Origin of the sequence: Pontibacter diazotrophicus, assembly GCF_003367245.1 — a bacterium.
GTDB lineage: Bacteria > Bacteroidota > Bacteroidia > Cytophagales > Hymenobacteraceae > Pontibacter > Pontibacter diazotrophicus.
Window position 1 is genome coordinate 57,672 of record NZ_QRGR01000010.1, and the last position, 57,671, is coordinate 115,342.

The window sequence follows — 57,671 nt, forward strand, 5'->3', positions numbered from 1 at the left end:
TGATACTTATGCCGGCACATTTCACGGAGTGCAGTCCCTGATTCAATTGCTGCCTGTAGAAAAAAGCACTTCTTTGGAAATACCCGCGGTGGCGATACAGGATGCCCCCCGCTTCTCATACCGCGGCATGCACCTGGATGTAGCCCGCCATATGTTCCCGGTGTCTTTCATAAAGAAGTACATCGATTACCTGGCCCTGCACAAAATGAACTACTTCCACTGGCACTTAACAGAAGACCAGGGCTGGAGAATCGAAATCAAGAAGTATCCACAACTGACAGAGGTAGGCGGCTACCGCGACGGCACCATCATTGGCCGCTACCCCGGCACCGGCAACACCAACAAGCGCTACGGCGGCTACTATACCCAGGAAGAAGCCAAAGAAATAGTAAAGTATGCTGCAGACAGGCATATTACCGTAATTCCTGAAATAGAGATGCCTGGCCATTCCAGCGCCGCGCTCACCGCCTATCCTTGGTTGGGTTGCCCTAACACCGGCCCTTATAAGGTAGAGCAAACATGGGGTATTTTTGATGATGTGTACTGCGCGGGTAAAGACTCTACCTTCACGTTCCTGCAGGATGTGATGGACGAAGTGATGGCCATTTTCCCGTCTAAGTACATGCACATTGGCGGTGACGAGAGCCCGAAGACAAACTGGAAAACCTGCCCTCTGTGTCAGAAAAGGATACAGGAGGAAGGCCTGGAGGATGAGCATGAGTTGCAGAGCTATTTCATTCAGCGCATGGAGAAGTACATCAACAGCAAAGGCAGAACCATTATTGGCTGGGATGAGATTCTGGAAGGCGGTTTGGCACCCAATGCCATTGTCATGAGCTGGCGTGGCGAAGATGGAGGCATTGCCGCAGCCAAGCAAAACCATTACGTTATCATGACGCCGGGTTCCCATGTATACCTCGACCACTCCCAAAGCCAGCGCGAAGACTCTGTTACCATCGGCGGCTTCACTACTGTTCAGAAGACATACAGCTATGAGCCTATCCCGAAAGAACTGACGGCAGAGCAGGCAAAGTATGTGTTAGGCGCACAGGCCAACGTGTGGACGGAATACATGAGCAACCCGGCCAAAGTAGAATACCAAATTTTCCCGAGGATGACCGCTCTCAGCGAAGTGTTATGGACGGCACCGGAGAAAAAGGACTGGAATGACTTTGAGAAGCGGCTGCTCACGCAGTTTAAGCGCTATGATATGTGGGGGGCAAATTACAGCAAAGCCTATTATGACATTGATGCAGAGGTTCTACCCTCGCCAGATAAGCAGGGCGTTACTGTAAAGCTGGATGCAAAAAAGGACTTGGGCAAGCTGGTTTATGCTGTAAATGGCATGCAAACTGAAAGAGAATATACTTCTCCCCTGGTTATAAAAGAACCCACACAGGTAACAGGACTTTTTTACAAGGACGATCAACTAGTCGACTCCCTGACCCTGAAACTAAATATCAACAAGGCCACCGGAAAAGAAATCACCCTGAATGAACAGCCTTCAGAATATTTCCCTGGGATGGGTGCTTTTACTTTAGTGAACGGCATCATCAACAGGAAAGGCGGCCGGGACCAGCAATCTGTCGGCTACTCCGGAAGCGACCTGGAGGCTACGATAGACTTGGGAACAGCGCAGCAGGTAAACAACGTAGTGGTGCACGCGCTGAACTCAGGAGGCACTTATGTATATCCTCCTAAAGCAGTAGAAGTATATGGCTCCACCGATGGTAAAAACTTCCAGCCTTTAGGCACAACCAATACTGTTTCAGAGGTTGCCGGCTCAAAGGCTATTGTAAAAGTAGAGTTTGCTCCTGCTACCACTCGTTTTGTGAAAGTTGCGGTAAAAAACACCCAGACCGTTCCGGAAGGAAAACAAGGAGCAGGAGAAAAGACCTGGCTCTTTTTAGATGAAATTGAGGTAAATTAAATAAAACAGTAAAGCGCTGCTTCTTTTAGGGGCAGCGCCTTTTTTATATTTATTTTTCCATGACGACTTCTAACCACTTCCTGCCCCTCCTCCACATCACCGGTTTGATAGCTTTGTTACTGCTGAGCTGTTGTCAGTCAGAGCCAGAATTAGATTCACAGTTACTCCAGAATACACTGGCCTACCATGATCCGGGAGGCAATTGGCCGAAGCTGAAAACCCGCCTTTACTTAAGCTCTGCTGATACTGCCGGGCAGGAGAACACCTTTGAGATAGAGATGGACAACAGTACCGGTTACTTCGCCCACATCAGCCGCAAGGATGGGAAAGAAGTAGTGAAAGGCATCGCTGATGGCAAGGAGTTTTACCTGTTGGATGGCAAACATGAAATAAGCGCAGAAGACCGGAAAAAGTATGGCCTCACACCCGAAGATTTGAAATGGGTCCATAGTTTTTACGGCTATCTCTATGGGCTTCCTATGAAACTGACGGACGATGGAGTACACGTAAGGGATGCCGCCAATAGTGAGGAACTCGAGGGAAATACGTACCGGGTGCTACAGGTCAACTATGATGCCTCCGTAGGCTCTGATAACTGGTTCTTTTACCTTGACCCTGAAACGTATGCAATGGAGGCTTACCGCTTTAACCACGGCCAACCGGAAAGTGGGGAGTATATCCTGCTGGAGCAGGAGGTTGTTGTAGAGGGCATCCGAATACCGAAGGTGCGCAAATGGTACTGGAATAAAAACAATGCCTATATAGGCACCGATTCGCTAATAAAAGCAGAACCCTTAACAACATACAGAATCTGATAGCCGAAGCTACTCTGGCTCTACAAGGAAGCCCTTCGCATGATACGCAGCATCAAAGGCATGGCAGCGCTAGAGGAAAGGCAGGATGTTCGCCGGATGAGGATAAGGCGAATGAGAAAAGGCTCATCTAAACTATGAAAGGCCGTTTTGCTATCGGTATAGCGGCCTTTCTTAATTTAGATCGCCGCAACTCAGAACAGAATTTAAGCTGAAACAGCAATGTATTCCTCCAGCTTAAATCTATAGCTCAGGCTTAACAATACAAGCAACACCTCGTCTGCCAGCCCAAAGCTAATATGATCCTGCTCTACTTCGTCCCAGGAAGTAAAAACTTTCCATGTCTCGCTGTTTCTGTACGTCAGCCGCTCACTGCTGGTAAGTTCCCGCTCAAAAATGGCAGAAAGCTCTATATCCTCTTCGCGCATCGGCACCTGCACCTTAGGTCCGCCGCTGTTGATAACCTGTATTATTTCTGCATCCCTTGAACTGTTTGCAGGCAAGTAAAAATAACGCACACATGGCGCTGTGCTCTTAGGTTTAGACATGGTTATGATTTGTTGGTCCTGTTATGTTTCAACTGTTTGTGAACTTCACCTGTTCATGCATCTGGTTCGTTAGAGCGATGCCTGCCAGATAAAATACTACCACACTAATTTTTTCCTGTAAAGGCAACAGCCCCCGCTGCCTTTGATTAGTGCTTCCGTTACCGATACTCCTTTGTCTCCAGAGAAAAGTATTCTAATTCAGTCCAAAACGCAGCCTTAAGTTTTACCTTCGTTTCCGGCTGTTGCGCGTTGTATCGGCTAAGATTTGTCTCCCTATACCTGCCTAACTTGAAACTTGTTATGCTTTATAGTAAAATTTATACAAGTTCTATATATAGTTATTTTACTATAGTTGATTATTGAGTTTTATGTCAATTTGCACGGCCTGACCTGTACAATAAATTAACGTATATCTTTTATGAATCTGATTTGTTAACTTTGTAAATTATTAAACATTTAAAATGAACACTTATGGCAATGTATCCTGAATATATGGTTGCGCCTATCCGTGAGGATCTTACCTCTGCGGGCTTTGAGCAACTAATGTCCCCTGAAGAAGTAGAGCAGGCAATTAAGTCGGAAGGCACGGTGCTGGTAGCAGTGAATTCTGTTTGTGGTTGTGCTGCTGCTAAAGCACGTCCGGCACTTAAAATGGCGGTGGCTGCCGCTGACAAAAAGCCAGCGAAGCTTGTAACCGTTTTTGCTGGTATGGAGCAGGACGCAGTAGCAAAAGCGCGTGAGCACATGCTGCCTTACCCTCCGTCGTCCCCTTCTATCGCGCTGTTTAAAGACGGCGAACTGGTACACATGATTGAGCGTTACCACATTGAGGGCAACGAATTGAACCGCATTGTAGATAACCTGCAAGGCGCGTTTGAGGAGTACTGCTAAGCTTCAGCATTTATAAAACAGCGAAGGCCGGTGAGATTCACCGGCCTTCGCTGTTTTATTGTGGTACAGGTACCTGTTTTCAGGCATGCGTCTGCCTCAGGTCAAATCCGATATCGTGGCGGTAGTAACGATCCTGCCACGTTATTGTCTCGGCAGCGGCATTGGCTTTTGCCAGCGCCTCTTCCATAGTGTCGGCAAGGGCCGTAACAGCAATCACACGGCCTCCGCTGTTCACAAGCTTACCGTTTACCATTTTAGTGCCGGCATGGAATACTAACACGTCTGAAGGCACATTTTCGATACCGCTGATTTCTTTCCCTTTCTCAAATCCTTCCGGGTAACCACCAGACACCAGGAACACGGTAGTAGCTGTACGCGGGTCTATCTCCAGTTGGAACTCTCCCAACTTCCTGTCATGCAAAGCTCTGAACAACTCGAACAGGTCTGATTTAATGCGGGGCAGGATAGCCTCTGTTTCAGGGTCGCCGAGCCGCACATTGTACTCAATCACGTAAGGTTCTCCATTCACGTTCATCAAGCCGATAAACAGGAAGCCGGTGTAATCCATCTGCTCTTCCTGCATACCACGAAGGGTAGGGTCAATTACCCGCTCCTTCACTTTCTGCATGAACACATCATCTACAAAAGGTACAGGCGAGATGGCTCCCATACCACCCGTATTCAACCCTGTGTCGCCTTCGCCAATGCGCTTATAATCTTTCGCCTCCGGCAGCAGTACATAGTCCTTGCCATCTGTTAGGATGAACACGGACACCTCAATACCTTCCAGATACTCCTCAATTACAACTTTGCTGCTGGCATTGCCGAAGCGCTTGTTCCGCAGCATATCTTCCAGGGTATCTATCGCCTGGTCATAGTCCTGGGCAATAATAACACCTTTACCAGCCGCTAAGCCATCAGCCTTCAGTACCACCGGGAAATTATGGTTGCGCAGGTATTCCGCTGCCTGGCCGAAAGTATCCTCAGTGAACGTCTGGTAGCGGGCTGTTGGAATGTTGTTTCTCTGAAAAAACGCCTTACAGTAGTCTTTGCTCCCCTCCAGCATGGCACCCGCTTTCTTAGGGCCAATCACGAGGATGTGCTTCAGGTACTCCGAACTCTGGAAATAATCGTGGATGCCATCTACCAGGGTATTCTCCGCGCCGACCACTATCATCATGATATTGAAGTCGGTGGCGAACTTTGCCACCTCAGCAAAATCATGGATGTCTACGGCAGCAGTTGTCCCAAACTGTGTAGTGCCTGCATTGCCAGGCGCTAAGAATATTTTTTCGCAGTATTCGCTTTGATTCAGCTTCCAGGCAATGGCATGCTCACGGGCTCCGGATCCTATTATCAGTACATTCATAGGTTGGTTGTTAGTAGTTGATTTTTTAGCTGTTGCTAAGCTTGGCTAAAGTCCCCGCTGCGAAGTTAAAGATTTATACTTGCTCATGCAGCACTAATTATATTTTATGCTTTAGAGATAGATAAGAGCATGTTTAAACTTTAACCTTTGAGCTGCAAATGCACGTTTTCAGAACCTGACTTAAGCTATTTTCCGAGCAATAGCGCTGCTATTACACTCAAAATGAGCTTTGGCAGAACATAAAATCACGCATTCTTACTGTCAAAAACAAAATTCAAACAAGCTCTAAACAAAAATGCCGGTGCTGCAGAAGCACCGGCATTCGTCATAATAAAATCAATTCTACTCTATGCCCGGCTATCTTGCAGGGCCGCAATTTAGTTCGCGTACTCCGACAGGAACTTTACACGCATCAGGCGCAGGTCTTCCTCTGTATAATCGTCGGTGCCGAGTTCTTTTAGCGCCTCCGCAATATTGTCGGTGCTGGCACTCATAAAGTACTCATATATTTCCTCCTGGCGCTCCTGGTCCAGTACATTGTTGATGTAGTAGTTCAGGTTTAGCTTGGTGCCGGAGTAGCAGATATGCTCGATCTCCTCAATCAGTTCCTGCATGGTCAGGTCTTTAGCAGCCGCTATTTCCTCCAACTCCACTTTTTTATCTATCTGCTGGATAATGTAGATCTTAATCTTCGACTTGTTTACCGTTGTCTTTACAACAACATCCGACGCAGTTACAATATCGTTTTCTTCTACATACTTGGTGATCAGGTCCAGGAACGGCTTACCGAACTTCTGTACCTTACCCATACCTACTCCGCCTATAAACGCCAGGTCATCTCTTGTGGTAGGGTATACCGTGGCCATCTCTTTCAGCGATGGGTCCTGGAACAGCACGTAAGGCGGCAGGTTTTTCTCCTTCGCCAGCTTTTTGCGCAGGTTCTTCAGCAGGTCAAACAGTACTTCGTCATGCCCGGCAGAGGCCTGCGTTTCTTCCTTTTCCTCGTCGTCCTTCACTTCCTGCTCGTAGTTATGGTCTTTGGTTAACAAAATGGAATGTGGATTTTGAATGAAGTCTGCACCTTTCTGCGTCAGTCTTACCACACCGAAGTTTTCAATATCCTTCTCCAGGTACTCTGATAAAAGCACCTGCCGCACCACAGAACTCCAGAACTGGGCATCGTGTTCCTTACCTGCTCCGAACACCTCCAGTTTATCGTGGTCGTAGCTCACAACGTAGTTGTTACGCAGGCCTGTCAGCACCGCTGTGATATGTTCTATTGTAAAACGCTGCCCTGTCTGCTCTACTGCTTTTAGTGCCAACTGTGCTTCCTGCTGCGCCTCAAAGCGTTCTTTCGGGTGCAGGCAGTTATCGCAGAAACCGCAGTCTTTTTCGTAAGCCTCGCCAAAGTAATGCAGCAATTGCTTGCGGCGGCAAACGGCAGAATCGGCGTAAGAAGCCATTTCCTGCAGCAGCAGCTTGGAGTTGTCGCGCTCTGTTACCGGCTTGTCTTTGTTGAACTTCTCCAGCTTGATAATGTCGTCGTAGCTGTAGTACATAATACAGTTCCCTTCCATGCCATCACGACCGGCACGGCCTGTTTCCTGGTAATAGCCCTCAATCGATTTTGGGGTATCATAGTGGATAACAAAGCGTACATCCGGCTTATCGATTCCCATACCAAAGGCGATAGTGGCCACAATTACGTCTGCATCTTCGTTCAGGAAAGCATCCTGGTTAGCCATGCGCACGTTTGCATCAAGCCCGGCATGGTAAGGCCGCGCCTTTACATCGTTTACCCGCAGCAGTTCGGCAATCTCCTCCACTTTTTTACGGCTCAGGCAGTACACAATACCGCTCTTGCCTTTGTGCTTCTTCACATACTGGATCAGCTGCTTCTTGGTATGGTGTTTCGGACGTACCTCGTAGTATAAGTTCGTGCGGTTAAAAGACGACTTGAAAACAGAAGCCTCGTCCATCTGCAGGTTGCGCTGTATGTCGAGCTGCACCTTTGGAGTAGCGGTGGCTGTAAGCGCAATAATCGGCAGGTTACCAATCTGGTCTATAATACCACGAATGCGGCGGTACTCCGGACGGAAGTCATGCCCCCATTCCGAGATACAGTGCGCCTCGTCAATGGCCACAAAAGAAATATTGGAGTTGCGAAGGAAGTCGATGTTTTCTTCTTTCGTGAGCGACTCCGGTGCCACATAAAGCAGCTTCACATCGCCAGCCAGCGTCTCCTTTTTTACTTTGTTTATTTCAGACTTCGATAAAGTTGAATTTAAAAACTGGGCATTCACACCAAAGGCATTCAGCTGGTCTACCTGGTTCTTCATCAGGGCGATCAGCGGCGAAATAACAATAGCGGTACCCGGTAAAGAAAGAGCAGGTAGCTGGTAACACAGCGACTTGCCCGCGCCTGTAGGCATAATCACAAAAGTGTTCTTGCCGTTGATAATATTGTTTATTATCAGCTCTTGATTCCCTCTGAATTGATTATACCCAAAAACTTCTTTTAATTTGTTCTTGAGATTTATCTCTTGTTTTACTGACATGTAATCGTGTGAAAATTTAATCAGGTTGCAACGTACTTCCTTACCCTGTATACTAATACAAATTTAATTTGAATATCTCTAATAAAATAACCCTAACCGCAAAAAAAGTCTTACAGCTTGAAGCCGAAGCAATCGCCAGACTGGCAGATTTTATCGACGAAGGGTTTGAAAAATGCGTTGAAACTATTTTAACGATAAAAGGACGCGTTGTGGTGACGGGCATTGGTAAGAGTGCCAACATAGCTCAGAAAATAGTAGCAACACTAAACTCCACCGGCACACCCGCTTTATTTATGCATGCTGCTGATGCCATACACGGTGATTTGGGTATGATACAGGCAGACGATTTTGTGATCTGCATCTCTAAGAGTGGCAACACGCCCGAAATAAAGGTACTGGTTCCGCTCCTTAAGCGCAAAGGTTCTAAACTGGCGGCCATGGTTTCCAGCACGGATTCTTACCTGGCCAAGTGCGCTGATTTTGTCCTGAATGCCAACGTAGAGCGCGAAGCCTGCCCGCATAATCTGGCCCCTACCACGAGCACCACAGCAGCACTTGCCTTAGGCGACGCCCTGGCGGTAAGCCTGCTGGAGGCCCGTGGCTTCAGCAGCACTGATTTTGCGCACCTGCACCCGGGCGGCTCGCTTGGCAAGCGCATGTATCTGAAAGTGGAAGACATCTATACCCAAAACGAGGCACCACGTGTGAACGCAAACGCCCCGCTGAAAGAGATTATTATTGAGATTTCTTCTAAGCGCCTGGGAGCCACCGCCGTGTTAAGCCAGGATAATGAGCAGCTAATAGGAATCATCACAGACGGTGACCTGCGCCGCATGCTTAACAAATATGATTCTATTGAGGGCATCATTGCCACCGATATCATGACTCCGGCCCCTTTTACCATCGACGCAGCAGAATATGCCGTTGAGGCTCTGGTAGTTATGCAGAACAAAAGTATAACGCAATTAATTGTCACAAATTCTGGTAAATTTGGGGGCTTTGTGCATCTACACGATTTGTTAAAAGAAGGACTTGTATAAATATGAGAAACGACACCTATGTGGTAATTATGGCGGGCGGCATCGGAAGCCGCTTCTGGCCTTTTAGCCGTAGCAATTACCCTAAGCAGTTCCACGATGTGTTAGGAACAGGCGAAAGCATGCTGCAAATGACGATGAAGCGCTTTCAGGATATATGCCCTGTTGAAAACATTTTCGTGGTTACGAACAAGGATTACAAGGAGCTGGTGCAGCAGCAGTTGCCGGAGCTAACAGAAAACCAGATTCTGCTGGAGCCCGTTGGCCGTAACACTGCCCCCTGCATTGCCTACGCGTCCTACAAAATCGCGCAGCTAAACCCGGAGGCAAACCTGGTAGTAACTCCCTCCGACCACGTAGTGCTGAAGCAGGATGTGTTCACGAACGTGATACAGGAAGCTGTAGATGCCGCCGCTAAAGACGATGTGCTGATTACCCTGGGTATTACCCCGAGCCGGCCTGACACCGGATATGGCTATATCCAGTACCTCAACGACGAGTCGCAGAAGATTAAGAAAGTAAAAACCTTTACCGAGAAGCCGGACCTCGAACTGGCGAAGATGTTCCTTGATAGCGGCGACTTTGTATGGAACTCCGGCATCTTTATCTGGAATGTGCAGAGCATACTCAAAGCTTTCCACCAGCAGTTGTCAGAAATCACTGAGATTTTTGATGAAGGCACTTCTACTATGAATACGCCGGAAGAGCAGAACTTTATCATGAAGGCCTATTCCCATTGCCGTAATGTATCCATTGACTACGGCATAATGGAAAAGGTAGACAATGTGTATGTGCTTCTGGCCGACATTGGCTGGTCAGACCTTGGCACCTGGAATTCCCTCTATACCATTAACGACAAGGACGAGAACGGTAACGTGGTGGATGGCGAGGTGATACTGTATGACACAAAGGACTGCATCATAAAAACCCCAAAAGAAAGACTGGTGGTACTACAGGGCCTTGAGGATTACATTGTAGCCGAGTACGACAATGTGCTAATGATCTGCAAAAAAGGCGAAGAGCAGAAAGTAAAAGACTTCATGGCTGATGCCAAATCTAAGAAAGGGCCGGAGTATATCTAGGTTCTTATAGCTTGACTTCCTTTTAAGGATGAAAGACAAAGGACAAAAGAAGAAAGAATTGGTAGTCTTTACTCTTTTGCCCTTTGTCTTTCATCCTTTATCCATTTCAAGCCTACCTCGGCTCCAGGCTGCCAAGGCTGGCGTAACCGCCATCGCGGAGGCGCTGCCGCATCGCTTCATACAGTATGATACCGGTGGCCACCGAAACGTTCAGCGACCCGATCTGTCCTAAGAGCGGAATACGCACCCTGGCATCGGCCCGCTTCAGATATTCGGGCGAAATACCGTCTTCTTCACTTCCCATGATAATGGCCGTTGGCCCCACCATGTCCAGTGTCATATCCGAGAGGTTCTGCTCCGTCTTTTCGGTACAGGCCACTATCTGGAAGCCTGAGTTCTTCAGGTAATCTATGGTATCCTTCAGGTTGGGCTCACGGCAAACAGGCACCAGGTGCAGTGCACCGGCTGAGGTCTTCACGGCATCCGCGTTAATTTGTGCTCCGCCACGGCTCGGTATTACAATGGCATTCACGCCCATACATTCGGCATTACGGGCAATCGAACCGAAATTACGCACATCTGTTACACGGTCGAGTATGAGTAAAAGGGGGCTTTTACCCTGCTCAAACAGCGATGTCACAGTTTCAGCTAAAGGAACGTACGAGATGGGCGAGATAAGCGCAACCGCTCCCTGGTGGTTCTTCCGCGTGAGCTTATTCAGCTTTTCCAGTGGCACCGTTACTACCGGCACTTCCAGCCTTTTAGCCAGCTGCACAATTTCGTCGGTGGTGGGGTTCTTGGCGCCTCTCTGAAGAAAAATCTTCTCCAGTTCTTTTCCAGCCGAAAGCGCCTCTAAAATAGGCCTTGAACCGAAAATCATCTCGGTTTTATCTTCTTTTGATGTTCTGGAGGAATCGCCGAAACGATTACCTACATATTTATTCTGCCTGCTCTCCATTTTGCTACTGTGCTGTACCAAATCTCCCCGTACCCACGGCGCCGTACCAGCTCATAATGATTTTCGGTAAAGTTATTCTCTTTTTTGTTAAAAACGAATTTGATGTTTGGTGCCGTCTCTGTCTCGCGGTAGGTCCAGGTTATAGTTGAGCCAACCTGATTCGTGCCGTCGGGTGGCCCGAGGATAATATGGATCATCCCCCTGTCGGTAGCCCACCCTGCTTTGTGCGAGGAGTAAAGCTTGTTAGCCAGCTCTACACGGCTATAAAATATTTGAATCAGATTACGGGCAGCCGCTTTATTTCCGGCCAGCTCCAGCCAGAACCGGTCAATGGCAGCCTTTGTATCACTTGCGTTCAAAAGTGCCTCCCGCTCCTCGGAGGTGGTCAGGTAGATCAGGGGCTGCAGCATCTCCTTCGTGCGGGTAATCTGCGGATAATTAGCTGGCTGCACTAAAATACTCCTTGCATAGTTCGTGTTGGGGTCAAACAGGTATATCCCTTCTTCCTGAAGCGTTACTGTGTCCCCGGGGGCGATAGTCTGCACTTCTGCGGCAGAAATGGTACGGGGGCCACCAGCAGACCGCAGGGACATAGGGGGAGGGGCCGGCATGAAATCAGCATCAAAACGCTGTAGTTTAAGAACACCTGCCTCACCTCCGTAGTTGCGCACCAAAACTTTGTCTCCGGTAGTAGCATAATTTTGCAGGAGGGGTTTACCTGTAGAAGCCTCTATCAACAGATAATCCTTCTGCAGCATTTTACTGCTCAGCGGCAGCCTGAACTTTGTACCCATGAGCTCAGGCCCTGCCAGAAACTGCCACAGCCGCAAATGCAGCACATTCGGCTCCTGCACTACCTCGGCCGGCAGCACCAGTTGCACCTGCAGTTGCCCCTCTATATCCGTTATCTTGCGGTCAGGCAGGTCAACCGAGTCACCTCTTATAAGGGCATCCTTCTCAATCCCTCCTGTTCTTATCTCATACTCGTAGGAGGTAGCCTTTTGCAGTATATCCACCACCTCCTTGGCATCCTCAAACTTAAAGAGAAGGTGCAGACTGTCGTTGCTTGTGTAATAGCTATGCTGCATGGTTATTTCAGGCGTCTCCCGCTCAACCTCTACAGGGGCCAGGCTTGCAGAGGAAAAGCGTCCACAGCCCATCGCTAGCAAAGGCAGCAGAAGGAGTAGCGTGTGCGGGTATTTCATCAATAACGAAGCTTTTCTTAATGTATACCTAATATATAAAAAGGCCGAATCGTATCCTTGATTCGGCCTTTTTATTACTGTATCTGCAGCTATTTTGTTTAGCGGCGCATACGCTGCAGGTATTGCATAAACTGCTGCTGCAGTTGCGCTGCCCGGTCCTGCATGCCCATGCTTTCGGCAGCTCCTATGAGCTGCTGCAGCACAACCATGTTTGTCTGGATCTCGGTATCAAAAAGAGCGCCTTTCTCGAAAAAGTAATCCAGGGCTTTCTGCGAGTCCTGCGCCATCTCGTTGAGTAGCTGCTCGGCCTTCTCCGGTTCTCCTATGGCATCATAAATAGGAATGAACTGCGGCGTGTAATAATCATAAGGCACTGTACTGCCTGGCAACACTGTGAAAGCATAATCTACAACTTCTTTTGCGCGGGCGGTATTGCCTTCTTCTAAATAGGCAGATGCCAAACGGGCAAATTTATCACGGGCGTTGGCTGAGAAGCGGTAGTAGTTTTCGTCGTAGAAGATGTTAGGGTCGTCGAAGTTACGGAACTTGAACTCCTTCATCATATTCTCGAACATCACCTCCTTATTTACAAAGCCCTGCTCTTCGTTGCCAGACTTAACAGGAACCACGCGATAAGCCAGCCCCTCTAACTGGAAATAATCCGACAGGCCTATAAAGTCTGCACTGTTCACCGTAGATGAAAAATAAATCGGCCGCTCCCAGTTATTTGTAGCCAACAGGTCCAGCATCACCAGGTGTTTCTTTTCCAATAACGATTTATTGATGGTCCACTGCATGCGGCTCACAATCTCATCTTCCTTTTCATCTGCTACAAAGCCCATCTGCCGCACTTTTTCCTGGTCAACATTCAGGATAAAGTTTTTGGTAGGCATAGTGAGCAGCGTAGTACCCTGCCCATACTGCACTTGCAGGGCTGGGTGATTCTGCTTCACGAGGCTGATGTATTGCCCCAGGTCAATGCCGGCTGCCACCTGCTCACGTTCCACATACGGCAGGTAATCGTTGGTGCCCTGCCGGTAGTTATCATTTTCCAGCGAAAGCGGCCACGGATCTGATAAGTACGCCTGCCGCTTCATCTGGTCAATGTACCAATCCGTGTTCAGGTAGCTCAGCACGGCTACCCGCACATCAGTCCGGTATCCTTCCACTTCCTGCGCATACCATAGCGGGAAGGTATCGTTGTCTCCATTGGTAAACAGAATACCGTTCGGAGCAACAGAGTCGAGCAGGTTTTTAGCCGAGTCAACAGAATGGTAACGGCCAGAGCGGTCATGGTCATCCCATCCCTCTACCGCCATAATAACAGGAACAGACAGGCCTATGACAGTGGCGACAGCGGCACGTGCCTGTGTATTTTTAAGCCCTTTACCCAGCAAGTCTGCCAGCCCCATCACGCCCAGTCCTATCCAGATGCTGAAAGCATAGAACGAGCCGGCAAAGGTATAATCCCGCTCGCGCGGTTCTACCGGCGGCTGATTGAGGTAAAGTGCAATGGCAATACCGGTAAAGAAAAAGAGCAGGCCTATAACAAAGGCATCCCGCTCCGCCTTGCGCACATGGTAAATCAGGCCGATGATACCAATTAACAGGGGCAGCAGATAGAAGCAATTGCGGGCTTCACTCTCTAATACCCGATCGGGTGCGTTCGGGTCGCTCTTTCCAAACCACAGTACCCCCGCATTCTGCACGTCGCTCTCGCGGCCGACAAAGTTCCACAGGAAGTAGCGCCAGTACATAAACCCAAGCTGGTAGCGCATCAGAAAGCTCATGTTCTGCCCAAAGGTAGGCGCCTGTCCCTCCCGGAGATCCACCCACTTCTTATAGGCGTCTATATGTTGCGGCTGGTCGCTGTATATACGTGGCAGCAGCGTTTTGTCTTTACTGTCGTAAACCGGCTCTATTTTAGGAGTAGTAGGCACGTACCTGTTTTCCCCTCTCCTGTAGCGCATTGCTCCTTCTTCCTGTGACACTGGCTGGGCGTTATACTGCGGGCCATACAGCAGCGGGCGATCACCATACTGCTCCCGCTTCAGGTAAGCCACAAAAGTCAGAATATCATCCGGGTCGTTTTCGTCGATGGTCGGGTTGTAAGAAGAACGTATTGGGATCATCATATAAGAGGAGTACCCGATTACCACAAATACAAAACAAAGCAGCGCCGTGTTCAGCACACGGTTGGTATGCTTTATAGAATAGCGCAACCCAAAAATGATAGCCGCTATAAGCAGCACAACAAACACAATTAAACCGGAGCCAAACGGAAGACCGAAGTTGTTCACGAAGAAGACCTCGAAGTTACCTGCTACAGTTGGCAGCCCCGGAATCACGCCCCATAGAATAGCCACCACCACCACAGCACTGATGGCAAAAGCAACTACACCGCCCCAGAAGGTTGGCTTGTAGAGCCGGAAGTAATAAATGAAAGCCAGCGCCGGAATGGTCACCAGGTTCAATAAGTGCGCTCCGATAGAAAGGCCTACAAGGTACGCAATAAGGATAAGCCATTTATCTGAATGCGCTTCCCCTACCTTCGCCTCCCAACGCAGGATAGCCCAGAATACGATAGCGGTAAAAAAAGAGGACATGGCATATACCTCTGCCTCTACTGCTGAAAACCAGGCGGAGTCAGAAAAAGTATAGGCCAGCGCCCCTACCACACCACTGCCCATAATCAGCAACAGGTTACCATTAGTAGGCACAGCGCCCTCTTTTATAAGGAGTCTGCGCGCCAGTATGGTGATGGTCCAGAACAGGAACAGCACTGTAAAGGAGCTGCAAAGGGCAGACAACAGGTTCACCCACCACGCTACTTGTGTCGGATCAGCGGCAAACATAGAAAACAGGCGCCCTACCAGCAGGTAGAAAGGCGCTCCCGGTGGGTGTGGCACTAAGAGCTTATAGGAACAAGCAATAAATTCCCCTGCATCCCAGAAACTGGCTGTTGGTTCCAAGGTTAGCACATACACTGTAGTCGCGATAAAAAACACAACCCAGCCTACAATATTATTTATCTTTCGATAATCGGTCATAGTTATTTCAATTCAGCCCCGAAAATAATAAATAATGTGAAGCGGCTGCGTAATTATTAGATGTTTATAAAGAAAAAGCCGGCCAATTGGCCGGCTTTCTGTATGCGTGCGGTTTTGTGAGCGCTTATTTCTGCAATACCAGGCGCTTTGTTTCCACTGTTTTATCGTTCACCAGCAGGCTGTAGAAATAAACGCCTGAAGGATAGCTGCTCAAATCCAGGGCTAGATCCATTTTTTCGGCCGGCCCTAACTCATGTACTCTTATCACACGGCCAATCGTGTTTGAAATACGGATTTTGTAAGTATTATTGCCCGGCAGGTTTAGCGCCAGCGTAACGTTGCCGCGCGACGGGTTCGGGTATGCATTGATAGAAGGCATCGGCTTAATTTCCTTTCCAGGCGCAATGGCAGCCAACGTAATATTCGTGTAAACCGCCTTCTCTGCTTTAGCCTCTACCACATGAAACACCTGGCTTACGGCAGAAGCATATATTTTTGAACACGTATGCTTCTCGGGATTCATTACAAAAGCAGGACGTGAGTTATTAGCTGATACAACAAGTTCTCCCCCTCCGCTGGTGGGCATAAGTTTCCAAACAACACCAGTTCCTTTCTTTATGGGGTCCACCCCTTTATTGTTAATTACAGCAGTTCCTGCAAAGCTCAGTAAGTGCGAGGAAATGAGTGTAACGACTAATGCTATTTTTGTAAAAATTCTCATAGACAATCCCTTTATCTGTAAAACCACTGATTTGGCTACACACACCAAATATAGTTTAAATTCCTGAAATAAATGTAACCTTTTAAAATAATGCGAAAAAGATGTAAACACTCACTCAATTTTACATCCTTTCAAACGTTATAGAGCACTTTTACATAATTCTTCAATATCAATTTTCATGCCCTTTCCTTCAGGCCATTCAGCTTATCTTTCTTTTTTTCTGCAAAACTTTAAGCTTGTTATAACACGCTTCCTCCTCAAACTAAATCAGATAATATAACTTATCTCCTTAAAGGCGAAATAGCGTAGCTTCTTTTCTATCTCCACGGCCAGGCATCCATTTTCATTTACACCTACAATCTGTCCCTTTACCTGCTGGTTATCAACTAAAAATGGGTGCACTTCCTGGTAGCGGTACAGCGCCTGCAGGTATTCATGCCTTTGTTTGTCGGTTTTGCCGTTCCGCAGCTCGAGGTAACGCTTCTCCAGCAGTTCCAGCAACCTCATGATTAGTTGCTCTATGTCAAAAGTTTTGCCTGTTGCGTTATGCATAGAGGTTGCCGTTGTGTAATCGAAATGTAACTGGTTCACATTTAAACCAATCCCGACAATACTGTGTTGAAGTATGTAGCTATTTATGGTGTTTTCTATCAGAATCCCGCCAAGTTTCTTACCTTCATAAAATAAATCGTTTGGCCACTTTACCTGTGCCTCGTGCAGCCCCTGTTCGTGCAGCAGATCAAGCACAGCCAACGACACAGCTATGTTAAGGTAAAATTGCTGCCTGGCAGCCAGAAACGAGGGTGACAATATTACCGAGAGTGTCACGTTTTTACCTGGCTCGGCCTCCCAGGAATTACCGCGCTGTCCGCGCCCTTTAGTTTGTTGGTGCGTAATGACTGTGCAGCCTTCTGTGGCTTCATTTTTGATAAGAAGCTGTTGGGCCTCTGAGTTAGTGGATTCACAAACCGGCAGAAAATAAAGCTGCTGGCCAATAAACAGCGTATGAGGCAACATAAAATTAAGGTATAATTAGTACTTTTGTAGATCAAAATTATAGAGCAATAATGAAAGAAACCAAGGTTGAGGCTACTTCAGACATTTTGGCAGAGCTTGTAGTGAAGGGAATGCAGGAAAAGAAGGCCACCGATATTGTTATCATAAACCTCAAATCACTTAAAAACGCTGTATCCGATTACTTCGTAATAGCATCCGCAAACTCCGATACACAAATTGACGCCATCGCCTCCTCCATTGAGGAAGAAGTGTTCAAAGCCGTACGGCAAAACCCGTGGCAAAGTGAAGGCCGCACCAACAATGAGTGGGTGCTGCTGGATTATGTAGATGTGGTAGCACATATTTTCTTGAAAGACAAACGCCAATTCTATGCTTTGGAAGAGCTTTGGGGCGATGCCAAAATAGAGCAGGTAGCGTCTGTCTAAACATGCACGGCCCTGGCTGAACATTTAGTTCAGGCCTGTGTTTTACTTGTATTTGAACTTTAATATCAATGGCAGAAAATAATAATAAAGGCAACAACAATAAGAAGAAAAAGCCGATGATCCCGAATACGCCCCCACGCCCAACTATGCAGTTGTGGATGCTGGCTGTGCTGATTCTGCTGATCTTCGGGTTAACTTATCTGAACAAAAGCAACTCCTCTATTGAAACAACGCAGCAGGAATTTGAAGAGATGCTGCTGAGCGGCGACGTTCGCAAGCTCACCGTTGTGAATGGCAAGACTGTAGAAGTTTACCTGGAAGAAGAGGCGCTGCAGAATGAAAAGTATAAGACGGAGTTAAACGACCGTGGCGCCTTCTCTATGGAGCAGGGCCCGCAGTACCATTTCCAGGTTATCTCGGCCGAGATTTTTAAGGAAGACCTTGATCAACTTCAGGAGAACCTTCCGCGCGACGAGCGGGTACCGGTAAATCCGGAATCACGCACCGGCTTTGCTGACTTCTTCCTGCAGTGGGGCTTCCTGATACTGCTCGTGTTTGGTTTCTGGTTCCTGATGCGCCGTGTAACCAGCGGTGGCGCAGGTGGCCAGATATTTAACATCGGCAAGTCTAAGGCTGCGCTCTTTGATGCTGAAAACAAGGTTAAAATCACATTTAAAGATGTGGCTGGCCTGGAAGAAGCAAAAGAAGAGGTGCAGGAGATTGTGGAGTTCCTGAGTAACCCTTCTAAGTTTACCGTGTTAGGTGGTAAAATACCGAAAGGCGCTTTGCTGGTAGGCCCTCCAGGAACAGGTAAAACCCTTTTGGCAAAAGCCGTGGCGGGTGAAGCCGATGTACCGTTCTTCTCCCTTTCTGGTTCTGACTTCGTGGAGATGTTTGTGGGTGTGGGTGCCGCACGTGTGCGTGACCTCTTTAAGCAGGCAAAAGCAAAAGCGCCATGTATCATCTTTATTGATGAGATTGACGCGATTGGCCGCCACCGTAGCCGTGGTGCAACACCAGGCGGTAACGATGAGCGTGAAAATACCCTAAACTCCCTGTTAGTAGAGATGGATGGTTTCGCCACGGATTCAGGTGTTATCATACTGGCTGCTACCAACCGACCTGATACACTGGACTCTGCCTTGCTGCGCCCTGGTCGTTTTGACCGCCAGGTAAGCATCGACAAACCGGATATCAACGGTCGTACAGAAATCTTTGACGTACACCTGAAACCACTTACGCTTGGCCCTGATGTAGACGCCAGGAAACTGGCCGCTCAGACACCAGGTTTTGCCGGTGCCGAAATTGCGAACGTTTGTAACGAGGCAGCCTTGATTGCGGCACGCCGTAACAAAAAAGCGGTAGACCAGCAGGACTTTAACGATGCGATAGACCGTGTAATCGGTGGCTTAGAGAAGAAGAATAAAATCATCTCTCCGGAAGAGAAGAAAATTGTTGCCTACCATGAGGCTGGCCACGCCATTGCCGGCTGGTTCCTGGAGCACGCTGACCCATTGGTGAAAGTAAGTATCGTGCCGCGTGGTGTAGCTGCACTGGGGTATGCCCAGTACCTTCCAAAAGAACAATTCTTGTACACGACAGAGCAGTTGATTGACGAAATGTGCATGGCCTTAGGCGGACGTGCTGCCGAGGAACTTGTATTCGGTAAAATCTCGACTGGTGCGTTAAGCGATTTGGAGCGCATCACGAAGATGGCTTACAGCATCGTGACGATGTATGGTATGAATAAGAAGATTGGCAACGTGTCGTTCTATGATTCGAAGCAGAACTCAGAATACTCGTTCAACAAACCATATTCTGAAGCCACAGCCCAGACCATAGACGAAGAAGTCCGCATCATTATTCAGGCAGCTTACGACCGTACGAAGCAGCTGCTGACTGACAAGAGCCGTGAACTGGAGATTGTATCGCAGGAGCTGCTGGCAAAAGAGATTCTGTTCCAGAGTGACTTAGAGCGCTTAGTAGGCCCGCGTCCGTTTGACGCACTTACTGCTTACCAGGCACACACTGCTGGTACTGATCGCAGTAAAACAAAAAGCGAAGTAGAGCCACACGCCGCTGCCCCTGTAGAGCAAGGTCTTACGCAACACCCTGAGCAAAATGAAGGCCGGGGAGTGCCGGGCACACCGCTTGATAATGGTGCATCAACCGATCAGAATGATCAGATAAATTCTAAAACAGCTTGATAAAACAGGCATGTACGAAGCAAAATCAAAAGAAATAGTATTAAGAAGAGTAAGAGAGGCGCTGGCTAAGTCGGCGCCTTTTCTGCCTCCTACCCCTGATTTCACGTCTCCACTGCACCCTGTAGTGCCTGTAGAAGATATGTCCATTGTGTTTGCACAAAACTTTATCCGCAACAGCGGCCAGTTCGTGTATTGCGAGAACCAGGAGGATTTTTTTGACCAGCTCTACATCTATAAGAAAGAGCAAAACCTCCAGCACCTCTACGTGTGGGAGCGTAACCTGCAGAATGCCCTGGCGCATGCAGGCATCGAGTTCAGCGACAATGAGGAAACCTTTGTAAAAGATGCTGAGGCTAGCCTGACGACCTGCGAATCGCTGATTACGCGCACAGGCAGCATTTTAGTGAGTTCTGCCAATGCCGGGGGGCGTAGATTGAGCATTTACCCTTCTACCCACATGGTGGTGGCACAGGCCAGCCAATTGGTGCCCGACATTAAGGACGCGCTGCAACGTATCCGCAACAAGTATAAAGATAACAACTTCCCATCTATGGTTTCGATGGTGAGTGGGCCAAGCCGGACAGCCGACATTGAGAAGACGCTGGTGATGGGTGCCCACGGCCCTAAAGCCTTAGTCCTGTTCCTGATTGATGACCTTCCGAATTAACGAGCTTACACCAGGTAAGAAAGTATACTTTGCCTCCGATTTCCATTTAGGCGTACCCGATGCTGAAACCAGCAAAGCAAGAGAGAAGAAAATTGTGCGCTGGCTGGAGATGGCGCAGCAGGATGCAGCAGCTATACTTTTAGTAGGTGATATTTTTGATTTCTGGTTTGAGTACAAGCATGCTATCCCCAAAGGATTTGCACGGATGCAGGGCAAACTGGCAGAACTAACGGATGCCGGTATTCCCGTGCTTCTCTTCACAGGCAACCACGATATGTGGATGTTTGACTACTTTCCGGAGGAACTTGGTATCCCGGTGCTCCGCAAACCCATTTCCACCACTTTCGGAGGTAAGACTTTTTACATCGGGCACGGCGATGGGCTCGGCCCCGGCGACCATACCTATAAGTTGCTGAAGCGGGTATTCGATAATAAGGCGTGCCAGTGGCTTTTTGCGCGGGTGCACCCTAATTTAGGCATTGGCGTAGCCAGCATGTGGTCCAGGAGGAGCCGCATCAGCAACCTGGAGAAAGACGAGCCTTTTTTAGGCGACAAGGAATGGCTGGTACAGCATTGCCGGGAGGTGGAGAAAGAACAGCACCATGACTATTATATCTTCGGGCACCGCCACCTGCCCCTCGACCTACCCATCGGTGAAAACAGCCGCTATATGAACTTAGGAGAATGGGTCAATTTTTGCACCTATGCTGTATATGACGGAGAAACGCTACAACTAAAAACCTTTGAAGGCTAAGGTATATATAGTCCCCCTCTTGTTGGTGCTGTTTCTGACAGCAGGAAATGCGTTTGCCCAGCAGGAAGAAGTAACACCACAGCTTGTTTATAGCCACAGCATTCCGCATCGTTCCCCTACCAGCATTTCACAAGACCGCAACGGCCATCTGTACGTGCTGGACCCGATGCATAACCTCCTGCGCCTCGATTCATTGGGCCAACCGTTGGATACCTTCTCCCCCCCTACCCGCGGGCGCATCAGCAACATAGAAGCCTGGAGCCCGATGAAGATCCTGCTCTTTTATGAAGACAGGCAAACGCTGCTTTTATTAGACCGGTTCCTGCGCCCTATCAGCAGCACTGATCTGCGCGACATCAATTATGAAGGCATTGCCAGGGCTGCCACGCTTTCATCGGATGACAGCTTCTGGCTATTTGATGAAACAAACCTGACACTAAGCAAACTGGACCTGCGCCTGCGCAAGGTAACGGTAGAAACCCCGCTCAACCTGATACTGGACAGGGAGCGCTTTGATGTGCGCCAACTGCGGGAGTACCAAAACATGCTGTACCTGCTGGACTTTAACAACGGCATCTATGTGTTTGATAACCTGGGCAATTACAAAAAGAGCATTCCTTTCAAAGGACTTTCTTATATAGCCTTCCGGGGAAATGAGCTGTATTTTGTGCAGGACGGGCAGCTGATTTTCTACGATCTGTATACTTCTGAAAAGCGAACTATAGCATTGCCGGTGAAAGAGCATTATGTAACAGCGCTGGTCGGAGATAAGCAGCTATACCTCTTTACCAACGAAAAAGCAGACATATACCTTTGGCAGTAACAGGTTATTTAGCGCCTGAAAACAGCTTTAGCCCCACCACACCGGTAATAATCAGCAGAATACAAAAGATACGGATGAAGTCGCGCGGCTCGTTGAGGAAAACAATCCCCAATATAGCCGTGCCCGCTGCTCCTATACCCGTCCAGATGCCGTAGGCGGTACCCAGCGGCAGGTATTTCATGGCCTGAGACAGCAGCACAAAGCTTAGGATCATCACGATTACAGTTACGACACTCACTCCTAACTTCGTGAATCCCTCACTGTACTTCAGCCCAAAGGCCCAGCCGATTTCACATATACCTGCCAATATCAGGTAAAACCACGCCATGTTCATAGTACAAGTATTCTGTTTGAAGAGCAAAGATACGCAATAGCTGCGGCTGACCTGCTCATTTCTCCCATCTGTGCCGTTTGCTTTTAAATGCAATCAAGCAGCAAAGGTAATGAGCCGCACCTAACTAACTGTCATTTTACTTATTGTCTCACGAAGTATAGTGGCAGCCTTCATAACACTCAATTATATTCCTCAGTCAAACTCAGTTTTAGCTTTACGGTACGTAATAAGCTATACAATAGGAAGCAGCATTTCATATTGTCTGAGCATATGCGTGAAGTGGCGCCGCTCGAGGTATGACAGAAGTGATGTGGCAGAGGTGTCAATGTTCACGAACATAAGAGCTGGGGCAGTTGTGAGACGCACGGCCTCTTGCAGCAGGGCTGTACCAATACCCTTTCCGCGCCTGCTCTTGTCTACTGCAAACTGTGCAACAGAACCTGTGTTTGGGAAGAATATAATATAGCCCACAACCTCCTGTTCCTTATCCCGCGCCTCCAGCACCACCTTCTCATCAGGGCTTTTCATGATTGCCTCCCCCGTGTTTTGCCAGGATGGTTCTGCATCCCAAAAACAGCTGTATGTTTTCCAATCAGGTTTACTGATGGCGGCAATCGTAATTGCATCAGGAACCTCTACCTTCAGCAGCATTTCCTTCTTCAGGGTCCGGAACAGTTCTAAAGAGCGCGTCACCTTAAATCCAACGGCTTTATAAGCTCTTAGCGCAGAGGCATTTTCCCGTATTACTTCCAACTGGCACTGCTCTATACCGCTCTCCCTTAATTTGGGCAACATGAAGGCGTAAAGCTGCTGCGTAAGTTTGTGTCCCCGGTACTGTGGCAGCACGCCGGTACCGGCATTATAGGCAGTCGGAGTACCATGCCATTCTCCCAAACCAGTCAGTATAAAACCCGCCATTTTAGTGTCCACATACGCCGCAACACAAAAAGAAGGCTCAACTCCCTCACGCTTTACTTTTGTTTTAAACTGTTCCGCATTCAGCTGGATGGGAACCAGGTAATCGGCAAACGACTGCAGAAAAGTTTCGTGCAGCTCAGGCAGCTCTTTTTCAGAGAGAAAGGAAAATCGAAAGTCTGGCATTTTCAAAGTAACATTAATGGCTCTAATGGTTTACGTCCAGCCACAGAAAAGTTTGATGCCTTTTCTGCTATGAACGTGGCTGGCAATAGTTTATAACTCCTTTACTACCTGCACCGTTTATAGTACCTACACATAATGCCAGTGCAACTGGCAAAGATATATAAACCTAAAACCTAAAACACAAGCTATGAAAGCAGCAGTATTTCACAAAATGAAAGATATCCGGGTAGATAATGTAGAAGACCCGCAAATCCTTGATCCGCGCGATGCAATTATCCGTGTTACCTCCACAGCCATTTGCGGCTCCGATCTCCACATTTACAACGGCATGATTCCTCAACTAGGCAACATGGTAATGGGGCATGAATTTATGGGAGTGGTAGAGGAGACCGGTGCCCAGGTGAAGAATGTAAAAAAGGGTGACCGCGTAATTGTCCCTTTCCCTATCTCCTGCGGTAGTTGTTTCTTCTGTCAGCACGGGCATTACCCTCACTGTGAAAATTCTAATCCGGAGCATTATGGTCCTGAAGGTGGCCTGATGACAGAAAAAGGCGCTGCTCTATATGGCTACACAGACTTGTATGGTGGCTATGCCGGAGGGCAGGCTGAATATGTGCGTACGCCTTTTGCCGACACGGGCTTGGTTAAAGTCTCGGATAGGTTTACTGACGAGCAAGTACTCTTCCTGACTGATATCTTACCTACCGGCTACTCAGCTGTGCATTGGGGCGAGGTAAAAGGAGGCGAAACAGTAGCAGTGTTCGGCTGCGGCCCGGTGGGCCTGATGGCGCAGAAGGTAGCCTGGATCAAAGGAGCTAAAAGAGTGATTGGCATCGACCTTGAAGACTACCGCCTGGACATGGCACGGCGTTCAGCCAAGTCAGAAACCATTAATCTGAAAGATGTAGACGCTGTTGAAGCCATTCGTGAGATGACAGGCGGACGCGGTGCTGATGTATGTATAGACGCCGTAGGTATGGAAGCCGATAAGTCGCTCTTGGATCGCGCCATGTCTGTGCTTCATATGGAGAAAGGAACGATCAATGCGCTCAGGATGTGCTTAAGCGCTGTACGCCGGGGTGGTATAGTCTCTGTAGTAGGTGTTTATGGTACCCCTTTCGACAACTTCCCGTGGCACCAGATATTCGACAAAGGCTTAACCATTAAGGCAGGGCAAGCACCTGTTCAATTCTTCGTAGACGAATTGTATAGTTGGGTAGACCAAGGCAAAATCGTATTGGATGATATCATCACCCATACGCTACCCCTAGAGCAAGCCTCCCATGCGTATGACATCTTCAATAAAAAAGAAGACAACTGTGTGAAAGTGGTGCTGAAGCCGTAAGTTTCTGATGTTCTATAATCAGCGGCTTCGAATGGAGCTGCTGGTTATAAGAACTTAACCTTTTCTTTGAAAGCTTTTGGCAAACGCTCCACCCGCTGTTTGTACTGTTCATCTCGTTCTCCAATGAACCATGCAAATGAAAAGGCACTGCGGTTACAAAGAGCAGCATACATACCTACAGAACTTAGAAATACAAAAAAGGTAACCTGTTTCACTCGCCTATCTCCGGCAAGTCGTTCTAAGCAAACCTCAACTGGCAGCACATCCACTTTTACACCCTTTCCGCATTCTGCAATAATATCTTTGATAGTCTGATGTTGCGTAGTTGTATTGTAATGCTCAGGATGCAGTTTTAGCCAGATATTTGTTATGCCTTCTGTTTTAAAGTAATTAAAAGCAGACTTTAGTCCCTGCTTATACACACCTTTACGAACCCTTCCGTATTCAAATAAAGCATCTAACACTAATACAGCTCCTTCTATACCTGCGCTTTCTCCTTGATTGATGAAAGGATTGGGAAGTATGAGGCGGTTGGCAAAATCAGGAAAAGAGGTTGCCTGTAACCCATAAACTGCATCATATTCTGGTTTAAAGAAGAGCCTATCAGCTGCTAGCCTCCCCTTATAATTGAGATACAGCAGAACTTTATAGGCCATGGTAGAAAGTCCTGCCGGACAGAGTACAGCATTTACTTCATCCAGTGGATGATAGGAATACAGCCCCTCTTCCAAGAAACTAAATCCCTTACACTTTTTGTGGCTGATAAATAACCTGATGAAATCAATTCCAGTTTGGTTGGTATAAATTTTAAAAGCGTCGCCAAACGTAATCTTCTCAACAAAGGCATCAAACTTCCGAAGCCTTTCCCAACCTTTCCAAAATTTTCTCTTCACGGCGAAGGTGTTCACCGGATGATGTGTAAAAGGGAGATCTACCTGCTGCATACCTACAGGCGGATGATGAGGTTTGAACTTTCGCCCATACATTAGAACACAATCTGAGTGGTTCAGTTTGCGATACTTTATCACTTCAAGTCCTACATAGTAAGTAATGTAGCTATGTATGTAAAAGAGATGCTTCATAAAGTATTACTGCTAATCTTCCTTTTAACCAACAAAACCAGACTAATCGCACCTAAAACAGCAGTAATCAGAAGCTTTGAAATTATAGATACATCCGCCAAAAAACAAACCCCCAGCAGCGCTATAACGTTCACAGGCAACCACAGCCATGGGTAATAGTTAACCTGCCTTATCTGCTTGTATTCTTTCAGCAGATAACCGGCATAGCCCATATACATCAGAGCAGCAAAGGTGGTGAAAGCAGCAGCTTCGATGCCGTAGAAAGGGATGAGCAAGAAATTAAGCACCACATTACCAGCGCCTGCTATAGTCGATATCTTCCACAGCGCCTTTGTCTTTTCCTGATACACCAGTTGGTTCACCACCGCCAGGTACATGGGTTTATAACTGTACCCCATCAAGATGATAATTGCCAGGGGGTAGGCAGCTTGCAGCACCTCATTCTTTATGAGCAGGAAAAATATTTCTTTCATCCACAATGCGACCAGGGAGGTGACTGCCAGGTATAAGATCTGCAGCGAAAAAGTAAGCTGCCTTGCCTGCAACGCCGCCTCCTGGTCATCGGGCTTGGCATACAGGCGCATATACACTGGGCCTGCTGCCTGTACTACTGCGTTGGAGGCAGCGGCAAAATAAAGGCCAAAGCTGGAGGCAATGTTGTAGAAGCCTATGCGTGGAAGCGGTACCCGCAACACGTCCATCACCAAACGGTCAGAAGTATCTAAAAGAAAAAAAGAAAAATGATGCGGTATAACATGAAGCGACACCCGTAGCGAACGCTTAATGCGCTGCCAGTTAAAGTTAAAAATCGGCATCATCTGCTCTTTCACGTAAATCAGAGGGCTGTAAATCAGGAAACCTACTACTGTTCCTATAAAGTTTGCGTAAAACCAGCCCATGTAGCCCATCCGGAGGTAAGCAATAGTATAGATGTTAAGCACCACCACCAGCGTTCCCACCACAAAAGAGCGCAGGGCAACAGGGAAAGGCCGCTGCAACATCTGGTAATACATTCCTCCCAAAAACTCTGTGCTGTTGAAAAGCATGGCAGGCAACACGTTTAACAGTATAATCTGCCACCTGTTTTCAACAGCCCCTTCCGGTATAGCCCAATAAAGCACCGCACCCAGCACTACACTGTACACCACCGACCAAAGCAGCGTAAAACCATGCAACTGCCGCCAAACCCACTTATAGCGGGTAGGGTACCGGGCAAAGCTGTTCACCATCACCACAGACAAGCCCAGCGACTGCATAATCCCCAAAGCGCCCACATACGCTGTTACAACACCTGCCACGCCATAATCAAATGTAGTCAGATAGCGTGTGATGACAGGTAACGCCAACACTCCTGCCAGACGTGGCACCTGCGCCGCCAGCCCATAAATAGCCGCATGTGAGAGAAGTTTCCGAAGCATCACCTAAAATTATACTTAAATTCTCAGCCTCCCCCTACCTGCCGCATTTTTTCGTGTTCATCCGTTTATGATCGCTTTTTTCAGCAACAGCCGCACCAAAAGCACTTGGCAAGTGTTGCAAAGCGGGTAGTTTTAATGGTTACAACATAAAAGCCTGAAAAATTATTATATTTGTTAATTAACTGATTTAGAAAACAAGAATAGCCTAGCTATATAAGGAGATATAAAAGTGGGATGTAGTTCATGTTCTAGTGGCGGATGCAGTACCGGCGTAAGCGGCTGCAAAAGCAACGGCGGATGCAGCACAGGAGGCTGCAACCGTTTAAACGTATTCGATTGGCTTAGCGACATGGAGTTACCAACGTCGTTTGAGGAGTTCGATATTATAGAAGTAAGATTTAAGGGAGGTCGCAAAGACTTTTTCCGTAATGCAAACAGGCTGGAGCTGACTACCGGCGATGCCGTGGTAGTAGATGTTCCAAACGGTCACCACATTGGTTTTGTGTCGCTGAAAGGAGAACTGGTGCGCCTGCAGATGCTGAAGAAGAAGGTGGATAACAACGAGGAGATCCGCTCTATTTACCGCATCGCCAACGAGCGCGACATGGAGAAATTTCAGGAGGTGCGCGACATGGAGGCAACTACTATGTACCGTGGCCGTGAGATTATCCATAGCCTGAAACTGCGGATGAAACTGTCGGACGTGGAGTACCAGGCTGATAGAAGCAAGGCAACTTTCTACTACTCCGCCGATGACCGTGTAGATTTCCGTGACCTGATTAAGAAGCTGGCAGAAGAGTTTAAAGTGCGGATAGAAATGCGCCAGATTAGCATGCGCCACGAAGCTGGCCGCCTGGGCGGCATTGGTTCCTGTGGCCGTGAACTCTGCTGCTCTACCTGGCTCACCGACTTCAAAAGTGTGTCTACCACAGCGGCGCGTTATCAGAACCTGTCGCTTAACCCTAGCAAGCTTTCCGGCCAGTGTGGCCGCCTGAAGTGCTGCCTGAATTATGAGTTGGAGACGTATATGGATGCGCTGAAGGATATACCAACAGTAAACCGGCCACTGCAGACGCAGCAAGGTGATGCCATGCTGCAGAAAACCGACATCTTTAAAAAGATGATGTGGTTCGGTTATAAGGGAGACAACAACTGGTACCCTGTGCCAGTGGCGCGCGTGCATGAGATATTGGAGCAGAATGCCAAAGGTGTGGCGGTAGAAGCGCTGTTGCTGGAAGTGCCTGATGAACCGAAGCAGAATGAGTTTGTGGCGCAGGTAGAAGGAAACTTGGAGCGCCTCGACGACAAGTTCAAGAGCAAAAAGAAGAAAAAGAAGAAGAAAAGACCAGCCGGTGCAGCTGACCAGCCAGCGCAGGCCGAAGCACAGGAGCCAAGGCAGAAGCTAAAGCAGGAGAAAAGCCAGGGGCAACCAGCAGAGCAGGGCCAGACACCTGATAAGCAGCGGCCTTCCAGAAACAGAAACCGCAACAAAGAGGCGCGCGGACCACGTGAAGGAAGAGAAAACCGCGAGCCTAAAGAAAACAGGGATAACAAAGAGCAGAATCGGGAACCAAGGGAAAAGAGACCTGCCAGGCCACCAAAATCTGAGTCTCAGAAGCAGGCGCCAGGTCAGGCGAATACCGATGGGCAACAGCCTAAAAAGCAGCGCTCACGCAAACCTTTCAGAGGCAAAAAACCCGATCAACCTAATAAACCACCGCGTACGGATGCATAAAGCTTTAGTGGTGTGGGTGGCGGCTTTACTGATACTAACAGGCTGTGATCCGGAACGGGTGTACGAGCAGAACGTCGATCTGCCCGAAAACAACTGGCAGATCGACAATGCACCGATTTTTGAGTTTGAGATTCAGGATACGACACAGGTATATGATGTATATATCAATGTGCGCTACAACCTGCAGTACGATTATTATAACCTGTACCTGCGCCACCAGCTTATTGGCCCGGACAGTACGCAGTTATCAGCTTCGTTACACGAGTTGCTGCTGATGGACCCCAAAACCGGCCAGCCGCTTGGAAGCGGCTCCAGCGATACCTATGATGTACAGGCACTAGTGCTGGATGATATACAATTCAGTAAAGCGGGTACTTACAAGCTCCAGCTAACCCAGTATATGCGCCGTGACCCGCTGCCCCATATAATGGCTGTAGGCGTGCGGGTAGCAGAAGACCCGGCGAGCAGTAAAGGCGAGCAATAATTAAAAAATTTCTGAAACAAGAGCCCCTGCAGAAGCAATATATGCATCTGCAGGGGCTCTTGCCTTTGGCACCTTTTTTAACTGGCCATGTGTTTTTAGAATTCCGTATCAGGATAAAAGAGGCGGCAACAAAAGGTGTCGCGCTTTAGTATGCATATAGCACACCAACCATATCATCACCTGTAAAAGCATGAAGAGCACCCTCATTATACTTGGGTTTTTATTTACCCTTTTCTCCTTTCTCCCACTTATAAAAACACCGCTTTGGTGGGTCAGGGTGCTGGACTTCCCGCGCCTGCATGTAGCTGTTCTGCTAACTGCCGTTCTGGTTGCCTATCTATATATGTTTGGTGTAGATGGGACAGCAGAAACAGCCATGATTACTACATGGTCGCTAGCTATTTTAAATGAGGTGCGATTTATCTACTACTTTACACCACTGGCAAAAAAAGAGGCGCTTCGCTCGGAACAGCAAAAGCCTGCTAACGCTTTCACGCTTATGATTGCAAACGTGCGCATGGTGAACAAAGAGTATGAGAAATTCCTGCAACTGGTACTGAAAGAGAACCCCGATATGCTGGTGATGAATGAACCTAACCAGGCCTGGCACGAGAGTGTGCGTCACGAACTGGACAGGCGCTACCCTTACACCATAAAGAAGCCGCTGGAGAACACCTATGGTATGCTGCTCTGGAGCAGGCTAAAGTTACACGAAAGCGAAATCAGGTTTTTAGTAGAAGATGGCATTCCGTCGTTTTATACAGTGGTAGAGCTGCCAAGCGGCAAAAAGTTTGATTTGTTTACTGTGCACCCACAGCCTCCGCGCCTCATGAAAAATACAGAGACGCGTGAGGCGGAACTCCTGCTGATAGCCAAGCAGTCGAAAAAAACAAAATACCCCAGCGTGGTAGCCGGCGACCTGAATGACGTGGCCTGGTCTAAAACCACGAAACTTTTCAAAGAGATAAGCGGCATGATAGACCCGCGTGTGGGTCGTGGCTTCTACAACACTTACAGCGCTTTGGTGCCCCTCTTCCGTTACCCCCTGGACCACGTGTTTTATAACCCTGAATTCAGACTAGTGTCGCTGCAAAGATTGGCGAAGTTTGGTTCAGACCATTTTCCGATAGCTATTACGCTGAACTATGAACCGCAACATGAAGAGGAACAGGAGCACCATGTGGCAGACCAGGAAGACAAGCAGGAAGCAGACGAACTGATACAGGAGGGGCTGGAGAAAGGCGAAGAACGCAGCAGAGAAGAGCAGGAAAATAAAAAACCCGCTCAGTTAAACTGAGCGGGTCAAAATAGATGAATGGTTGCCTTTCGGCACTATATGTCTTTAACTTAGATACGCTCTACGTTAATTGCATTCAATCCTTTTTTGCCATCCTTCACTTCGAAAGATACACGGTCATTTTCGCGAATTTCATGGATCAGACCAGACTGATGCACGAAGATGTCCTGGTTAGTATCATCGGCAACAATGAAACCGAAACCTTTAGATACGTTGAAGAATTTTACTTTACCTGTTTTCATTACAATAAATTTATTAATTAATGAAGCAAAGTTAAGTATAACTTCTGATATAATAACTTCTTTTTAAAAATAAATAACAAATACACCATCAGGTACTTAGGCTTTTTGCCAGCACATTTCCGCCACGCCAGCCTTCCCCCAAGGCACTGTATTTCCCATCGCCAAGGCACCCGCTTTAGAAGGTTTTACCTGAGCTGATTCACACCTGTTTTGAACATACCGGACAGCGATCCAAAAATAACTATGTCACGTGTGGTTCGTATAGTTAAAACGTTCAGTTACACCAAAAAGACAGTTTAACCACAATCTATTTTGGTATAACGAAAACTACAAATCAGCCACATCTGCGCCCCTGTGGCTTACCTGTTCGGGGCCTAAAACAAACTTAATTTTTAACTATATAATCTAAGGAGAACAAACTATGAAAGACACAGAAAAAGATCAGAACTCGAACGAATCATCAAATCAGTCGGGTAGCACATCTAATACACCAAGCTCATCATCATCAGGTAGCACCACCAGCGGATTTGGAGCAAACAAAGACTCAAGTTCAACCTCACCTTCCGGTTCTACTTCATCAGCATCTAAAGACAACAGCAGCAAGACATCTGCTTCCGGATCTAAATCATCATCCACAAAAGCGAAGTCTAGCTCATCTTCTAAAAAAGAAGGTAAAACAACTGATACCAAGAGTGGGAAATCAACAAGTTCGACACCGTCGGGCAGTACCTCTTCTTCTAAAAGTGACAGCACCTCAGACAGCTCTTCTGATAGAAGTTCAGATTCATCCCGCGGCCAGCTTTCTGAATATGGCAACTACGGTTCTATGACCGGCAGTTCTTCTGATCAAACCTCCCAAACCAGCACTGGACAGGGAAGCTACGGCAATCAGAATTACAATCAAGGCTCTGGCAGCAACCAAAGCTCCGGCAACCAAAGCGGGTATGGCTCGCAGGGTGGCTATGGTTATGGTTCGCAGAACAGCAACTATGGCGGCCAGAGCGGCTATGGTTACCAGGGAGATTACGGCTCACAAGGCAGCTCCGGCGGCCAGGGTGGCGGCTATGGTTCTTCAAGCCAGGGTAGCTCCGGAGGAATGGGTTACGGTTCACAAGGTAACTATGGTTCTTCAGGACAAGGCTCACAAGGTGGCTACGGATCAGGCCAGGGTGGCTATGGTTCTCAGTCTGCCAGCGGTTCGCTCGGTGGCTTTAACTATGGCAACCAGGGCGGTATGGAAGGCAACCGCACAAGATTCCAGGACCAGGACTATGGCACTAGCCGTGGTGGCATGCAGGGCGGCTATCAGGACAGAGAAGGCGACAGACAAGGAGGCATGATCTCTGGTGGTACTTCTGGTGCTTTTGGCACACAGGGAAATTCCTCCCAAGGCAACTATGGCAGCTACGAAAGTGGCCAGAGTGGCAACTTCGGCAACATGGGCGGTGGCTATACCAGCAGTAACCAAGGCGGACGAGGCGGCCAAGGGGGCTACGGCTCACAAGGCAACTACGGCGGTCAGGGTGGATATGGTTCCTCACAGGGAGGCGACCAGGACCGCAACAGAGGCTACGGCATGATGAACGACCAGGGCGGCATGGGCCGTTATAACCAGCAAGGCTCCCGTGGCCAGGGTGGCTATGGCTCACAAGGCAACTATGGTTCCTCATCACAGGAGTATGGCTCGCAGGGTGGTTATGGCTATGGCTCAGGTCAGGGTGGTTCCGGATCCAGCATGTCGGGTGCCGGTACGTCCAGATCCTCTGACAGCGGTAACTACGGCGACAGAGACCGTTATGGCTCTATGGGCTACGGTTCGTCAAGAGGCATGAGCGAGTATGATAACGACAACAGAGGCTCTTCAAGAGGCTACGACTCTCAAAGCTCTATGCAGGGCGGCTACGGCAGCCAGGGCGGTTACGGCGGCTCCAGAGGTGGTTCATACAACGACGAGTATGGCGACAGCGACCGTTCTTCTGCAAGGTTTGGCTCACAGGGCAGCGACTATGGCCAGGGAGGCTATGGCTCTTATGGCTCCAGTTCAGGTGCAGGTGGCGGCTATTCTTCCTCTAACAGAGGTGGTGGCTATGGTTCCGGATCATCAGACCAAGGCGGCTATGGCGACAGCAACAGAGGCCGCGACATGAGCGGTGGCTATGGCTACGGTTCTGGCAGTTACCGTGAGGGCGGCTACAACCAAGGCGGCCGTGGTGGCGACCAAAGCCGATATGGCTCTATGGACAGCGGCACTTCTTATTACAGCGACAACCGCGGTTCCAGCTCACGTGAGAACTATCGTGGCTATGGCGGCAACCAGGGCGGTGGCAGTCAGGGTGGATACGGTTCCTCTAACCAGGGTGGTGACCAGGACCGATACCAGTCACGACGCAGCGACCGTTACAGAGACATGGACAGAGACTAAGTTAGTCACACATAATAAATAACAGAAAGCCACTCCTTTTGGGAGTGGCTTTTTTTGTACCGAATTCACTAACAGGGCGCTAACCTGTTCTTCTTCCTGAAAATAAGCATTGCCGCTGCTTCTATTCAAAGGATTCCTGATGGTCTTTTACAAACTGCCGAAAGGAATGAGGAGGGCGGCCGGTAAGCTGCTGCACCGTATCTGTTGTATCGCTGAAGCGGCCTTCGCTGTAAGCACTCTCCAGTTCCAGCATGGCATCTACCATCCACTCAGGCGCTTTTTTTTCCAGCATGGCACTTCTGGCAGCATCCGCCGGAACATCAACATACTGCACCTGCGTTCCGGTTACCTCCCCGATAATCTGCGCTGCTTGCTGGTTTGAGATAGCCTCTGGTCCAGTCAGTTCATACGCTTTTCCTTCATGGCCAGAGCCAAGCAGCACCTCCACACCAACAGCAGCAATATCGCGCACATCAATAAGCCCTATTTTTCCATTGCCGGTGGAGTGATAGAACCGGCCCTCGTTCTTAATGCTTTCCGCATCGTAGTGAATATAGTTCTGCATAAAGGAAGACGGCCGCAGGAAAGTATAGGGAATGCCGCTGTCTTCAATGTACTTTTCAATTTCTCTGTGCCAGCGACCAAGCATAAAACCCGGCGCTGTATCAGCATGGATAACTGATAGCTTCACAAGGTGCTTTACACCTTGCCTCTTCGCTTCGTCTACCAATGTTTTCGCCATTTGCACCTGGTCGTTTGTGAAAGGCGTCACCATAAAAACTTTGTCCACGTGCGTGAAGGCTGCATGTAGTGATTCCTGATCTTTAAAATCCATCTCCACCACTTCCACATTAGGCAGCCGCTTCAGGTTTTCGCCTTTAATGATAGAGTGAACCCCTGCCCGCACCCGTATATCCTCATCCATCATAGAAAGCTGTATGGCCACCTCTTTCCCAACGGTGCCCGTAGCGCCCGTTACCAATATCGTCTTATGCATAGTTTTATCTCTTAGCGTTATTCCTCCTCTTACGGCTATTTCAGGAATGTTGATTGGTCTTCCGCGCAAAACCGTATCTCTTCCTTTTATACCTTTGTTGAAGAGCGTGATAAATAAGACAAAAGCTCTCGCTCACTATGATTTGCGAAATGCTTACTCTTTACTGTTTAATGTAACAAGGTACATTTTCCCATTTTCGTTGGTGATGAGGATTTGGTTTGGCGAGAGGTATAGTATGGCTTCGGCCTGTCCTGTTCTGGCTATAGGCAGACAGCTGCGTTTGCCGCTGAAGTTAACTTGACCGTCTTCCATCTCAAAAAGATATAACCTTCCATAGCCTAACAAAGCAAATTGGTCTTGCGCCGGGGATAGAGCAGCTGCCGTAATCGGAGACTTTACGCGAAGCTCTTCCTGAGGTGCTAAAGTATGATCGCCTCCTTTAGCGGGCAGGCTGTAGCGCTTCGTAATGGTTTTGCGGAGAGCGCGACTCTTGGTGAAGAGGTAGAGGCTGTCAGCGTGATAGAAAAAGCCTTCCAGGTCGTAGTGGCGTTCGGCACGCGGCGGCGGGAAATCAGTCTGATCGGCGTAACTGAAGCGGATGGTGTCTTCTACAGTCTTTGTCTCCGGCTGTACTTTATATACCTGCAGGTTCCGGCGGGTGTTGGCATTGTTCCCAAAGTCTCCGATGTAAAGCTTTCCCTGATCATCCTCCGCCAGATCTTCCCAATCCCTGTTGGGCACCTGCAGCGGTACCGTTTGCAGCAACTCTCCTTCTAGGTTAAACAGGTATAAAGCATTCAGCGACCCGCCATCAGAATGCGTCCAGTAAGTAGAATCGGAAGCGAAGGCCAGGCCGGAGCTTTCGGAGATGCGGCTGTCGAGGCGACCTATCCTTTGTACCTCCACGTCATAAGCTTTCCGCAGGCGCTCAAAGTCGCTGTTGCGCCTGTCGGAGCCGCAGCCGCAGAACATGGCTTGCAGGTAAACATATACCGTGAAGAGTTTTATGAGCATGTGTTTTTTTGTTTGATATCAGGAACGAAGCCAAAGGGCTCCTAAGAGGGATCCAACCTGCGCAGCACTTCCTCTGGGTCTGCCCAAAACTGCCGGCTGTATATTCTTAAAAAAGGCCAGTGGCGCTGCTGCAGAAGCTGAGGCACATCGGCGTGCGAGTGCCGCACGGAGAGGTGGCTGTAGTATAAATCATCATCCGTCAGCACGACACCAGTGTATTGCTGCCCCTGCACCTGTGTGAGGTCTGCAAACGGCACTTCCTGCTGCAATGATGCTACCTCCTGCTGCAGGAAAGCTTTCAGCATAGGCACCTGTGTGGCAATAGCAGTCTGCTTCGGCCTATACTCGAAATACCGCCTGCTCACCTGCTGCGCATACTGCAGGTACGCCTGCAGGAGCTTCGGCCCCGGGTGAAGCGTGTTATCCACCAGCAGCTGCTCTGCCCTGATGCTGCTCACCACCATTATCTGCTGTTTGGCTCGGGTAATAGCCACATTCAGGCGGTTCGCCCCTCCTGCCTGGTTCAGGCTACCGAACTGCATGGCCATGCGTCCGTTGGCATCGGGCGCGTATCCCACTGAAAGAATAATGACTTCTTTTTCGTCTCCCTGAATATTTTCAATGTTCTTCACCAGCACCGATGGGGGCACCGTTATCCCCTGCTCCTGCGCCTTGTCCTCCAACAGATCCTGCACCAGCATTTGCTGGGTATAGTTGAAGGTGATAACGCCTACCTCCTCCTGCCCTGCCTGCAGCAACTGCAGCACCAGTTCCACCACCCGCTCCGCCTCCGGCAGATTGGCATTGTCCTGCCACTGCCCATATACTTTGATAAACTTGATAGCAGGATTGCGGGCGTTGGCATCCTGCAGCTCGGGAATCAGCTCTAGCTTCTCTCGATAAAAGTGGCGGTTCGAAAACTGTATCAGCTCCGGATAGCGGCTACGGTAGTGTTGTGTAAGCATGACCTGAGGCAAATACAGGCTGCACAGCTGCAGCAACGACTCTGAAGACAGTTCCTCTACCTCATCCCCCTCTGCGGCACTCCAGCGGGCACGGTACAAGTCGGACGGCTTCAGCTGTTGCTCGTCGCCGGCTATCACCATTTGCTTGCCGCGTTGCATGGCAGGTAATCCCGTCTCGGCAAAACATTGGGAAGCCTCATCAAAAATCACAAGGTCAAAACATTGCGCCAGCGGCAGCACCGCCGACACGGTTTCCGGGGACGCCAGCCAACAGGGCACCAGGTTTAGCATCTCTTCGGAGAAGAGCGAGAACAGTTTGCGGAGCGGGTACAGGCTGCGCTTCTTGCTCACCTGCGCCTGTAGCCTGCGGTAGGTTACGGCATTGCCCAGGCGGTTGTGCTCCATACGGCTATAGGTCTGCTCCCGCAGCTGCGACAGCACGATCTCCTGGCTCAGCTCCATTTTCTCCTGCAACAGACCCTGCAGCTCCTTTTCCATCCGATCCAGTTCACCACTCGATGGCATGCGCAGCTCCGGGTGCTCCGCTTCCAGTTCATGCAACCAGGCCAGGTACAGGCTGTTCAGAAACAGGGCCTCCGCTTCCTCAGCAGATTTTTTGCCTTTATTCAGCAGAATTTGAGCCACCTCCCGCTCTGGATTGCTGAGCGCGGCATATACTGTATCGTGTGCCACCAGCGGCTCGAAGTGCTGGTGCAACGCCTGCAGTAACTTCGCGCCATAGGTATCCTTTTCAATTAGCTTTTTAACCTGCCCCTCCGGCAACCACTGCAGCCATGTTTTATACCTGGCACTGAAAGCCTGTATACATTGGCTCAGCGCCTCCAGGTGCGCTACCAGTTCTACTTTAGACAGCAGTTTCTCATCCAGTACTTTATCGTGGTACAGCTGCCGAAGCTGCTTATAAGCTGAAAGGGCCTGCTCTGCCTCCGCCAGCTTTTGCAGTATCTGATCCTTTGAGTCGGTAATCTGCAGTTTATAGTTGATGTTTTTGTTTAGCTGCTGCAGCTGTTCCCCGGCCTCCTGGCGCAAGTCCAGACGCTGCTGCAGTTGTGCCACATGTATCTCGTTCAGCTCCTGCTGATACAGTGCCAGTGCCTCCTGTAGCAGTTTCTTTTCCTGAGAGAAAAACCAACCTATACTCTTTAGCCATTGTCCGCGCTGTTCGTTATAGCTGACAATGGCTTTCTTTAAAGCAGGTAATTGCAGGGCCGGAATGGTGGCGTCGGGGGCAGGCGTAGCCTGGTATATCTCCTTCAGCTTTCTTACCTGCTGCTTTAAATCGTCTGCCTTTATCCGCCCTTTCAGAAGTTCCTGCACCGTTGGCAACACTTCCGGCTGCTGCAACAGCTTTTGTAAAGCGGCTATAGTCGGCAGCGCTGCTTCGAATTTTGCTAGATCTCCTTGTTTGAAAGTATAGCCACTCAGGCTGCTTAGCTGCTGCTGCAGTTGGGAATACTGCGCAGGAAGGTCTTTAATGCTTTGCTCCAGTTCCTGCCGCTGTGGCCAGCCATAGTCCTTCATGCTGTGCCGCTCCCTCCAGACAAAATCATCCTTCTCGAAAGGAATATCTTCCTGCAGGTACTGCCGCAAGCGAGGCAGAAAATCTGCTACAGCAGCAGCGGTAAAATGCCTGTAAACAGGAAGTGGAATGTATGGCTGCTGCAGGCTGCTGCGCAGGTACAGCTCTTTTGGAGACCAGCCACAGCGGCCTGTATCAAAAAGAGCCTGCTTAAATGCTTCCAGCTTTTCGGTGCAGCGGTTAATGCTACGGCTCACTTCCAGAAACCGGCGGTCGGTATAGATGCTGTTGAGGGCGAGGTTCTGCTTTTTATATTCTTCCAGTGCCTCAATCTGTTCAAGCAGCTGCTTGTAAATACTGCTCCGGTCTGCGTTAATATCATGCACGAGGGCAGCAAATTTATCGAGGCCTTTCTGTGCCAGACGCTGGTGCACCACGTCCAGGGCGGCCCGTTTCTGGCTTACCACCAGTACCTTTTTGCCTCTTGCTGTAAAGTCCGACACGAGGTTACAGATTAACTGTGACTTCCCGGTGCCGGGCGGGCCCTGCACCACCAGCGACCTCCCCTGCTTTACTGCCTGTAGTGCCGCTTCCTGCGAGGCATCCATATCGAACACTGTAAAGGTTTGCTGTGCCTGTACAGGTGCGTTAGCGGCTTCAGTTGAGGGGGCAAACAGCTCCACCATATCCTGTAGCCCTTCCTGCTCCAGCAGCGCATCATAGTCTGAGAGCAGGTAAGAGGCCGCCTGCGGGTAGATTCCAATTACTGCCTCCTGCTCCAGGTGCAGTTGCCCCGGCTTCAGTTCTTCCTCAAATTCTGCCTTTTTATAATCACGGAAAGGCTTCAGCTTATCAGTAAAAAACTCACGCCCCACCGTAATGGCCAACTGATGCAATTTCAGCAATTCATAGATTTGCGTGCGGAACTCCAGTGGGTGGTGCGGCAGCGTGCCCAGGTCCAATTCAGTGAGCGGCTCAACCAGCGGCACGCCCATGTAGTGTGCGTAAGCCAGCAGAAAGCTTTGGTTAAACTGCGGCGGTTGTGTGGTATCCGGCACCATTTCCCACTCCTGCGCCCCGTTTACCTGCAGTTGCACAGGAAAAAACAGCAGAGGGCAGCGCACCGTTGTGCCGTCTGAAAATTTGCCGTGCACGAAGGGCCAACCAACATATAACTCCCGACTGCCGCGCTCCTCAAAAATCATGTCGCCCTTGCGCCGGATGTAGCGCAACCGCCGGCTAACCGGCGCCACCGGCGCATAGCGGCTATCGGCATAGGGGCTAAGCGGGACTCTTTTCTTACTAGACAGCAGGTTCTCCAGCACAGCAAAGGCAGGTTTGCTGTTCAGGAAATCCAGTTCCTCCACATCCAGGTGCATCTCCCGCGACAGGCGCAGCAACAGCAAGGCTCTATTGCTGGAGCCCAGGTTGAGTAGCCTGCGTCGGTAGTTTTTAAGGATGTTTTTCATGTGTCGCTGTCCCGTTAACGGTGATACGCTAACGTTAGTCTATCGGAAAAGAAGCAAGTTAGTTTGAATTGGGCTGAGATGGAAGCGAGCTGCCTGGCATGTGCTATCCTTAGGGCAAATGAAATATTCTTCTTCAAGCACCATAGCCTTTTTAAGTCATTTACCTTCAGCTTTATACCATTTTCTAAAAAGCAGCGGCTCCCGGAATCTCTATCATTATTGTGCTTACTCTCGTAAAAAACGTAAAAAATCATTTTTATAATAACCCATTCGTGACCTGCCACAGCCATCGCAGGAAAATATTATTACTAATGGATACTATCAAAAAGCTACTCCCGATTGACCTATACCTGATGCTAACAAGAGTAAGAAATGTGAATGCTCCTGCAGGTAGTGCCGCATTATTAAGCACAATTCTGTACACATTTTCTTTTGCGCATATTTTTATCGGGATTGTATTCTATTACCTGAACACAGATTTATACTTTACCTATACAGAAGAGGATGGCTATATCGAATACTTTACGGCTATACTGATACTGGCAACCTCTGTGCTGTGCTTTTACAAAGCTTCATTTATGGAGGAAAAACTACCGATGTTGTTTTTTTATGCCCTGGCAGTTGTCTTCTTTCTGGGTTTTGGTGAAGAAATATCGTGGGGCCAGCGGATTTTTGGCTTTGCAACTCCTGGAGACTTAGGGCAGATAAACGCCCAAAACGAATTTAACCTCCATAATATACACCTGGATGGCGTAAACCTGAATAAGCTTATTTTCGGGAAATTGCTGTATACCTGCGTCTTTATCTATTTTATTGGTTTTCCTGTATTTTACCGCCGCAAACAACAGTTCCGAAACCTAATCGACAAATTCAGCTTCCCTGTTCCTACCACCACGCAAAGCCTGATATACTTTCTGGCTTTCTTCAGCATTTTACTTATCAGGGATGGTGAAAAATGGGAGTTGCAGGAATTTGCCTTAGCCAGCTTTTTGTTTTTCGCCTTCCTGTTTCCAGCCAATAAAAAAACAGAAAGGCAGCGCTGACTCATTTTTCCTAATCTAAGATAACATGCGGCCTGCTAACCCAGTTTATTCACCTACATGCGCTAAACTGACTGCTCCTGCATTAGTTCAGTTGGCTGCTATGCCTCCTGATGAAATTTTGAGACAACCTTTCGGCGCATATTCTGGTTTCTACTTCAGAAGCACCTCAGGCTATACCTCTTATTGATTGTTATCAGGTTATCTATGAAAAACTATAGCATTCTGTTAAGCTATCTTCTGGTCTCCTTTGCTCTTCTGCTCTCCTCTTGTACCGGCGAGGGAGCAGAAGATCGACAAGGACAAAGAGAGCAGAAACGTAACGGCACTGCCGCTGAGGGAGAAATTGCACGGATGGAGGAGTATACTACCTCCAAGGCATACCCGGCCACTTTCGCGGAAGAAAGCCTGAGAGAGTGGAAGCGGCAGATACCGGAGATACAGAATGTCAGCATCACGTCATCCGCTGATGGCAAACAGGAACCGTCACTCTTCTACGCCTCCGGCTCTGAGCAGAAGAAGCCGCTGCTGGTGGTGCTGCATAGCTGGAGCAGCGAATACCTGCAGGAGGTAAGCCTGCCGTATGCGCTGTGGGCCAAAAAGTACGATTGGGCATTCATCCATCCAAACTTCAGAGGAGCTTTTGACCATCCGGAAGCTACCGCTTCAGATCTTGCTATTCAGGACATTGTGGATGCTGTAAACTATGCGAAGCAGCATACCGATGTGGATACATCCCGCATTTACCTGGTAGGTTCCTCCGGTGGAGCTATGACGGCGCTTGTTGCTGCCGGCCGGCACCCGGAAATATGGGCGGGCGTAGTGGCATGGGTCCCCATACTTGACCTGGTGGATTGGTATGACTTCAATCAGTATTACCCGCACCGGGATTATAACGATCATATTGTAGCTTCCTGCGGAGGTGAGCCTATACCCGGCACCGAAGCCGCAGAGGAATGCAGAAGCCGGAGCCCTATTGCCTATTTAGATAATGCACAGAATGTCCCTATTTTCCTCATACATGGCATCAATGATGTGCTGGTGCCACCAGACCACTCCATACGCGCCTTCAACATCCTTGCCAAACCGGAGGATAGGCTTTCGGAGGAGCAAATGGAGTACATAGTAGATGAGGAGGCCTTACCACCAGGCCTGAACGGCACAAGCAAAGACCCTTACTTTGCAGAACCTGACCCTAATGTTGTGTTCGAGCGGAAATCTGATAATGTAAAACTGGTGCTGTATGAGGGCGTGCATGATATGGGATATAACCCAACGCTGCTCTGGCTTGCTGATCAGCAGCGCTAATGTATACCACAATTGCTTCATGTGAAGAATTGACTCAGTAAAAAATAATACTGAAGGAAGCTTCTAATTCTATTCCTGCCAATGCCTAAAGAACAACTCAGCTTGTTTCCGGAGGATAACCCAAAGCTCCCTGTACTAGACCAGGTATCATCGGGCGGTGTTGCCTTCAGGGTTAGCACTGCCGGAACAGAAGTCGCGCTGATTTCTGTTGGCCCTGCCAGGCGGTGGCAGTTGCCTAAAGGCCTGGTAGATGCTGGCGAAACACCGGAGGTAACGGCTGTGCGCGAAGTGCGGGAGGAGGCTGGTATTGAGACTGAGTTGCTGGATCGCATCCACACCATTGAATACTGGTACGTTGGCAATAAAGGAAAGCAGCGCGTGCGCTTTCACAAGTTTGTTCATTTCTTCCTGCTGCGCTACCTATCCAGGCAAGTACAGGATCATGATTGGGAAGTAAATGAGGCGCGGTGGTTTCCAATTGATGAGGCAAAGAAGCTGCTCACGTTCAAGAATGAGCGGCAGGCACTTGAAAAAGCAATAGAGTTGATACAAGCCTTATAGACTATAAGCTGTATGCCCTCTATAGTTGGAGGTATGGCCTCAGTTTCTCAAACATTTCTGACGTGACAATCCGCACCTTTTGTACGTCCTCCAGCCGTTCGTAATTCCCGTGTTGTTCCCGGTATGCCACGATGGCACGTGCAGCATTAGAGGAAACATACGGATGCACTTTCAGCTCATCAGCCGTAACAGTGTTCAGGTTTAACTGTTGGGGTGCGTATGTGTCAGGCACAAAGGTATATTTCTGCAGGCTGTCTATTATCTCGGGTTGCAGCCCATATACTTCCTTCAGCTGTACGATGGTGTAAAAGCCGCCCAGGCCATCTCTGTACTTCACGATACGTGCCGATAGCTTCGAACCAATGCCCCTGATTTGCTTTAGCTGTGTGGTATCGGCAGTGTTGATGTTGAAAGGAGCCAGAATAAACCGCTCCCGCGGCGGGCGGCTGTTGTTCCAGTTGGGGTCCGGGGCTGGGCGCTCGTTCCGGGCTACATCTTTTGAGCGGCTATACCTGGCTGGCTTTTCCTCCGGCAACTGAATATATGGGTAAAACCGCTGAAAAACGGAATCCGGGAGGCCATAAATTTCGCCTAACTCTGCTTTATAGCTAAAGTCCCCTATTTTGTTGCGGTAGTTGAGGATGCGCTGCGCCAGGTACTTTGGCAAACCATAGTCCTGCCACTCCTCTGCTGTCAGCTGGTTGGGGTTAAAGAGCTGCAGCGCTACTGTTGGCCGCCTGTAGGGGCCAGCAGGATCCGGTTGCCTGGCCTCTAATTGCGCTACCAGGCTGTCCAGTGTTTGTTTGTCGGAGGCGCTGTGGCTGTTAAAGGTTGGGGTATAAAACGTATGAAAAAGAAATGGTGCTGCCGTAAGCAGCACCATTATACCCAGCAACAAAAGGAAACCGTTTACCTCGCTTTGCGAAAAACCAAAGTAACGCCGGACCCAGTGCCTGATCTTTTTCATCCGTTTGATTATTTGCGTGGTACCTCACGCTCCGGCTCATCATCGTTATCGAGATAAGAGTCCGGCTCAGGTCTCGGCGGTGTCGTCATCACCTTTATAAAGAAAAATATCATCAGTCCGGTTACCAGCGTTATCGTGGTAAGCATGACAATAAGTGCAGATGTATTCATGGTTTCTTAGTTAAGTCGTCCTTCTCTAACTCTTTTCTTATACGCTGTGTATACCAGCAATGCCAGGGCAATCCAGACAGCTAACAGCAGGATACGCGACGCGTTTACAAAGAATATCTGGTTCTCGAGCAGTTGTATAGCGGCAGGGTCTGTGGCTGCAGCCAGCTTTTCCTTTAAATCGACGTTCTTTATTTTGTTGATGATGGAGCTATTGTCCAGCACCCAGGGGCCAATCATGGCAGCACCCCAGTCACCACCTTTTGGAGTGAACAGGGAGCCCAGGAACACCCATAACAACAGCAGTGGCGTGATAAACTTGATGATGAATTTATAAAAACCTGGTACTTTGATATCAGAACCGGAGGTAATTTCTCTCCAGCCTTTCCGAATGCCAAACACCCATGAAAACAGGATGGTTTCGAAAAGGGCAAAAACGACCAGCGATACGGTACCAGCCCAGTAATCATACTCATCAAACACGCCATACTTAAAGAACAGCACGGTTGGCATACCCAACAGGAACACGAACAAACCGAATGACCAGGCAGCGGATTTGCGGCCCCAGTTAAACTCATCCTGAAGGAAACCGATCCACGGTGTACCCATGGCCAGCGACGATGTGATACCCGCGAAGAACAACAGGCCAAACCACATCACACCAGATAGAGCGCCTAACAAGTCACCCCATTGGTAGAACAGGTACGGCAGTGTCTGGAAGGCTAACCCCAAACCACCTGACTGCACCATTTCTGACACCCGATCCACCCCCAGGTAACCGATAGAGATTGGGATAAGGATAGCTGCGCCCAGCACTACTTCCACGAACTCGTTCATCCATCCGGCAGACATTGCATTCAGGGCAATGTCATCGTTGCCCCGCACATAGGAGGCATAGCAATGTACCGTACCCATACCTACGGAAAGGGTAAAGAAAATCTGCCCGGCTGCAGCTAACCACACCGTAGGCGACCAAAGCCGGTCAAAGTTCGGAGTCCAGAGGAAGTTGAGGCCAACGGAGCTGTCGTTGATGGCACCGTTCTCGCCGGCAGTAAGCGTAACACCTCTGAAAGCCAGGAAGAGGCCGAATAGAATCAGCATCGGCATACCTATTTTCGCAACACGCTCCACACCTGATGCCAGTCCCTGCGAGAGAATCCAGGTATTCAGTAACAGGCAGAGTACATAGAAAACGATGGGCTCATAAGGCACACCTAACGTAGAAGTACCCAGGCTAACATACGCGCCAAAGAAGTTTGCCACCCCTTCCTGGTCCAGACCGCTGAATGTACCTATAACGGAGTGGAAGACATAAGACAGCGTCCAGGATTCTATGTAGCAGTAGTAAGCAGCCACCGCAATGTTCGTCCAGATACCGAACACGCCAACATACTTCCAGAGGCGGTTTTTGCCCATGGTATCCACGATAAATGGAGTGGAGTGATGTCCGTGCTTCCCCCCGAAGCGGCCCATCGACCACTCAATCCACAAGAGCGGAATACCCATCACCAGAAAACAGATAAGATAAGGGATAATGAAGGCGCCGCCTCCGTTCTGTACCGCCTGTACCGGAAAACGGAGGAAGTTTCCGAGACCCACGGCATTGCCGGCCATCGCTAAGATGAGACCGACACGTGAGCCCCACGATTCTTTGTTAGCACTCATAAATAAGGTAGAAGTGTTAGATTAGTGTTGGTTGATTAAGGTTAGCTTGTAATAGGCTGAATTTAAAGGTTCCAATATAGAGAATGCATCCGACAGCACCATTTAAAATCAGATATTTTTAATATAGCCTGGGGTAAAGCAACAGTTGTCCCCCACTGTTGCTTTACCCCAGGTCTTTAAGACATACTATACTGCCTGCTCCGCCACCATCTGTATGCCCTGCAGAAAAGTGTGTGGCCTGTAACCAAGTTCTGTCTGTGCTTTGCGGATACTGAAGCCGGTGCGCGCCGGCCGTTTGGCTGCCTGCGTAAACGTACTGCCGTCTGCTTTGTCAATCAGCCCTTTGTCCAGGGTGAAGAAATCCGCTACCTGCATCGCCATATCATAAGGCGTCAGCATTTCGCTTCCGGAGATGTTGTAGATGCCTTCCGCATCTTTTTCTACAGCCAGCCAGCAGCCCATGGCCAGGTCCTCGGCCAAGGTAGGCGTACGAAATTGGTCGGTTACTACTTTAATCACTTTACCAGCTTGCAGGCTGTCTCTTACCCACAATACTATGTTAGATCGGCCATAGTCATGGGCGATGCCGAATACCAGCACGGTCCGCAGGATGGCCCATTTGCATTTGGCCTGCTTCACTACCTCCTCTGCCTGCAGCTTTGTTTCGCCATAGAAGTTCACAGGGTTTGCTTTGGCTTCCTCATCGTAAGGCCCATCCTCCCCATCAAAAATAAAGTCAGTAGACAGATGCACCAGGTGCACATTGTTCTTTTCGCAGGCATTAACTAAATACTGCACAGCATCACGGTTCAGGAGCACAGCGCCGTCACGGTCACTTTCGCACTGGTCCACGTTGGTCATGGCTGCGGTATGGATGATGTGTGTCGGGCGGAACTCGCTTACAACTCGGTCTACCTCCTCCGGCTTTGTTACGTCCATGCTTCTGAATGGCAGCGTCGGCAACACTTCGGCCAGCTTGTTTTCTCCCCGGCTGGTAGCCAGTAATTCTACATCCTGCCTTGGCAGCAGTAGCTCTGCCAGCTTCTGGCCCAAAAGGCCATTAGAGCCTGTAATCAGTATCTTTTTCATTCGTTATTATTTCTGCAGTGTCTGCGTGTTATAGTCATAATCATACTTTCTGGCGATCTTCCTCTTCCTCATGTTCTCCACCTTCACTTTCATTTTGATGTCGCTCAATGGGCGGTCACGGCCATCTTTGGGCTGCTCTGCTATTTTATCAACTACATCCAGCCCGTCTACCACCTGCCCGAAAACGGTATACACCCCGTCCAGCATAGGAGTGCCCTGCTGGTTCTCTACAATATAAAACTGTGAACCGCTGGAGGCTTTGGAAGGATTCACCCTATCGTCCTGCCGTGCGGCGGCCACGGCACCCCGCACATGCTTGTGCGCCGGATTTATTTCGGCAGGAACGGTATAACCGGGACTACCCGCGCCATCGTTACGAGGCTCACTGTCTTTTGTGTTCGGGTCCCCACCCTGTATCATAAATCCATCGATCACACGATGGAAAGTGGTGCCATCGTAAAAGCCTTCCCGGGCAAGTTTTAGAAAGTTCTCTTTGTGTTGTGGGGTATCATCGAAAAGAATCAGCTTTATTTCACCTTGCGGTGTTTCGATTGTCACCAACTGGTCTTTTCCCTTCGGCTTCTGGGCCAGCACAGCGGCAGGCCAAAGCATCATCATCACGGCCACTATGGCTATACTTTTTAGCAGTCTCATCTCTTAACAAATGGTTTAAACTTCTCGCACTTTTACCTGCGCATAGTTAACAGGTTCTCAAAATTAAGCCTTTTTCGCTTTGCTTTAAGTTTTTTCAACATTTTCTACCCTGATACCGACAGATGATTTTTCAGCAAGTGGCATGTGCATAAGAGAGGCTTTCCCGTATGCACGCCATTTTGTTCTTCAGTATGTTATATTCTGCTTCCCTGAGATAGAAAGTTTGAACACCAAAAGTGTCATTTTATACAATGGCTGGAGGATTTATGCTAAAAAGGATCTGTTGCCTACCCGGTTTTGCATTGATAATTTCATAAATAACTAATCAAAAAGCACTATAAGCAAAGACAGAAATTAAACTTAACCACTACAAAACTGAACTAAAGCAGGCAAAGCAGCTTCATCTTTTAAAATATGATAAAAAATGGTTAATTTTAAGATACTGACAAATCAACTAAACCTACCTGATGAAGAAAATCATCCTATTCACACTATTTTCCCTGTTTTCTTATACCAATCTGCTGGCACAGCCAGAACGAACTTACTCTATTGATGAGCAGATAGATTCTGCTGTTGCACCTACTGCTCAATTCATATCCGATATCATCTTTTATGAAGTTACTATCGGTGGCAACCCTATCCCGCTTATTCTTGTCTGGCTCCTGGCTGGCGCTATCTTTTTCACCTTCTACCTGGGCTTCATTAACTTCAGAGGCTTTAAGCACGCGATAGACATTGTACGCGGAAAATACAACCAGCCTGATGCCGCTGGTGAAGTGTCACACTTCCAGGCGCTGACAGCAGCTGTATCCGGTACAGTGGGTTTGGGTAACATAGCGGGTGTTGCTATTGCCATCTCTCTGGGTGGCCCCGGTGCTACCTTCTGGATGATAATGGCAGGCTTACTAGGCATGTCCTCTAAATTTGTATCCTGTACGCTGGGTGTAAAGTACCGCGACGTGCACGCAGATGGCACGGTGTCTGGAGGACCTATGCATTACCTGAGCAAGGGGCTGAAGGAAAAAGGCATGGGCAAGTTAGGTAAGTTTCTGGCTGCCTTCTTTGCGTTTATGTGTATAGGCGGCGCTTTCGGAGCCGGCAACATGTTCCAGATTAACCAGGCGACACAGCAATTTATCAGCGTGACAGGTGGCGAGGCCTCTTTCTTCGCTTCCGGAAACGCCTGGATTTTCGGCCTGATCATGTCGGTGCTGGTGGGGCTGGTGATTATCGGCGGTATGAAGAGTATCGCGCAGGTAACGGAGAAGGTGGTGCCGCTGATGTGCGGTATTTACATCTTAGCCGCTATCGTTGTGCTTGCCACCAATTTCACACGAATACCGGGAGCATTTGCCCTGATTTTTGAAGGTGCCTTTACTACAACTGCTGTGACAGGTGGTATAGTCGGGGTGATGATACAGGGCTTGAGACGCGGCCTTTTCTCTAATGAGGCCGGTATTGGTTCTGCTTCCATTGCCCATTCCGCTGTTAAGACGAACGTGCCGGTAACAGAAGGCTTTGTGGCTTCGCTGGAGCCGTTTATCGACACCGTAGTGGTTTGTACCATGACTGCCCTGGTAATTGTGGTGACAGGTGCCTATACCATGGACATAGGCGATGGTATTGCCTTAACTTCTGCTTCGTTTGCCACTGTTATCAGTTGGTTCCCGCTGGTGCTGGCTGCTGCCGTTATCCTGTTTGCCTTCTCTACGATGATCACCTGGTCTTACTATGGACTGAAATCCTGGACATACCTTTTCGGGAATACCCGGGCTGCTGACGTAAGCTTTAAAGTTATCTTCTGCCTCTTTATTATACTGGGTGCCCCCATGCAGTTAGGCAGCGTGGTGGCTTTCTCTGATGCCATGCTTTTCTCTATGAGCATTCCGAACATGGTTGGCCTATACATACTTGCCCCGGACGTGAAGCGCGAGATGCAGGCGTTCCTGAGTTATGCCCGGTCTTCTAAAAAGCAGCCGCTGACAGAGGATGCCGTAGAAGCAGCGCAGGCTTAGTTTTTAGACAAAGAACAGATATAAACCAAAGAAGGCTAATTACTTACCCCACTACACTTTGTAAAAAAAACATTTCCTTTGTCATCCTGAAAGGATCTTGTTGGCCAGTCGCATCAGCTTAATCTCCCTTCTATCAAGATCCTTACAGGATGACAAGCATGCATACTAAAACTTCTTTAGGAAGTATATAAAACGAACAGAGCCGCTGAAGTGTACTTCAGCGGCTCTGTTCGTTTTATTGTTGAGAGCGCAGTGCCTATGCTTCGCTGCGCTGTGCTTTTATGCTTTTCAGGATAGCATCGCCACCCTGGCCCAAGATAGTTTTCGCCAAATTCTCGCCCAGTGCCTCAGCCGCTTCTGCCGAACCGGTAAACGTTTCCTGCAGCAGTGTTTGCCCGTCTAGGCTAATAAGGCCTCCGGTTATACTGATGCCCTCGTCAGTCAACGTGGCTAGTGCAAAGGAAGGGATGCTACAGCCACCCTCCATTGTTCGCAGGAACCCGCGTTCAGCCAGCAAACTGGTGTGTGTATCTGTGTGGTCCAGTGCCTCCTTTATTGCCTGCTTCAGTTCCGGATCTAAATCTCTGGCACATTCAATCGCTACGCTGCCTTGCCCGGCGGCGGGCACAAATTCATCTTCCGGAAAGGTATGCACAATCAGGTTATCATAGCCCATGCGTACTACTCCGGCGTAAGCCAGCATCAGGGCATCAAACTGTTTTTCCTCCAGCTTGCGAAGCCGTGTCTGAAGGTTTCCTCTTGATTCGGCGGTGGTTACGTTGGGGTAGTATTTCTTCAGTAAAGCCCTGCGGCGTGTAGAGGAGGTTCCGATTTTAGCATGGCTGCCGCGCTCCAGCTTGAAGCCAGGATCAAAGCTTAGGATGACGTCGTTTACCTGCTCGCGCTCCATAAAGGCTATCAGCTCTAAGTCGGCCGGAATGGTAGACTGCACATCTTTGGCGCTGTGCACCGCAATCTCCACTTTCCCTTCGCGCAGGCTTACCTCCAGCTCTTCGGTAAAAACACCCTTCGAACCTATCTTATCCAGCGATTTATCCAGCACCTGGTCGCCTTTGGTACTGATAATCACCAACTCTGTTTTGAGGCCTGCAGCCTGCAGCTTTTCAGCGGCTGCTTCTGCTTGCCACAGTGCCAGCTTGCTACCGCGTGTGCCAATGCGTATTGTCTTATCTAAACTATTTTCTGCCATTAAACCATTTCATATAGGCCAATCACTGAACAAATAGCCAGTAATCAGCAACCAATAAAACATTTATTATCCTTTACGCAGATAACCTGCTATTTGAATAGAGCTGTCGACAAACACCATTTTTGGGTTTGCGTTTCGCTCGATGTGGTAGTGTGCCTGGTTCAGTTCCTCTGCCAGTTGTCCCGCATTTGCTTCTGTTATCACTTTCGAAAACTTCTGAACAAAATCCAGCTCAGCGGGCGGCAGAAACGTGATGAGAGAATTATCTATACCAAAAAGCATTACCTTCCGGAACAGGTTGAGCGCGTACAGCAGAAAGTTCTTTTGGTTTTCCCGGCCCAGTGTCTGAAACTTGTCACTCATGTCAATTAGTTCCGTGAACTTATAGCTATAGCATTGGCGCATCCACTCGGTGAAGAACACAAAATAGTCGCTGCTGATTTCGGAAGTCAGTTTGGCCGCCGCATTCAGGTTTCCTTCGGCTAGTTGTGCAATCTGGTTAGCCGTTGTGTCGTCGGCATTATACTTTTGCTGCAGGTGTGCCACTACTTCCTGCTCTGTAAAGTTACGCACCTGCATAATTTGGGTACGCGAGGTAATGGTGGCCAGCAGCTTCTCCGCTGACTGCGACACGAGCAAAAACAGCGTTTGTGCCGGCGGCTCCTCCAACAGCTTCAGCAGGGCGTTGGCGGCGGAAGAGTGCATGAGTTCCGGCAACCAGATGACTACTATTTTATAGCTACCCTCAAAGGCTTTCAGCGACACCAACTTTACCAACTGGCGGCTTTCATCTTTCGAGATGTTGCCCTGCTTGTTCTCCGCACCAATATGCTGCATCCACTCGTTCAGCCCTTGGTAGGGGCTGGCAAGCACAAACTCGCGCCACTCGTTCATGAACTTATTGCTCAGCGCGTCTTTGCTCACCGATTTGGTCGTGGTAACGGGCATCACAAAGTTAAAGTCCGGGTGCACCAGTTTGTTCATCTTTGTGCAGCTGTTACATGTGCCACACGAATCTTCAGACTGTTTGTTCTCGCAGTTAATGTAGGTGGCATAAGCCAGCGCCAGCGCCAGGTTAGCACTGCCTTCCTGCCCCAGAAACAGCTGCGCATGCGCCACATGGTTCTGCTGCACCGACTTCAGCAACATAGCTTTTGTTTCCTGATGGCCTATGATGTTCTTGAACTGCACCTTGAGAAATTATGAATTAAAATTTATGAATTATGAATGGCTAAATGGTTTCATTGTTAAACTGCTATAGGATTGTTTCAGGGAATAACCAGTAAGCATGAATTAACAACTTAACAATGCAGCCATTCAACTATCAGCAATTAGCAATCAATTCTTCGCGTAATGCTGCGTTTGCTCAAATATGCTGTAAAGGATGGCTCTCTCCATCTCATTGAAGGGGACATTACGGCGCTCCATCACTTTAGCAGCAACCTCAAAAGCCTTGCTTAGCTGGTAAGTCTCAAAACCTGCCGCCCCGCCCCAGCTGAACGAAGGAATGAAGTTACGAGGGAAGCCTGCGCCGAAGATATTGGCACTCACGCCTACCACCGTACCGGTATTGAACATGGTATTGATGCCCGCTTTGCTGTGGTCGCCCATAATAAGCCCGCAGAATTGCTGCCCTGTTCCCTTAAACCCGCCTTTGGCATAGTTCCAGAGCTTTACCTCCGCATAGTTATTTTTCAGGTTCGAGGTGTTGGTATCGGCACCCAGGTTGCACCACTCTCCTATCACGGAGTTGCCCAGAAAGCCTTCGTGGCCTTTGTTACTATAGCCCAGAATGACAGAAGCACTTACCTCTCCGCCCACTTTACAGAAAGGTCCAACTGTTACGTCGCCGCGCATCTTCCCGCCCATGTTCACATTGCTGCCCTCACACAAAGCAAACGGACCCCTAATCACGGCGCCTTCATGTATCTGCGCATCTTTGCCAATGTAGATGGGGCCATTTTCTGCGTTGAGCACAGCCGCGCGTATCTTCACGCCTTCTTCTATAAAGATGTTCTCTTCCGCATACACCATCGTGTGCCTGTCATTTACAGGCTGGCTCTGCCGGTCTTTTGTCAGCACCTTAAAGTCGCTGCGTATCTGCTGGCCGTTGTTTAGAAAAATATCCCAGACATCCTTGATAATAGTGCAATTGTCGCACTCCTGCTTTCTGGAGGCAGTATGAGAAGCCAGTTCTTCTATGGTATGCATCTCCAGGTTACCGCCGTTAAGCGCAACAAGCGTGTCTCCGTAGTACAGCGCTTCTCCCATTTTCAGCTCCCGTACTGTTCTAAGAAGCATTTCGTCCGGACAAACGGCACCGTTAATGTACAGGTTGTGCGTACCAAAAAGCGCCTTAAACTTTTCCTGCAGGTAAGGTTGTGTCAGGTAAGAGACAGCCTCCCCCATATAGGTGCTCCATTTTTCGGCAATCGTGAGTATACCAACCCGAATCCCGGCCACTGGCCTTGTAAAAGTGAGGGGCAGCAGGTTCTGCCGTATGCTAGGTTCGTCGAAAAGAATGATGTTCATAAGAGCAAAAATAAAGAAGTCTTCCCGATATTCTCAGGAAGACTTCTTTTTTGAAACGTTTTAACCGGAATTAACCGCTTATTTCTTTTGGTAACGCTGCTTAAACTTGTCGATACGACCTGCAGTATCCACAAACAGGTTTTTACCAGTGTAGAATGGATGTGAAGCAGAAGAAACCTCGACCTTGATAACCGGATATTCTTTGCCGTCTTCCATGGTGATGGTTTCATCAGAAGTCATGGTAGAGCGAGTGATGATTTTGTAGTCGCTGGATGTATCCTGGAAAACCACCTCTCTGTATTCTGGATGAATGCCTTTTTTCATTATTATAAACGTTAATTAACCTTAATTCTCTATCGGACTGCAAATTTACAAATTATTCCCGAAAGTAAAACGCTAGCAGTAAATTATTTTACAGGTAATTTAAACCAAGCGCTAAGGTAAATTCTTCTTAAATTTGCCTTAGCATCCGCTTCCGATAGCGAAACCCATAATTCTGATACCCATGGCACCACAACTACAAGAACAGAACCTGATACTGGACAAGGCACAGATTGAGCAGAAAATTATGCGCATCGCGTACCAAATCTACGAAAAGAACTTCGAAGAGCAGGAAATAGTGCTGGCAGGTATCTATGAGAACGGCTATACACTCGCGCAGATGCTGGCTGAAAAGCTGCAGGCTATCTCTCCTATTCAGGTACAGTTGCTGTGCATCACACTAAATAAAACGGCTCCCCTGAGTGAGCCTATCCTGATGGAGCCAAAGCAGCCTTCCCTAACCGATAAAGTGATTGTGCTGGTGGATGATGTGCTGAACACAGGCAAAACACTGGCCTATACTTTAAACACTTTCCTGGCGCACAACCCGAAAAAAGTAGAAATTGCCACACTCGTAGACCGCCACCACCCGCTTTACCCGGTTGCTGCTACCTACACCGGATACTCCCTGGCCACTACGCTGAATGAGCACATTATGGTGTACCTGAACGAGGAGAAGTACGGGGCGTATCTGCATTAGGCGCCTATACAAGGCTTATGCAAAATTCACCTAAGTTGACGATAAACGACAGGAAATTCCTGAAGAGCTGGTCCCAAACCCGGAAAAAAGGCAGAAATATCTTCCTGGTGAAAGGATCCATTTTAGGAATGGTTACGGCTACACTTTCTGAGTTATTTGTCTACTATGAGTTGACTTTTGCTGAAGGACTAACTGAAATACTTATCTCCTATCGTTTTTTATTCAAAATCACAATCTACACATTGGCTGCCACCTTATACTTTAGCTATATGTGGAAATCAAATTGTAAAAGATATAACGCTCGAAAAGAAGAAAAGGACTTTTAAGGAGTTTCTAACATTTTCTATACTATGAAACAACTCTGCTTCGCCACCAATAACAAACACAAACTGTCCGAAGTAAGCCAGATGCTGGAGGGAAAGTATGAACTACTGAGCCTGCAGGACATTGGCTGCCACGAAGAACTGCCCGAAGAGCAGGACACGCTGGAAGGCAACTCCAGGCAGAAGGCGGAGTATGTGTGGCAGCATTATAGTGTAAGCTGCTTTGCTGACGACACGGGGCTGGAAGTCGAAGCATTGAACGGTGCCCCGGGAGTCTACTCCGCACGCTATGCCGGACCGCAGCGCTCCGACAGCGACAACATCCGGCTCCTACTGCAAAGCCTGGAGCCGCACGAAAACCGCAAAGCCCGCTTCCGCACTTCTATTACGTTGCTACTGGACGGGAAGGAGCATCAGTTTGAGGGCACTGTGGAAGGCACCATCAACAAGGAGTGGAAAGGCAACAAAGGCTTCGGCTACGACCCGGTGTTTGTGCCCGATGGCTACGACCGCACTTTTGCTGAAATGAGCGCAGCCGAGAAGAACGCTATCAGCCACCGTGGGCGCGCGGTGCAGCAGTTGGTGGCTTTCCTGAAAGCGCTCTGACTCATTGGCTTTAAAAAAGTGCGATGGCATTGGTCTTGTTCTGCTTAATGTCGTAATTTTGTAGCCTGAAACCATAGCTTCCTATGCAAAAGCCATTTATTGTCGGAATTACAGGAGGTAGTGCTTCAGGAAAAACGACTTTTTTGAACCAGCTACTCACGTCGTTCTCACCGGAAAACGTTTGCCTGGTCTCTCAGGACAACTATTACAAAGCCCGCGAGTTTCAGACCAAGGACCTGAACGGAGTCGTTAACTTTGACCTTCCCTCCTGCATCGATGACAAAGCGTATGCACACGACATACTTAAGTTAAGCCAGGGCGAAACTGTTTACCGCACCGAGTATACTTTTAACAACCCGAACGTAGTGCCAAAGCAGCTGGAGTTTAAGCCGGCTCCGATTGTGGTCGTGGAGGGTATCTTCGTTTTTTACTTTGAGGAGATTGCTAAACTGCTGGATCTGAAGGTATACATCGACGCAAAAGAGTACATTAAGCTGCAGCGTCGCATTGTGCGTGACCGGATAGAGCGGGGCTACGATCTGGAAGATGTGCTGTACCGCTACACGCACCATGTGGCACCGACCTACGAAAAATACATTAAGCCGTATAAAAATGACGCCGACATCGTTATCCCGAACAACAACCACTTCGAGAGAGGATTAGAGGTGCTTACCACATTCCTAAACGCGAAAATAAAAGCATGAGGCACAAGTTTGCTGTAATCGGACTGGGCATATTCGGAAACTCCATTGCCCGCACACTGGCAGAACGTGGCGCCGAGGTAATCGCCATTGACTACTCGGAAGATCACGTGGAAGCCATAAAAGATGAGGTTGCCTATGCCGTGGCCTTTGATGCCACCGACATCCGCGCACTGGAGGCTCAGAACATCCAGGACATGGATGCCGTGATAGTGGCCATCGGCGAAGACTTCGAGGCCTTGCTGATTACGACGGCGAACCTGCAGGAACTGAACGTGAAGCGTGTGATTACGCGGGCCTCTAACAAGCAGCAACGCCGCATTCTGGAGAAAATGGGCGTGCAGGAGATTCTGTCACCAGAGGGCGAGGTAGGCAAAACGGTGGCGGAGCGCCTGCTGCAACCCAGCATCCGCACGTTCCTTCCTTTGCCTGACAACTACGAGATTGTAGAACTGAATGCCCCGCGCAACGTCGCTAACCGCAGTGTCGCCAAGATATCCCTCCGCGAAAAGTATAATCTCAACCTGATCACGATAAAGCGCTTTTTTGAAGAGATTCAGGACGGGAAGCCAACGCAGGTAGAGCATATTATTGGCGTTCCGAAAGCAGACACCATCATCTATCCCTCAGATATTCTGATTCTTATCGGTAAAAAGCACGATGTAAAACGATTTATTGATATAAACCGCTAAGGATTTCTTTTTTAAAATAAAAAAGGCATTACATTTGTAAGCAATAGATTACCAATGCCAAACGCTAAAAACATATCCAACTGCTTAAAGCATCTTCTGATGTCTTTTACCCTGCTGTGGGCGCTTATGCTCAACGGCCAGGAAGTAGTGGCGTATACTTCGGCGGTAAATGGCCCGGCACAGCAGTCCAATTCCAAACTGGCTACTGTTCCTGCTTCAGAGAATAAAAATTTTGTAAAGCAGAAGGTATCGCTGGAGGCGACGACCTCTTTTGTGGCACTTAACCTGCAGCAGGCCGCAGTGCCACTGCCGCAGCAGCCATCCTTTGCCAAACCAACTGACGAACTTTTGCCGGCTTACACGACCATACCTCCGGGTATAGGCTTTGTGTCCCGTATTTTCCCTATCACTATTCAGCCTAACGCCCCTTAGGCATTCCTCCCCTTCGTTTTTTATTCCCTTTGCTAAATTCCAGCGCTTCGGCAGGCTAATATTCTTTAGCCGACGGAACGCATCTGAGGCCTTTTATAGTTGCCTATAAAAGGAGAAGGGAAAATTTAGAGTATTCAAACAAATTCAATTATACCAATTCTATTATTAATCTAAAATGCGGAATAAAACATTCATCATTGTTCTGACAGTTATCGTATCGGTACTTTGCCTTTACTACCTGTCTTTCTCTTTTGTTGCCCGCAGTGTGCAAAACAAGGCTGAAGCGTATGCCACGGATGCACAAGGCAATGTAAATCCTGCAAGAATGCAGAGTTACCTCGATTCTGTTTCACGGGAGCCTGTTTACCTGGGCATGACCTATCAGGAGGTAAAAGAAAACGAACTTGGCCTTGGCCTTGACCTGAAAGGCGGTATGCACGTGGTGCTGGAGGTTTCTCCGGTGGAGATTATCCGCTCCATGTCTGGTAACAGCAAAGACCCTAATTTCCTGAAAGCCCTTAACCGTGCTCAGGAATTGCAAAGAAATAGCCAGGAGCGCTTTACAAGGCTTTTTGCTGAGGCCTACCGTGAAGTAGAGCCAGACGGTCGCCTGAGCCGCATCTTCTCTAACACTGCGAACCGTGGCAGAATCAGCTACGAGTCTACGAACGAGGAGGTTGTTGAAGTAATTGAGGCAGAAGTAGATGACGCCATTGATCGTTCTTTCAACATCCTGCGCACGCGTATTGACAGATTTGGCGTAACGCAGCCAAACATTCAGCGCCTGGAAGGCACTGGCCGTATCCAGATTGAGTTACCAGGTATCGATAACCCGGACCGTGTACGTAACCTGTTGCAGGGTATGGCGAACCTCGAGTTCTGGGAAGTATGGTCTCCACAGGAGTTCGGCCCTTACTTTGCTCAACTGGGCCAGTACCTGGATGAACAGCAGCGCGCCGGCAACCTGAACATTGCTGCAGGTAACACTACTACTCCACAAAATGCCGCTGGCAATGAAGCCGTTGTACAGGATGCAGCGGAAGATATTGATGTGCTGGCACAGGCTGCTGTAACAGACTCTGCCGTTACAGATACTACTGCTATCGCTTCTGCACAGACAGACACTGCTGCGAGAACTTCAACGCTTGACTCTTTAGCTAACGCGCAGCAAAATAGTGTACTGGGCAGC

50 protein-coding genes and 1 pseudogene (2 of these 51 cut by a window edge) are annotated in these 57,671 nt (G+C 48.8%); 25 read left to right on the forward strand and 26 right to left on the reverse strand.

Going from position 1 to position 57,671, the window contains the following annotated elements; all coding sequences use genetic code 11:
• Both DXT99_RS10420 and DXT99_RS10425 read left to right on the forward strand, forming a co-directional pair.
• Window positions 1-1,930 carry the 3' portion of a glycoside hydrolase family 20 protein gene (locus DXT99_RS10420; protein ID WP_181885090.1) on the forward strand. 329 nt of this gene lie to the left of the window's left edge, so 1,930 of the gene's 2,259 nt are visible here — the last part of the coding sequence; its start codon lies beyond the left edge, outside the window; it ends in the stop codon at window positions 1,928-1,930.
• A gap of 59 nt (window positions 1,931-1,989) precedes the next feature.
• On the forward strand, window positions 1,990-2,745 hold the full coding sequence (locus DXT99_RS10425; RefSeq protein ID WP_115565499.1) for a DUF6503 family protein: 756 nt from the start codon (window positions 1,990-1,992) through the stop codon (window positions 2,743-2,745).
• Between the two features lie 203 nt (window positions 2,746-2,948).
• On the opposite strand, the gene DXT99_RS10430 is transcribed toward DXT99_RS10425, so the two are convergent.
• Window positions 2,949-3,290 (reverse strand): hypothetical protein, encoded by a 342-nt coding sequence (locus tag DXT99_RS10430; RefSeq protein ID WP_115565500.1) that lies wholly within the window; start codon window positions 3,288-3,290, stop codon window positions 2,949-2,951.
• Window positions 3,291-3,767: 477 nt separating this feature from the next.
• Between DXT99_RS10430 and DXT99_RS10435 the strand changes: the two genes are divergently transcribed.
• Window positions 3,768-4,181 (forward strand): BrxA/BrxB family bacilliredoxin, encoded by a 414-nt coding sequence (locus tag DXT99_RS10435; RefSeq protein WP_115565670.1) that lies wholly within the window; start codon window positions 3,768-3,770, stop codon window positions 4,179-4,181.
• 79 nt (window positions 4,182-4,260) lie between these two features.
• Here the strand turns inward: DXT99_RS10435 and purD are convergent, their stop codons facing one another.
• Both purD and recQ read right to left on the reverse strand, forming a co-directional pair.
• On the reverse strand, window positions 4,261-5,550 hold the full coding sequence (gene purD / locus DXT99_RS10440; RefSeq protein ID WP_115565501.1) for a phosphoribosylamine--glycine ligase: 1,290 nt from the start codon (window positions 5,548-5,550) through the stop codon (window positions 4,261-4,263).
• Between the two features lie 377 nt (window positions 5,551-5,927).
• On the reverse strand, window positions 5,928-8,108 hold the full coding sequence (gene recQ / locus DXT99_RS10445; RefSeq protein WP_115565502.1) for a DNA helicase RecQ: 2,181 nt from the start codon (window positions 8,106-8,108) through the stop codon (window positions 5,928-5,930).
• Window positions 8,109-8,176: 68 nt separating this feature from the next.
• Here recQ and DXT99_RS10450 point away from each other — a divergent pair, with 68 nt between their 5' ends.
• Together DXT99_RS10450 and DXT99_RS10455 are read left to right on the forward strand one after the other, a co-directional pair.
• A complete protein-coding gene (locus DXT99_RS10450; protein ID WP_115565503.1) occupies window positions 8,177-9,148 on the forward strand; it encodes a KpsF/GutQ family sugar-phosphate isomerase in 972 nt (323 codons plus the stop codon).
• Window positions 9,149-9,150: 2 nt separating this feature from the next.
• The gene (locus tag DXT99_RS10455; RefSeq protein WP_115565504.1) at window positions 9,151-10,227 is read left to right on the forward strand and encodes a mannose-1-phosphate guanylyltransferase; all 1,077 of its coding nucleotides are present in this window, start codon (window positions 9,151-9,153) and stop codon (window positions 10,225-10,227) included.
• A gap of 112 nt (window positions 10,228-10,339) precedes the next feature.
• On the opposite strand, the gene rlmB is transcribed toward DXT99_RS10455, so the two are convergent.
• From rlmB to DXT99_RS10480, 5 genes are all read right to left on the reverse strand, one after another.
• Window positions 10,340-11,185, reverse strand: a complete 846-nt coding sequence (gene rlmB / locus DXT99_RS10460) for a 23S rRNA (guanosine(2251)-2'-O)-methyltransferase RlmB (RefSeq protein ID WP_115565505.1) — start codon at window positions 11,183-11,185, stop codon at window positions 10,340-10,342.
• Complete coding sequence (locus DXT99_RS10465; protein WP_115565506.1) at window positions 11,158-12,390, reverse strand: GWxTD domain-containing protein; 1,233 nt, start codon at window positions 12,388-12,390, stop codon at window positions 11,158-11,160. The genes rlmB and DXT99_RS10465 overlap by 28 nt, the downstream gene beginning before the upstream one ends.
• 98 nt (window positions 12,391-12,488) lie before the next feature.
• Window positions 12,489-15,440 carry a glycosyltransferase family 117 protein gene (locus DXT99_RS10470; protein ID WP_115565507.1) on the reverse strand — a complete coding sequence of 984 codons (2,952 nt, stop codon included), beginning with the start codon at window positions 15,438-15,440 and terminating at the stop codon, window positions 12,489-12,491.
• A 124-nt stretch (window positions 15,441-15,564) separates the two neighbouring features.
• On the reverse strand, window positions 15,565-16,161 hold the full coding sequence (locus tag DXT99_RS10475) for a T9SS type A sorting domain-containing protein (RefSeq protein ID WP_246000639.1): 597 nt from the start codon (window positions 16,159-16,161) through the stop codon (window positions 15,565-15,567).
• 267 nt (window positions 16,162-16,428) lie between these two features.
• Window positions 16,429-17,178 carry a biotin--[acetyl-CoA-carboxylase] ligase gene (locus tag DXT99_RS10480; protein WP_115565508.1) on the reverse strand — a complete coding sequence of 250 codons (750 nt, stop codon included), beginning with the start codon at window positions 17,176-17,178 and terminating at the stop codon, window positions 16,429-16,431.
• A gap of 50 nt (window positions 17,179-17,228) precedes the next feature.
• Here DXT99_RS10480 and rsfS point away from each other — a divergent pair, with 50 nt between their 5' ends.
• The 5 genes from rsfS to DXT99_RS10505 all read left to right on the forward strand — a co-directional run bounded on the left by rsfS (window position 17,229) and on the right by DXT99_RS10505 (window position 22,054).
• Window positions 17,229-17,603 (forward strand): ribosome silencing factor, encoded by a 375-nt coding sequence (rsfS, locus tag DXT99_RS10485; RefSeq protein WP_115565509.1) that lies wholly within the window; start codon window positions 17,229-17,231, stop codon window positions 17,601-17,603.
• Between the two features lie 68 nt (window positions 17,604-17,671).
• Window positions 17,672-19,810 (forward strand): ATP-dependent zinc metalloprotease FtsH, encoded by a 2,139-nt coding sequence (gene ftsH, locus DXT99_RS10490; protein ID WP_115565510.1) that lies wholly within the window; start codon window positions 17,672-17,674, stop codon window positions 19,808-19,810.
• Between the two features lie 10 nt (window positions 19,811-19,820).
• Entirely contained in the window at window positions 19,821-20,477 is a 657-nt protein-coding gene (locus DXT99_RS10495; RefSeq protein WP_115565511.1) for a LutC/YkgG family protein, read from the forward strand.
• Window positions 20,461-21,231 (forward strand): UDP-2,3-diacylglucosamine diphosphatase, encoded by a 771-nt coding sequence (locus DXT99_RS10500; protein WP_115565512.1) that lies wholly within the window; start codon window positions 20,461-20,463, stop codon window positions 21,229-21,231. The genes DXT99_RS10495 and DXT99_RS10500 overlap by 17 nt, the downstream gene beginning before the upstream one ends.
• A complete protein-coding gene (locus tag DXT99_RS10505) occupies window positions 21,221-22,054 on the forward strand; it encodes a hypothetical protein (RefSeq protein ID WP_115565513.1) in 834 nt (277 codons plus the stop codon). The genes DXT99_RS10500 and DXT99_RS10505 overlap by 11 nt, the downstream gene beginning before the upstream one ends.
• Window positions 22,055-22,058: 4 nt before the next feature.
• Here the strand turns inward: DXT99_RS10505 and DXT99_RS10510 are convergent, their stop codons facing one another.
• Complete coding sequence (locus tag DXT99_RS10510) at window positions 22,059-22,388, reverse strand: multidrug efflux SMR transporter (RefSeq protein ID WP_317048139.1); 330 nt, start codon at window positions 22,386-22,388, stop codon at window positions 22,059-22,061.
• 231 nt (window positions 22,389-22,619) lie between these two features.
• Entirely contained in the window at window positions 22,620-23,489 is an 870-nt protein-coding gene (locus DXT99_RS10515; protein WP_115565514.1) for a GNAT family N-acetyltransferase, read from the reverse strand.
• A gap of 187 nt (window positions 23,490-23,676) precedes the next feature.
• Between DXT99_RS10515 and DXT99_RS10520 the strand changes: the two genes are divergently transcribed.
• Entirely contained in the window at window positions 23,677-24,834 is a 1,158-nt protein-coding gene (locus DXT99_RS10520; protein ID WP_115565515.1) for a zinc-dependent alcohol dehydrogenase, read from the forward strand.
• Between the two features lie 44 nt (window positions 24,835-24,878).
• On the opposite strand, the gene DXT99_RS10525 is transcribed toward DXT99_RS10520, so the two are convergent.
• Window positions 24,879-25,916, reverse strand: coding sequence for a hypothetical protein (locus DXT99_RS10525; protein ID WP_147294200.1), 1,038 nt, complete (start codon window positions 25,914-25,916; stop codon window positions 24,879-24,881).
• Window positions 25,913-27,250, reverse strand: a pseudogene (locus tag DXT99_RS28090) (lipopolysaccharide biosynthesis protein); the annotation flags it as partial. The gene DXT99_RS10525 and the pseudogene DXT99_RS28090, both read right to left, overlap by 4 nt.
• Window positions 27,251-27,683: 433 nt before the next feature.
• On the opposite strand from DXT99_RS28090, the gene ricT reads away from it, so the two are divergent.
• The 3 genes from ricT (at window position 27,684) to DXT99_RS10545 (ending at window position 30,850) form a co-directional block, all read left to right on the forward strand.
• Complete coding sequence (gene ricT / locus DXT99_RS10535; RefSeq protein WP_115565518.1) at window positions 27,684-29,069, forward strand: PSP1 domain-containing protein; 1,386 nt, start codon at window positions 27,684-27,686, stop codon at window positions 29,067-29,069.
• Window positions 29,062-29,553 (forward strand): gliding motility lipoprotein GldH, encoded by a 492-nt coding sequence (locus tag DXT99_RS10540; protein WP_115565519.1) that lies wholly within the window; start codon window positions 29,062-29,064, stop codon window positions 29,551-29,553. Before ricT ends, DXT99_RS10540 begins: the two co-directional genes overlap by 8 nt.
• Window positions 29,554-29,743: 190 nt before the next feature.
• Window positions 29,744-30,850, forward strand: a complete 1,107-nt coding sequence (locus DXT99_RS10545) for an endonuclease/exonuclease/phosphatase family protein (protein WP_115565520.1) — start codon at window positions 29,744-29,746, stop codon at window positions 30,848-30,850.
• A gap of 50 nt (window positions 30,851-30,900) precedes the next feature.
• Here the strand turns inward: DXT99_RS10545 and DXT99_RS10550 are convergent, their stop codons facing one another.
• Together DXT99_RS10550 and DXT99_RS10555 are read right to left on the reverse strand one after the other, a co-directional pair.
• Window positions 30,901-31,092, reverse strand: a complete 192-nt coding sequence (locus tag DXT99_RS10550; RefSeq protein ID WP_115565521.1) for a cold-shock protein — start codon at window positions 31,090-31,092, stop codon at window positions 30,901-30,903.
• A gap of 465 nt (window positions 31,093-31,557) precedes the next feature.
• Window positions 31,558-31,908 (reverse strand): hypothetical protein, encoded by a 351-nt coding sequence (locus DXT99_RS10555; protein ID WP_115565522.1) that lies wholly within the window; start codon window positions 31,906-31,908, stop codon window positions 31,558-31,560.
• Between the two features lie 10 nt (window positions 31,909-31,918).
• Here DXT99_RS10555 and DXT99_RS10560 point away from each other — a divergent pair, with 10 nt between their 5' ends.
• Window positions 31,919-33,514, forward strand: a complete 1,596-nt coding sequence (locus DXT99_RS10560; protein WP_115565523.1) for a hypothetical protein — start codon at window positions 31,919-31,921, stop codon at window positions 33,512-33,514.
• A gap of 121 nt (window positions 33,515-33,635) precedes the next feature.
• Here the strand turns inward: DXT99_RS10560 and DXT99_RS10565 are convergent, their stop codons facing one another.
• The 3 genes from DXT99_RS10565 to DXT99_RS10575 form a co-directional block, all read right to left on the reverse strand.
• The gene (locus DXT99_RS10565; RefSeq protein WP_115565524.1) at window positions 33,636-34,511 is read right to left on the reverse strand and encodes an SDR family oxidoreductase; all 876 of its coding nucleotides are present in this window, start codon (window positions 34,509-34,511) and stop codon (window positions 33,636-33,638) included.
• 153 nt (window positions 34,512-34,664) lie between these two features.
• Window positions 34,665-35,525, reverse strand: a complete 861-nt coding sequence (locus DXT99_RS10570; RefSeq protein WP_115565525.1) for an NHL repeat-containing protein — start codon at window positions 35,523-35,525, stop codon at window positions 34,665-34,667.
• 41 nt (window positions 35,526-35,566) lie between these two features.
• Window positions 35,567-39,499 carry an AAA domain-containing protein gene (locus DXT99_RS10575; protein ID WP_115565526.1) on the reverse strand — a complete coding sequence of 1,311 codons (3,933 nt, stop codon included), beginning with the start codon at window positions 39,497-39,499 and terminating at the stop codon, window positions 35,567-35,569.
• Between the two features lie 311 nt (window positions 39,500-39,810).
• Here DXT99_RS10575 and DXT99_RS10585 point away from each other — a divergent pair, with 311 nt between their 5' ends.
• The 3 genes from DXT99_RS10585 to DXT99_RS10595 all read left to right on the forward strand — a co-directional run bounded on the left by DXT99_RS10585 (window position 39,811) and on the right by DXT99_RS10595 (window position 42,408).
• The gene (locus DXT99_RS10585; RefSeq protein ID WP_115565528.1) at window positions 39,811-40,542 is read left to right on the forward strand and encodes a hypothetical protein; all 732 of its coding nucleotides are present in this window, start codon (window positions 39,811-39,813) and stop codon (window positions 40,540-40,542) included.
• A gap of 204 nt (window positions 40,543-40,746) precedes the next feature.
• Complete coding sequence (locus DXT99_RS10590; RefSeq protein WP_115565529.1) at window positions 40,747-41,847, forward strand: alpha/beta hydrolase family protein; 1,101 nt, start codon at window positions 40,747-40,749, stop codon at window positions 41,845-41,847.
• Between the two features lie 81 nt (window positions 41,848-41,928).
• Window positions 41,929-42,408, forward strand: coding sequence for an NUDIX hydrolase (locus DXT99_RS10595; RefSeq protein WP_115565530.1), 480 nt, complete (start codon window positions 41,929-41,931; stop codon window positions 42,406-42,408).
• A 19-nt stretch (window positions 42,409-42,427) separates the two neighbouring features.
• On the opposite strand, the gene DXT99_RS10600 is transcribed toward DXT99_RS10595, so the two are convergent.
• The 5 genes from DXT99_RS10600 to DXT99_RS10615 all read right to left on the reverse strand — a co-directional run bounded on the left by DXT99_RS10600 (window position 42,428) and on the right by DXT99_RS10615 (window position 46,950).
• Window positions 42,428-43,375, reverse strand: coding sequence for a ComEA family DNA-binding protein (locus tag DXT99_RS10600; protein WP_115565531.1), 948 nt, complete (start codon window positions 43,373-43,375; stop codon window positions 42,428-42,430).
• 8 nt (window positions 43,376-43,383) lie between these two features.
• Entirely contained in the window at window positions 43,384-43,545 is a 162-nt protein-coding gene (locus DXT99_RS27005) for a hypothetical protein (RefSeq protein ID WP_181885092.1), read from the reverse strand.
• Between the two features lie 6 nt (window positions 43,546-43,551).
• Window positions 43,552-45,207, reverse strand: a complete 1,656-nt coding sequence (locus DXT99_RS10605; RefSeq protein ID WP_115565532.1) for a sodium-dependent transporter — start codon at window positions 45,205-45,207, stop codon at window positions 43,552-43,554.
• Between the two features lie 186 nt (window positions 45,208-45,393).
• Entirely contained in the window at window positions 45,394-46,296 is a 903-nt protein-coding gene (locus DXT99_RS10610; RefSeq protein WP_115565533.1) for an SDR family oxidoreductase, read from the reverse strand.
• Window positions 46,297-46,302: 6 nt separating this feature from the next.
• A complete protein-coding gene (locus DXT99_RS10615; RefSeq protein WP_115565534.1) occupies window positions 46,303-46,950 on the reverse strand; it encodes a peptidylprolyl isomerase in 648 nt (215 codons plus the stop codon).
• A gap of 467 nt (window positions 46,951-47,417) precedes the next feature.
• On the opposite strand from DXT99_RS10615, the gene DXT99_RS10620 reads away from it, so the two are divergent.
• Window positions 47,418-48,965: an alanine/glycine:cation symporter family protein gene (locus DXT99_RS10620; protein WP_115565535.1), complete on the forward strand. Its 1,548-nt coding sequence runs from the start codon at window positions 47,418-47,420 to the stop codon at window positions 48,963-48,965.
• A 256-nt stretch (window positions 48,966-49,221) separates the two neighbouring features.
• Here DXT99_RS10620 and hemC read toward each other — a convergent pair whose 3' ends face one another.
• From hemC to DXT99_RS10640, 4 genes are all read right to left on the reverse strand, one after another.
• Entirely contained in the window at window positions 49,222-50,175 is a 954-nt protein-coding gene (hemC, locus tag DXT99_RS10625) for a hydroxymethylbilane synthase (protein ID WP_115565536.1), read from the reverse strand.
• 66 nt (window positions 50,176-50,241) lie between these two features.
• Entirely contained in the window at window positions 50,242-51,366 is a 1,125-nt protein-coding gene (locus tag DXT99_RS10630) for a DNA polymerase III subunit (RefSeq protein WP_115565537.1), read from the reverse strand.
• Between the two features lie 147 nt (window positions 51,367-51,513).
• The gene (locus DXT99_RS10635; RefSeq protein ID WP_115565538.1) at window positions 51,514-52,707 is read right to left on the reverse strand and encodes a GlmU family protein; all 1,194 of its coding nucleotides are present in this window, start codon (window positions 52,705-52,707) and stop codon (window positions 51,514-51,516) included.
• Window positions 52,708-52,785: 78 nt separating this feature from the next.
• Complete coding sequence (locus tag DXT99_RS10640) at window positions 52,786-53,031, reverse strand: type B 50S ribosomal protein L31 (protein WP_115565539.1); 246 nt, start codon at window positions 53,029-53,031, stop codon at window positions 52,786-52,788.
• Window positions 53,032-53,212: 181 nt separating this feature from the next.
• Between DXT99_RS10640 and DXT99_RS10645 the strand changes: the two genes are divergently transcribed.
• The 6 genes from DXT99_RS10645 to secDF form a co-directional block, all read left to right on the forward strand.
• Window positions 53,213-53,728, forward strand: coding sequence for a phosphoribosyltransferase family protein (locus DXT99_RS10645; protein ID WP_115565540.1), 516 nt, complete (start codon window positions 53,213-53,215; stop codon window positions 53,726-53,728).
• A 350-nt stretch (window positions 53,729-54,078) separates the two neighbouring features.
• Window positions 54,079-54,657 carry a non-canonical purine NTP diphosphatase gene (locus DXT99_RS10655; protein ID WP_115565542.1) on the forward strand — a complete coding sequence of 193 codons (579 nt, stop codon included), beginning with the start codon at window positions 54,079-54,081 and terminating at the stop codon, window positions 54,655-54,657.
• 83 nt (window positions 54,658-54,740) lie between these two features.
• The gene (locus DXT99_RS10660; RefSeq protein ID WP_115565543.1) at window positions 54,741-55,361 is read left to right on the forward strand and encodes a uridine kinase family protein; all 621 of its coding nucleotides are present in this window, start codon (window positions 54,741-54,743) and stop codon (window positions 55,359-55,361) included.
• Window positions 55,358-56,050, forward strand: coding sequence for a potassium channel family protein (locus DXT99_RS10665; protein WP_115565544.1), 693 nt, complete (start codon window positions 55,358-55,360; stop codon window positions 56,048-56,050). Before DXT99_RS10660 ends, DXT99_RS10665 begins: the two co-directional genes overlap by 4 nt.
• 99 nt (window positions 56,051-56,149) lie before the next feature.
• Complete coding sequence (locus DXT99_RS10670) at window positions 56,150-56,482, forward strand: RNA methyltransferase (protein ID WP_115565545.1); 333 nt, start codon at window positions 56,150-56,152, stop codon at window positions 56,480-56,482.
• A 175-nt stretch (window positions 56,483-56,657) separates the two neighbouring features.
• On the forward strand, window positions 56,658-57,671 hold the beginning of the coding sequence (gene secDF, locus DXT99_RS10675) for a protein translocase subunit SecDF (protein ID WP_115565546.1). 2,004 nt of this gene lie beyond the right edge of the window; 1,014 of the gene's 3,018 nt are visible here — the first part of the coding sequence; the start codon lies at window positions 56,658-56,660; its stop codon lies off the right edge, out of view.

What these genes read in the sequence shown, in the direction of transcription:
- DXT99_RS10595 (WP_115565530.1), top strand. Translation starts at nt 41,929, where the DNA reads ATGCCTAAAGAACAACTCAGCTTGTTTCCGGAGGATAACCCAAAGCTC.
- DXT99_RS27005 (WP_181885092.1), bottom strand. Translation starts at nt 43,545, where the DNA reads ATGAATACATCTGCACTTATTGTCATGCTTACCACGATAACGCTGGTA.
- DXT99_RS10570 (WP_115565525.1), bottom strand. Translation starts at nt 35,525, where the DNA reads ATGCTCATAAAACTCTTCACGGTATATGTTTACCTGCAAGCCATGTTC.
- DXT99_RS10475 (WP_246000639.1), bottom strand. Translation starts at nt 16,161, where the DNA reads ATGAGAATTTTTACAAAAATAGCATTAGTCGTTACACTCATTTCCTCG.
- DXT99_RS10520 (WP_115565515.1), top strand. Translation starts at nt 23,677, where the DNA reads ATGAAAGCAGCAGTATTTCACAAAATGAAAGATATCCGGGTAGATAAT.
- DXT99_RS10425 (WP_115565499.1), top strand. Translation starts at nt 1,990, where the DNA reads ATGACGACTTCTAACCACTTCCTGCCCCTCCTCCACATCACCGGTTTG.
- DXT99_RS10655 (WP_115565542.1), top strand. Translation starts at nt 54,079, where the DNA reads ATGAAACAACTCTGCTTCGCCACCAATAACAAACACAAACTGTCCGAA.
- DXT99_RS10585 (WP_115565528.1), top strand. Translation starts at nt 39,811, where the DNA reads ATGGATACTATCAAAAAGCTACTCCCGATTGACCTATACCTGATGCTA.
- DXT99_RS10525 (WP_147294200.1), bottom strand. Translation starts at nt 25,916, where the DNA reads ATGAAGCATCTCTTTTACATACATAGCTACATTACTTACTATGTAGGA.
- DXT99_RS10670 (WP_115565545.1), top strand. Translation starts at nt 56,150, where the DNA reads ATGTCTTTTACCCTGCTGTGGGCGCTTATGCTCAACGGCCAGGAAGTA.
- DXT99_RS10665 (WP_115565544.1), top strand. Translation starts at nt 55,358, where the DNA reads ATGAGGCACAAGTTTGCTGTAATCGGACTGGGCATATTCGGAAACTCC.
- ricT (WP_115565518.1), top strand. Translation starts at nt 27,684, where the DNA reads ATGGAGTTACCAACGTCGTTTGAGGAGTTCGATATTATAGAAGTAAGA.
- DXT99_RS10550 (WP_115565521.1), bottom strand. Translation starts at nt 31,092, where the DNA reads ATGAAAACAGGTAAAGTAAAATTCTTCAACGTATCTAAAGGTTTCGGT.
- DXT99_RS10605 (WP_115565532.1), bottom strand. Translation starts at nt 45,207, where the DNA reads ATGAGTGCTAACAAAGAATCGTGGGGCTCACGTGTCGGTCTCATCTTA.
- DXT99_RS10515 (WP_115565514.1), bottom strand. Translation starts at nt 23,489, where the DNA reads ATGCCAGACTTTCGATTTTCCTTTCTCTCTGAAAAAGAGCTGCCTGAG.
- DXT99_RS10480 (WP_115565508.1), bottom strand. Translation starts at nt 17,178, where the DNA reads ATGTTGCCTCATACGCTGTTTATTGGCCAGCAGCTTTATTTTCTGCCG.
- rlmB (WP_115565505.1), bottom strand. Translation starts at nt 11,185, where the DNA reads ATGGAGAGCAGGCAGAATAAATATGTAGGTAATCGTTTCGGCGATTCC.
- ftsH (WP_115565510.1), top strand. Translation starts at nt 17,672, where the DNA reads ATGGCAGAAAATAATAATAAAGGCAACAACAATAAGAAGAAAAAGCCG.
- DXT99_RS10455 (WP_115565504.1), top strand. Translation starts at nt 9,151, where the DNA reads ATGAGAAACGACACCTATGTGGTAATTATGGCGGGCGGCATCGGAAGC.
- DXT99_RS10590 (WP_115565529.1), top strand. Translation starts at nt 40,747, where the DNA reads ATGAAAAACTATAGCATTCTGTTAAGCTATCTTCTGGTCTCCTTTGCT.
- DXT99_RS10660 (WP_115565543.1), top strand. Translation starts at nt 54,741, where the DNA reads ATGCAAAAGCCATTTATTGTCGGAATTACAGGAGGTAGTGCTTCAGGA.
- DXT99_RS10430 (WP_115565500.1), bottom strand. Translation starts at nt 3,290, where the DNA reads ATGTCTAAACCTAAGAGCACAGCGCCATGTGTGCGTTATTTTTACTTG.
- purD (WP_115565501.1), bottom strand. Translation starts at nt 5,550, where the DNA reads ATGAATGTACTGATAATAGGATCCGGAGCCCGTGAGCATGCCATTGCC.
- DXT99_RS10435 (WP_115565670.1), top strand. Translation starts at nt 3,768, where the DNA reads ATGTATCCTGAATATATGGTTGCGCCTATCCGTGAGGATCTTACCTCT.
- hemC (WP_115565536.1), bottom strand. Translation starts at nt 50,175, where the DNA reads ATGGCAGAAAATAGTTTAGATAAGACAATACGCATTGGCACACGCGGT.
- DXT99_RS10560 (WP_115565523.1), top strand. Translation starts at nt 31,919, where the DNA reads ATGACCGGCAGTTCTTCTGATCAAACCTCCCAAACCAGCACTGGACAG.
- DXT99_RS10545 (WP_115565520.1), top strand. Translation starts at nt 29,744, where the DNA reads ATGAAGAGCACCCTCATTATACTTGGGTTTTTATTTACCCTTTTCTCC.
- DXT99_RS10510 (WP_317048139.1), bottom strand. Translation starts at nt 22,388, where the DNA reads ATGAACATGGCGTGGTTTTACCTGATATTGGCAGGTATATGTGAAATC.
- recQ (WP_115565502.1), bottom strand. Translation starts at nt 8,108, where the DNA reads ATGTCAGTAAAACAAGAGATAAATCTCAAGAACAAATTAAAAGAAGTT.
- DXT99_RS10620 (WP_115565535.1), top strand. Translation starts at nt 47,418, where the DNA reads ATGAAGAAAATCATCCTATTCACACTATTTTCCCTGTTTTCTTATACC.
- DXT99_RS10635 (WP_115565538.1), bottom strand. Translation starts at nt 52,707, where the DNA reads ATGAACATCATTCTTTTCGACGAACCTAGCATACGGCAGAACCTGCTG.
- DXT99_RS10495 (WP_115565511.1), top strand. Translation starts at nt 19,821, where the DNA reads ATGTACGAAGCAAAATCAAAAGAAATAGTATTAAGAAGAGTAAGAGAG.
- DXT99_RS10610 (WP_115565533.1), bottom strand. Translation starts at nt 46,296, where the DNA reads ATGAAAAAGATACTGATTACAGGCTCTAATGGCCTTTTGGGCCAGAAG.
- DXT99_RS10600 (WP_115565531.1), bottom strand. Translation starts at nt 43,375, where the DNA reads ATGAAAAAGATCAGGCACTGGGTCCGGCGTTACTTTGGTTTTTCGCAA.
- DXT99_RS10575 (WP_115565526.1), bottom strand. Translation starts at nt 39,499, where the DNA reads ATGAAAAACATCCTTAAAAACTACCGACGCAGGCTACTCAACCTGGGC.
- DXT99_RS10470 (WP_115565507.1), bottom strand. Translation starts at nt 15,440, where the DNA reads ATGACCGATTATCGAAAGATAAATAATATTGTAGGCTGGGTTGTGTTT.
- rsfS (WP_115565509.1), top strand. Translation starts at nt 17,229, where the DNA reads ATGAAAGAAACCAAGGTTGAGGCTACTTCAGACATTTTGGCAGAGCTT.
- DXT99_RS10540 (WP_115565519.1), top strand. Translation starts at nt 29,062, where the DNA reads ATGCATAAAGCTTTAGTGGTGTGGGTGGCGGCTTTACTGATACTAACA.
- DXT99_RS10645 (WP_115565540.1), top strand. Translation starts at nt 53,213, where the DNA reads ATGGCACCACAACTACAAGAACAGAACCTGATACTGGACAAGGCACAG.
- DXT99_RS10615 (WP_115565534.1), bottom strand. Translation starts at nt 46,950, where the DNA reads ATGAGACTGCTAAAAAGTATAGCCATAGTGGCCGTGATGATGATGCTT.
- DXT99_RS10465 (WP_115565506.1), bottom strand. Translation starts at nt 12,390, where the DNA reads ATGAAATACCCGCACACGCTACTCCTTCTGCTGCCTTTGCTAGCGATG.
- DXT99_RS10640 (WP_115565539.1), bottom strand. Translation starts at nt 53,031, where the DNA reads ATGAAAAAAGGCATTCATCCAGAATACAGAGAGGTGGTTTTCCAGGAT.
- DXT99_RS10500 (WP_115565512.1), top strand. Translation starts at nt 20,461, where the DNA reads ATGACCTTCCGAATTAACGAGCTTACACCAGGTAAGAAAGTATACTTT.
- DXT99_RS10565 (WP_115565524.1), bottom strand. Translation starts at nt 34,511, where the DNA reads ATGCATAAGACGATATTGGTAACGGGCGCTACGGGCACCGTTGGGAAA.